General features: G+C 58.1%; 54 protein-coding genes (1 of these 54 only partly in view). 32 read left to right on the top strand and 22 right to left on the bottom strand.

Annotated features, from left to right (window positions below; translation table 11 throughout):
• Positions 1-147: the start of a metalloregulator ArsR/SmtB family transcription factor gene (locus tag VJ956_RS02835; protein ID WP_324081431.1), read on the bottom strand. 177 nt of this gene lie to the left of the window's left edge; the window shows 147 of its 324 coding nt (coding positions 1-147); its start codon is at positions 145-147; the stop codon falls past the left edge of the window.
• Between the two features lie 218 nt (positions 148-365).
• On the opposite strand from VJ956_RS02835, the gene VJ956_RS02830 reads away from it, so the two are divergent.
• The 7 genes from VJ956_RS02830 (at position 366) to VJ956_RS02800 (ending at position 4,880) form a co-directional block, all read left to right on the top strand.
• Positions 366-602, top strand: coding sequence for a DUF2892 domain-containing protein (locus tag VJ956_RS02830; protein ID WP_324081429.1), 237 nt, complete (start codon positions 366-368; stop codon positions 600-602).
• A gap of 28 nt (positions 603-630) precedes the next feature.
• Positions 631-1,014, top strand: a complete 384-nt coding sequence (locus VJ956_RS02825) for a DUF302 domain-containing protein (RefSeq protein ID WP_324081428.1) — start codon at positions 631-633, stop codon at positions 1,012-1,014.
• Between the two features lie 35 nt (positions 1,015-1,049).
• On the top strand, positions 1,050-1,196 hold the full coding sequence (locus tag VJ956_RS02820; protein WP_324081426.1) for a hypothetical protein: 147 nt from the start codon (positions 1,050-1,052) through the stop codon (positions 1,194-1,196).
• 178 nt (positions 1,197-1,374) lie between these two features.
• Entirely contained in the window at positions 1,375-2,016 is a 642-nt protein-coding gene (locus tag VJ956_RS02815; RefSeq protein ID WP_324081424.1) for a hypothetical protein, read from the top strand.
• Between the two features lie 78 nt (positions 2,017-2,094).
• Positions 2,095-3,714: a BCCT family transporter gene (locus tag VJ956_RS02810; RefSeq protein ID WP_324081422.1), complete on the top strand. Its 1,620-nt coding sequence runs from the start codon at positions 2,095-2,097 to the stop codon at positions 3,712-3,714.
• Entirely contained in the window at positions 3,686-4,153 is a 468-nt protein-coding gene (locus VJ956_RS02805) for a universal stress protein (protein ID WP_324081420.1), read from the top strand. The genes VJ956_RS02810 and VJ956_RS02805 overlap by 29 nt, the downstream gene beginning before the upstream one ends.
• A gap of 13 nt (positions 4,154-4,166) precedes the next feature.
• A complete protein-coding gene (locus VJ956_RS02800; RefSeq protein ID WP_414674370.1) occupies positions 4,167-4,880 on the top strand; it encodes a glutathione S-transferase family protein in 714 nt (237 codons plus the stop codon).
• Between the two features lie 5 nt (positions 4,881-4,885).
• Here VJ956_RS02800 and thpD read toward each other — a convergent pair whose 3' ends face one another.
• Positions 4,886-5,791, bottom strand: a complete 906-nt coding sequence (gene thpD, locus VJ956_RS02795) for an ectoine hydroxylase (RefSeq protein ID WP_324081416.1) — start codon at positions 5,789-5,791, stop codon at positions 4,886-4,888.
• Positions 5,792-5,983: 192 nt separating this feature from the next.
• Here thpD and VJ956_RS02790 point away from each other — a divergent pair, with 192 nt between their 5' ends.
• The 13 genes from VJ956_RS02790 to VJ956_RS02730 all read left to right on the top strand — a co-directional run bounded on the left by VJ956_RS02790 (position 5,984) and on the right by VJ956_RS02730 (position 19,249).
• A complete protein-coding gene (locus VJ956_RS02790) occupies positions 5,984-7,324 on the top strand; it encodes an acetyl-CoA C-acetyltransferase (protein ID WP_324081414.1) in 1,341 nt (446 codons plus the stop codon).
• A 48-nt stretch (positions 7,325-7,372) separates the two neighbouring features.
• Positions 7,373-9,487 (top strand): 3-hydroxyacyl-CoA dehydrogenase NAD-binding domain-containing protein, encoded by a 2,115-nt coding sequence (locus VJ956_RS02785; RefSeq protein WP_324081412.1) that lies wholly within the window; start codon positions 7,373-7,375, stop codon positions 9,485-9,487.
• A gap of 75 nt (positions 9,488-9,562) precedes the next feature.
• Positions 9,563-11,491, top strand: coding sequence for an ATP-dependent zinc metalloprotease FtsH (gene ftsH, locus VJ956_RS02780; protein WP_324081410.1), 1,929 nt, complete (start codon positions 9,563-9,565; stop codon positions 11,489-11,491).
• Positions 11,492-11,519: 28 nt separating this feature from the next.
• Positions 11,520-12,365 carry a YihY/virulence factor BrkB family protein gene (locus tag VJ956_RS02775; protein WP_324081408.1) on the top strand — a complete coding sequence of 282 codons (846 nt, stop codon included), beginning with the start codon at positions 11,520-11,522 and terminating at the stop codon, positions 12,363-12,365.
• A 36-nt stretch (positions 12,366-12,401) separates the two neighbouring features.
• Complete coding sequence (locus VJ956_RS02770) at positions 12,402-12,902, top strand: Na+/H+ antiporter subunit E (RefSeq protein ID WP_324081406.1); 501 nt, start codon at positions 12,402-12,404, stop codon at positions 12,900-12,902.
• Entirely contained in the window at positions 12,899-13,204 is a 306-nt protein-coding gene (locus VJ956_RS02765; protein ID WP_324081404.1) for a monovalent cation/H+ antiporter complex subunit F, read from the top strand. The genes VJ956_RS02770 and VJ956_RS02765 overlap by 4 nt, the downstream gene beginning before the upstream one ends.
• Entirely contained in the window at positions 13,197-13,517 is a 321-nt protein-coding gene (locus VJ956_RS02760; RefSeq protein ID WP_324081403.1) for a monovalent cation/H(+) antiporter subunit G, read from the top strand. Before VJ956_RS02765 ends, VJ956_RS02760 begins: the two co-directional genes overlap by 8 nt.
• Complete coding sequence (locus tag VJ956_RS02755; protein ID WP_324081401.1) at positions 13,510-13,782, top strand: DUF4040 domain-containing protein; 273 nt, start codon at positions 13,510-13,512, stop codon at positions 13,780-13,782. The genes VJ956_RS02760 and VJ956_RS02755 overlap by 8 nt, the downstream gene beginning before the upstream one ends.
• Positions 13,779-14,483 (top strand): MnhB domain-containing protein, encoded by a 705-nt coding sequence (locus VJ956_RS02750; RefSeq protein WP_324081399.1) that lies wholly within the window; start codon positions 13,779-13,781, stop codon positions 14,481-14,483. The genes VJ956_RS02755 and VJ956_RS02750 overlap by 4 nt, the downstream gene beginning before the upstream one ends.
• Positions 14,480-14,800 carry an NADH-quinone oxidoreductase subunit K gene (locus VJ956_RS02745; RefSeq protein WP_324081397.1) on the top strand — a complete coding sequence of 107 codons (321 nt, stop codon included), beginning with the start codon at positions 14,480-14,482 and terminating at the stop codon, positions 14,798-14,800. The genes VJ956_RS02750 and VJ956_RS02745 overlap by 4 nt, the downstream gene beginning before the upstream one ends.
• Positions 14,797-16,263: a complex I subunit 5 family protein gene (locus VJ956_RS02740; RefSeq protein WP_324081395.1), complete on the top strand. Its 1,467-nt coding sequence runs from the start codon at positions 14,797-14,799 to the stop codon at positions 16,261-16,263. Before VJ956_RS02745 ends, VJ956_RS02740 begins: the two co-directional genes overlap by 4 nt.
• Complete coding sequence (locus tag VJ956_RS02735; protein WP_324081393.1) at positions 16,263-17,759, top strand: complex I subunit 5 family protein; 1,497 nt, start codon at positions 16,263-16,265, stop codon at positions 17,757-17,759. Before VJ956_RS02740 ends, VJ956_RS02735 begins: the two co-directional genes overlap by 1 nt.
• Positions 17,759-19,249: a complex I subunit 5 family protein gene (locus VJ956_RS02730; protein WP_324081478.1), complete on the top strand. Its 1,491-nt coding sequence runs from the start codon at positions 17,759-17,761 to the stop codon at positions 19,247-19,249. Before VJ956_RS02735 ends, VJ956_RS02730 begins: the two co-directional genes overlap by 1 nt.
• On the opposite strand, the gene VJ956_RS02725 is transcribed toward VJ956_RS02730, so the two are convergent.
• Together VJ956_RS02725 and VJ956_RS02720 are read right to left on the bottom strand one after the other, a co-directional pair.
• The gene (locus VJ956_RS02725; protein WP_324081391.1) at positions 19,232-20,770 is read right to left on the bottom strand and encodes a deoxyribodipyrimidine photo-lyase; all 1,539 of its coding nucleotides are present in this window, start codon (positions 20,768-20,770) and stop codon (positions 19,232-19,234) included. The genes VJ956_RS02730 and VJ956_RS02725 overlap by 18 nt on opposite strands.
• A complete protein-coding gene (locus VJ956_RS02720; protein ID WP_324081390.1) occupies positions 20,767-20,910 on the bottom strand; it encodes a DUF2256 domain-containing protein in 144 nt (47 codons plus the stop codon). The genes VJ956_RS02725 and VJ956_RS02720 overlap by 4 nt, the downstream gene beginning before the upstream one ends.
• Positions 20,911-20,974: 64 nt before the next feature.
• On the opposite strand from VJ956_RS02720, the gene VJ956_RS02715 reads away from it, so the two are divergent.
• Positions 20,975-22,663 carry an HAD-IA family hydrolase gene (locus VJ956_RS02715; protein ID WP_324081388.1) on the top strand — a complete coding sequence of 563 codons (1,689 nt, stop codon included), beginning with the start codon at positions 20,975-20,977 and terminating at the stop codon, positions 22,661-22,663.
• A 14-nt stretch (positions 22,664-22,677) separates the two neighbouring features.
• Here the strand turns inward: VJ956_RS02715 and VJ956_RS02710 are convergent, their stop codons facing one another.
• Complete coding sequence (locus tag VJ956_RS02710) at positions 22,678-23,904, bottom strand: transporter substrate-binding domain-containing protein (protein WP_324081386.1); 1,227 nt, start codon at positions 23,902-23,904, stop codon at positions 22,678-22,680.
• Positions 23,905-23,961: 57 nt separating this feature from the next.
• The gene (locus VJ956_RS02705) at positions 23,962-25,494 is read right to left on the bottom strand and encodes a cryptochrome/photolyase family protein (RefSeq protein ID WP_324081378.1); all 1,533 of its coding nucleotides are present in this window, start codon (positions 25,492-25,494) and stop codon (positions 23,962-23,964) included.
• A gap of 193 nt (positions 25,495-25,687) precedes the next feature.
• On the opposite strand from VJ956_RS02705, the gene hemN reads away from it, so the two are divergent.
• Positions 25,688-27,106 (top strand): oxygen-independent coproporphyrinogen III oxidase, encoded by a 1,419-nt coding sequence (hemN, locus tag VJ956_RS02700; RefSeq protein WP_324081371.1) that lies wholly within the window; start codon positions 25,688-25,690, stop codon positions 27,104-27,106.
• Positions 27,107-27,138: 32 nt separating this feature from the next.
• Here the strand turns inward: hemN and VJ956_RS02695 are convergent, their stop codons facing one another.
• Positions 27,139-27,765 (bottom strand): c-type cytochrome, encoded by a 627-nt coding sequence (locus VJ956_RS02695; RefSeq protein ID WP_324081365.1) that lies wholly within the window; start codon positions 27,763-27,765, stop codon positions 27,139-27,141.
• 244 nt (positions 27,766-28,009) lie between these two features.
• Between VJ956_RS02695 and VJ956_RS02690 the strand changes: the two genes are divergently transcribed.
• Positions 28,010-29,494 carry an EAL domain-containing protein gene (locus VJ956_RS02690; RefSeq protein WP_324081476.1) on the top strand — a complete coding sequence of 495 codons (1,485 nt, stop codon included), beginning with the start codon at positions 28,010-28,012 and terminating at the stop codon, positions 29,492-29,494.
• Positions 29,495-29,511: 17 nt separating this feature from the next.
• Here the strand turns inward: VJ956_RS02690 and narL are convergent, their stop codons facing one another.
• Positions 29,512-30,171, bottom strand: a complete 660-nt coding sequence (gene narL / locus VJ956_RS02685; protein ID WP_324081358.1) for a two-component system response regulator NarL — start codon at positions 30,169-30,171, stop codon at positions 29,512-29,514.
• Positions 30,172-30,190: 19 nt separating this feature from the next.
• Complete coding sequence (locus VJ956_RS02680; protein ID WP_324081352.1) at positions 30,191-32,029, bottom strand: histidine kinase; 1,839 nt, start codon at positions 32,027-32,029, stop codon at positions 30,191-30,193.
• 202 nt (positions 32,030-32,231) lie between these two features.
• On the opposite strand from VJ956_RS02680, the gene VJ956_RS02675 reads away from it, so the two are divergent.
• Together VJ956_RS02675 and VJ956_RS02670 are read left to right on the top strand one after the other, a co-directional pair.
• Positions 32,232-33,500 carry an MFS transporter gene (locus VJ956_RS02675; RefSeq protein WP_324081346.1) on the top strand — a complete coding sequence of 423 codons (1,269 nt, stop codon included), beginning with the start codon at positions 32,232-32,234 and terminating at the stop codon, positions 33,498-33,500.
• Between the two features lie 209 nt (positions 33,501-33,709).
• On the top strand, positions 33,710-34,459 hold the full coding sequence (locus VJ956_RS02670) for a Crp/Fnr family transcriptional regulator (protein WP_324081339.1): 750 nt from the start codon (positions 33,710-33,712) through the stop codon (positions 34,457-34,459).
• Positions 34,460-34,482: 23 nt separating this feature from the next.
• Here VJ956_RS02670 and moaA read toward each other — a convergent pair whose 3' ends face one another.
• Positions 34,483-35,475, bottom strand: a complete 993-nt coding sequence (moaA, locus tag VJ956_RS02665; protein WP_324081330.1) for a GTP 3',8-cyclase MoaA — start codon at positions 35,473-35,475, stop codon at positions 34,483-34,485.
• A gap of 380 nt (positions 35,476-35,855) precedes the next feature.
• Here moaA and VJ956_RS02660 point away from each other — a divergent pair, with 380 nt between their 5' ends.
• The gene (locus VJ956_RS02660; RefSeq protein ID WP_324081324.1) at positions 35,856-36,293 is read left to right on the top strand and encodes an Rrf2 family transcriptional regulator; all 438 of its coding nucleotides are present in this window, start codon (positions 35,856-35,858) and stop codon (positions 36,291-36,293) included.
• Between the two features lie 44 nt (positions 36,294-36,337).
• Here the strand turns inward: VJ956_RS02660 and VJ956_RS02655 are convergent, their stop codons facing one another.
• Positions 36,338-37,783 carry a wax ester/triacylglycerol synthase family O-acyltransferase gene (locus VJ956_RS02655; protein WP_324081322.1) on the bottom strand — a complete coding sequence of 482 codons (1,446 nt, stop codon included), beginning with the start codon at positions 37,781-37,783 and terminating at the stop codon, positions 36,338-36,340.
• A 249-nt stretch (positions 37,784-38,032) separates the two neighbouring features.
• On the opposite strand from VJ956_RS02655, the gene VJ956_RS02650 reads away from it, so the two are divergent.
• The 4 genes from VJ956_RS02650 to VJ956_RS02635 are packed head-to-tail and all read left to right on the top strand — an operon-like array spanning position 38,033 to position 41,846.
• Positions 38,033-38,428 (top strand): CidA/LrgA family protein, encoded by a 396-nt coding sequence (locus tag VJ956_RS02650; RefSeq protein WP_324081320.1) that lies wholly within the window; start codon positions 38,033-38,035, stop codon positions 38,426-38,428.
• The gene (locus VJ956_RS02645) at positions 38,421-39,146 is read left to right on the top strand and encodes an LrgB family protein (RefSeq protein ID WP_324081318.1); all 726 of its coding nucleotides are present in this window, start codon (positions 38,421-38,423) and stop codon (positions 39,144-39,146) included. The genes VJ956_RS02650 and VJ956_RS02645 overlap by 8 nt, the downstream gene beginning before the upstream one ends.
• A gap of 3 nt (positions 39,147-39,149) precedes the next feature.
• The gene (locus VJ956_RS02640; RefSeq protein WP_324081317.1) at positions 39,150-41,237 is read left to right on the top strand and encodes a TonB-dependent receptor; all 2,088 of its coding nucleotides are present in this window, start codon (positions 39,150-39,152) and stop codon (positions 41,235-41,237) included.
• A gap of 51 nt (positions 41,238-41,288) precedes the next feature.
• Positions 41,289-41,846 carry a class I SAM-dependent methyltransferase gene (locus VJ956_RS02635; protein ID WP_324081315.1) on the top strand — a complete coding sequence of 186 codons (558 nt, stop codon included), beginning with the start codon at positions 41,289-41,291 and terminating at the stop codon, positions 41,844-41,846.
• Here the strand turns inward: VJ956_RS02635 and VJ956_RS02630 are convergent.
• From VJ956_RS02630 to tmpT, 4 genes are all read right to left on the bottom strand, one after another.
• Complete coding sequence (locus tag VJ956_RS02630) at positions 41,843-43,402, bottom strand: SpoVR family protein (protein ID WP_324081313.1); 1,560 nt, start codon at positions 43,400-43,402, stop codon at positions 41,843-41,845. The two genes, VJ956_RS02635 and VJ956_RS02630, sit on opposite strands and share 4 nt — an antisense overlap.
• Complete coding sequence (locus tag VJ956_RS02625; RefSeq protein ID WP_324081473.1) at positions 43,399-44,688, bottom strand: YeaH/YhbH family protein; 1,290 nt, start codon at positions 44,686-44,688, stop codon at positions 43,399-43,401. Before VJ956_RS02625 ends, VJ956_RS02630 begins: the two co-directional genes overlap by 4 nt.
• A 39-nt stretch (positions 44,689-44,727) precedes the next feature.
• Positions 44,728-46,650, bottom strand: a complete 1,923-nt coding sequence (locus tag VJ956_RS02620) for a PrkA family serine protein kinase (protein ID WP_324081311.1) — start codon at positions 46,648-46,650, stop codon at positions 44,728-44,730.
• Between the two features lie 219 nt (positions 46,651-46,869).
• Positions 46,870-47,523, bottom strand: coding sequence for a thiopurine S-methyltransferase (gene tmpT, locus VJ956_RS02615; RefSeq protein WP_324081309.1), 654 nt, complete (start codon positions 47,521-47,523; stop codon positions 46,870-46,872).
• Between the two features lie 266 nt (positions 47,524-47,789).
• Here tmpT and VJ956_RS02610 point away from each other — a divergent pair, with 266 nt between their 5' ends.
• Both VJ956_RS02610 and VJ956_RS02605 read left to right on the top strand, forming a co-directional pair.
• On the top strand, positions 47,790-48,722 hold the full coding sequence (locus tag VJ956_RS02610) for a D-2-hydroxyacid dehydrogenase (protein ID WP_324081307.1): 933 nt from the start codon (positions 47,790-47,792) through the stop codon (positions 48,720-48,722).
• 141 nt (positions 48,723-48,863) lie between these two features.
• On the top strand, positions 48,864-50,186 hold the full coding sequence (locus VJ956_RS02605; RefSeq protein ID WP_324081304.1) for a YihY/virulence factor BrkB family protein: 1,323 nt from the start codon (positions 48,864-48,866) through the stop codon (positions 50,184-50,186).
• Here VJ956_RS02605 and VJ956_RS02600 read toward each other — a convergent pair.
• The 7 genes from VJ956_RS02600 to VJ956_RS02570 all read right to left on the bottom strand — a co-directional run.
• A complete protein-coding gene (locus tag VJ956_RS02600) occupies positions 50,169-51,209 on the bottom strand; it encodes an HDOD domain-containing protein (protein WP_324081302.1) in 1,041 nt (346 codons plus the stop codon). The genes VJ956_RS02605 and VJ956_RS02600 overlap by 18 nt on opposite strands.
• A gap of 99 nt (positions 51,210-51,308) precedes the next feature.
• Entirely contained in the window at positions 51,309-52,550 is a 1,242-nt protein-coding gene (locus tag VJ956_RS02595) for a hypothetical protein (RefSeq protein WP_324081300.1), read from the bottom strand.
• Entirely contained in the window at positions 52,547-53,278 is a 732-nt protein-coding gene (locus VJ956_RS02590) for a 16S rRNA (uracil(1498)-N(3))-methyltransferase (protein ID WP_324081298.1), read from the bottom strand. The genes VJ956_RS02595 and VJ956_RS02590 overlap by 4 nt, the downstream gene beginning before the upstream one ends.
• 10 nt (positions 53,279-53,288) lie before the next feature.
• Positions 53,289-54,638 carry an adenosylmethionine--8-amino-7-oxononanoate transaminase gene (locus VJ956_RS02585; RefSeq protein WP_324081296.1) on the bottom strand — a complete coding sequence of 450 codons (1,350 nt, stop codon included), beginning with the start codon at positions 54,636-54,638 and terminating at the stop codon, positions 53,289-53,291.
• Positions 54,639-54,735: 97 nt separating this feature from the next.
• A complete protein-coding gene (locus VJ956_RS02580; protein ID WP_324081294.1) occupies positions 54,736-55,482 on the bottom strand; it encodes an amino acid ABC transporter ATP-binding protein in 747 nt (248 codons plus the stop codon).
• A 13-nt stretch (positions 55,483-55,495) separates the two neighbouring features.
• On the bottom strand, positions 55,496-56,167 hold the full coding sequence (locus VJ956_RS02575) for an amino acid ABC transporter permease (RefSeq protein WP_324081292.1): 672 nt from the start codon (positions 56,165-56,167) through the stop codon (positions 55,496-55,498).
• 92 nt (positions 56,168-56,259) lie between these two features.
• On the bottom strand, positions 56,260-56,823 hold a 564-nt coding region (locus tag VJ956_RS02570; protein ID WP_324081290.1), incomplete at its 5' end, for a transporter substrate-binding domain-containing protein.

Here is a 56,823-nt window from a genome sequence, read left to right as displayed (position 1 = left end):
CTCATTCAGATCTCCGACCGACATCTCGGCTTCCCCGAGTATGCACAGGATCATCAACCGGTGCTCATTGCTCAACAGTTTGAGAAGGTCCGCCGCATCCCGGCTGTGGGCCTGTAATTCATCGATACCCGACGTAATGGCATTCATGACTGCGCTCTTGGCTCAGGATTTATTGCGTTCACTAGACTGAAAATCCCGGGAAATGTCAAGACTACTAATTTAGGTATTTCTTAATTAGAAAAATAAGAATTAGAAGATTCTAAATTGGTCCTGAGGTTGACGTAGCCCGTCGTGGTCTTTATATTCAAGGTTGCTAATTTAGAAATCAAGAATATTTTATGAATACGACTGCCGAGGAGGCCGCTATGAGTCTTGAAAATGCCGTTACCGCTTTTGCCGGTTTCATGATCTTGCTATCCGTCGCCCTGACCTACCTGGTTCATCCGGGATTTGTCTGGCTGACCGTCTTTGTGGGTGCCAATCTGTTTCAACAGTCCTTCACAGGCTTTTGCCCGGCGGCATCTTTTATGCGTAAGGTGTTTGGTCTGAAAACTGAGGCCGAGTTGGCGAGGTCAGGTGACCTGCTTCATAACACCCGGTAAAGCTGAATCTGAATACCACGGAGTTTTTATGTCTTACACAATGGACCGAGTCATCAATGCAAACTTTGAGGACGTCGACGAAAGAGTCCGCCACGCCCTGAGCGAGCGCGGTTTCGGGATTCTGACTGAAATTGACGTCAAAGCCACGATGAAAAAAAAGCTGGACAGGGACATGTCTGGATACCGGATTCTGGGAGCCTGTAACCCGGAAATGGCATGGGAAGCTATCGGTCTGGAGCCCCGGGTGGGTGCCATGTTGCCCTGCAACGTCATCCTGCGGGAAGTGGCGGAAGGTGTGGAAGTCAGTGCAGTTGACCCAGTTGCTTCCATGGCTGCCATTGAAAATGAAGAGCTCAAAACGGTGGCGGGTAAAGTCAGGGATATGCTCGCTGAGGTAATCAAGGCGATCTGATTCTGTAAAACCTCACCTCCGGATCACCCGGGCGATTGAGCATAGTTGCGTCTGTTCTGGCTGGAGATCTGGCGGGTACCGGTACAGGGTCTGAAGTTATGGACCGGATCGCGGCGCCAATGGACGGAGGCATGATTTCCGCGGTCATGCTGGCATTGCTGGTTATTCCTGTCGCTTACTAGCTGTGGAAAAGCCGGGGGCTCTCCGAAACCTGAAGCAACAGGGAGCGAATGATGTAATTTCAGTTCCGCTTAAGGTCGATGTGTTCTACTTTTAAACAGGTTTCAGGATCCGAGTCCTGGCTCGACTGTGGTGTTTAATAAAACATAACGATTCTGTGCTTACTCAAAGGAGAAATTCATGAACAGATTCAGCCGCTTGATCGCCTGCTCCATGCTGGCAGCCGCACCCGTTCTGGGTCTGGCCCAGAGCAATTCCGGGCAAATGCCCCACGCCGGAATGATGGACCAGGAACAGATGCAGAAAATGCAGGAAAATATGTCGAGAATGCAGGGCATGATGCAGGAAATGCGGAATGCCGAATCCGACGCCGAGCGTCAGAAAATTCGCGAGAAACATATGGAATTCATGCAGAACCATATGGACATGATGCGTGGTGGCATGATGGGCCAGGGCATGATGGGGCGGGGCATGATGGGCGAGGACAAGATGGGCCAGGAGTTGGAGGGCCGGAACATGATGGGTCAGGGAATGATGAAAAATGGCCAGGGCATGATGAACAATGGCCAGGGAATGAAGGACGGTCAGGGCAGGAAGAATCATCATGAAGAAATGATGAACAACCCGGACATGAAAAAACATCATGAGGAAATGATGAACAGCCAGGGCAGGAAATATTCCGGCCATCACAGTGAACATCATACCGGTGCTGGTGGTATGGCTAGTGAGCAGCGTATGAAAATGATGGAAAGCCGCATGAACCAGATGCAGCTTATGATGGAACAGATGCTGAAACACCAGCAGCAAATGAATCAGGACTGATCTGTGTTCGGCAGGCCGTTGGTGCCTGTGGTAGCGTAATGGCTTCACGCAATTTTCAGGCGAGAGGCGGAGGCGCGTGTGCTGGAGCGGCTGCAACGCCAGTTAGGGCTGCAGACTATACCCGGGGTGTTTTTCACCTCGGCAGGAGTGGCGGCGCTGTTTGTTGTCCTGGCGGTGCCGTTTGACGCCGTCGTGGCCGACAGCTTCGGGTTACTCACCGGCTGGGTAGCCCGTAACCTCGGCTGGTTCTACATTCTTTCCGTTACCTCTTTGCTGGTGTTTCTGCTGGGCCTGGCGGTCAGTCGTTACGGCAGCATCCGGCTCGGAGCTGACGACAGCCGCCCGGACTATTCCAACCTGACCTGGTTTACCATGCTGTTTGCTGCCGGCATCGGTACCATTCTCATGTTCTGGGGCGTGGCCGAGCCGGTTTCGCATTTTGCCAATCCACCCTTTGACGGCGTCCAGCCGGGCTCGGGGAAGGCGGCCAGCGATGCCATGACAATCGCGCTCTATCACTTTGGCCTGCATACCTGGACCATCTTTGCCATGCCGGGTCTGGCCATCGGTTACTTTGCCTACCGCCACAACCTGCCCATGCGCATCAGCAGTCTGTTCTATCCCATCCTCGGGGAACGGGCGTTCGGGCCATGGGGCTGGGCGGTGGATGTGATTGCGGTCCTCGGTACTCTTTTTGGTGTGGCCACTTCGCTCGGGCTTGGCGCCCTGCAACTGAACAGTGGTCTCGGTTATCTCTTTGGCCTGGCCACCACTGGTCCGGTTCAGGTTGTGCTTATCGCCATTATTACCGGTATCGCTGCTACCTCAGTGGCGCTTGGTCTGGACAAGGGCGTGCGCCGGCTCTCCCAGCTCAACATTGTGCTGGCGATGGCTCTGCTGGCATTCGTACTCATGGTCGGACCGACGGTTTTCATTGCCGAGGGCATGGTCCAGAGCATGGGGGATTACGCCGATGCCTTGCCCTGGCTTGCGTTCTGGACCGAAACATTCAAGCAAACCGACTGGCAGCGGCAGTGGACCCTGTTCTACTGGGCCTGGACTATCTCGTGGGCGCCCTATGTCGGAATCTTTATTGCCCGGATTTCCCGGGGCAGGACCATCCGTGAATTTGTGGCGGGGGTTCTGTTTGCTCCCACGGCTTTCACTCTGGTGTGGTTCGGGATCTTCGGGTTAGCTGCCATTCAGGTGGAGATGAATGGCCAGGTGGCGCTGGCGGAACAGGTGCAGCAGGACCCGTCCGTCGCCATCTTTGCGTTTCTGGAGGCCTTCCCGCTTGCGGACCTGGCCTCTGCCCTGAGCGTGGTGATCATCGTGATATTTTTCACCACCTCATCGGACTCGGCCTCCCTGGTGATTGATATGCTGACCCGACGGGATGATCAGCCCTCCCTGGTGCGCCAGCGCATTTTCTGGGCGGCAGCCCAGGGCATCATTGCCGCCACCCTTTTGCTGGCTGGCGGACTGGATGCCCTGCAGAATGTGATTACTTCCCTGGGCCTGCCCTTCTGTATTCTGCTGATTTTCATGGCGGTGGCCCTGTTTCGGGCACTGCGTGCCGATTACCGTGGCTACAGTATCGACGAACTGGTCCAGGGGCGGGCCTTCCCGGAAGTGGAGGCCACTTCCGCAACCAGACAGGAGAACACGCATGTATCAGAAACTGTTGATCGCAATTGATCCCGATGACGACGGTGAAGGCAAGCGGGCTCTGGAAGCCGCCATGGAACTGCTGGACGAGGAAGGTGAGCTACACCTTGCCAGTGCCTACAAGCCGGGCAGCGGGGGGTTCTTTCCACACGTGGCGGAAGAGTCGCCAGAGGAAAAAGAAGCCGAGGTGCGGGAGGTTCTGGATCTTCTGGTACGGAAATATCTGCCTTTGAACCGCAACGCAGAGCTGCATGTGGTGGCAGGCAATCCTGGCGAAAAACTGGCAGGCCTTGCCGGACAACTCTGTGCCGATCTGATGATGCTGGTGTCCCGGGGCAGCAGCGGCCACTGGCCCCTTCGGCGGGCAACTGTGGAGTACGTTTCGGTCAATTCCCCGTGCCCGGTGCTGATACTGCCATCGATAAACAAGTCCGGAGAAAAAGCCGGAGAAGACGACAATCCGACATGAGGAGGTAGTTATGATGCTCGACCTTTACACCTGGAGCACCCCGAATGGCCAGAAGGCATCCATTATGCTGGAGGAATCCGGGCTGCCTTATCGCGTTACCGCCGTAGACATCAGCAAGGGTGAACAACACGATCCGGAGTTCCGTAAAATCAGCCCGAATGGCAAGATCCCGGCTCTTGTAGATCACGATGTCGAGGGCCCTGACGGTGGGCCCAGGCGGATATTCGAGTCCGGCAATATTCTGGTCTACCTGGCGGAGAAAACCGGCCGTCTGCTACCGGAAGCCGGCGAGGCACGTACCGAGGTGCTGGGTTGGCTGTTTTTCCAGATGGCGCACCTGGGGCCGATGGTGGGCCAGTGGCACTGGTTCAAGAATGCCGCGCCTGTTGAAAGCGATATTGCTATCAAGCGCTACCGGGAAGAAACCCTGCGTTTGCTGGAAGTGATGAACGGGCGACTGGGCGAGGTGCCTTATCTTGGTGGCGCTGATTACAGCATTGCCGATGTGGCGACCTACGCCTGGGCCAGAACCGCTGTCGATGAGCTTGCCAATGAGGATGCCGAATCTGTTGCCGGCCTCAAACCATTGCTCGACTGGCTGGAGCGGGTTGGTGGCCGGCCAGCGGTGCAGCAGGGGATGGAAATTCCCAATGACGAACAAAAGCAGGACACCGTCGACCGGGCCCCCCTGAAAGGCCCGGCTGGTGGAGGTAATGTCCTGCCATGATCCGGTTATAGCGGCTTTAGCGGGGCCCAGTTGGTCCGGTTGGCGAGGAACTCGGGCCTCGGCTTGTTGCCGCAGTAGGGCTCTTCCAGAGTGTTGTGCACGCTGTTGTACACGAAGAACAGGTTGCTTCGCGGCCAGCACGACATATTGACATTGGAACCGTGCAGGGTGTTGCACTCGAAGATGATCAATGAGCCGGGTGGGCCCTTGGGTGCTTCTATGGCGTTCTTGTCCATCAAGCTGGTCAGGCTGGCGGCGTCCGGAACGCCGAGGTTCTGGGATTTCAGGGATTTTTTGTAATTGTTTTCCGGGGTGCGGCCAACACAGGGAATAAAGTATTTCTGCGACCCCGGGATCAGCATTAGCGGGCCGTTAAATTCGGTGTTGTCTGTCATTACGATGGAACAGCTCAGGCAACGCATCCGTGGCATGCCGTCTTCGCTGTGCCAGGTCTCGAAATCTGAATGCCAGTTGAAACCCTTGCCCTTGAAACCAGGTTTGTAATTGATCCGTGACTGGTGAATGTAGACTTCGCTGTCCAGCAACTGGCGCACAACATCCAGCAGGTGGGGATCGCGGGTCAGCCGGTCAAAGCGCTCAGACAATTCGTGAATACCAAAAATGGACCGGATCTCTTCTTTTCCCGGTTCGAGAATGGTTCCTTCAGACAGTTTGAGATCCTCGTCTTTCTCATAATCTTTCAGTTCCCTGATGAACTCGTCCATTTCATCTTTGGAAAAAAAGGAGTCAAAAAACAGAAATCCTCTTTCGTCGAACTCGCGCACCTGATCTGCAGACAGGGGACCGTCCGCCAGTCGTTCTGCCGGCGTGTGTACCACCGGGTCCAGTCGTTCGAACATGCCCAGCTTACGTTCCAGGCGGGTCGGGAAGAGGTCTTGTGGTCGTGACATGAATAGTCTCCTCTGATTGCTTGGCAACTAGTATTTGTTGAGACTCTGAAAGAATATTTCAACTTCACCTTCTGGTATTTGGGCCTTGAAACATCGGACAAAGAGCCCACGGTATTAATAGGGCGCTGGTTCAGATTGGCGTCATTTGCGGGGAAGTGTGGAATTTCAGAATTGGCAAACGGGGATGAACCAATGACGCGGAGCAATTCGGAAACTGCACCTGATAACAGACAGTCAGAGCGGCGGTCCAGTTCGCGCCGGGTCTATCTGGTGGATGGGGCGCGTACGCCGTTTCTCAAAGCCAAAGGGCGCCCCGGCCCATTCTCACCGGTTGACCTGGCGGTGCAATGCGGTCGCCCCCTGTTAATGCGACAGCCAATACCGGTCGATGCCTATGACCAGGTGATACTTGGCTGTGTCAACGTCGTCCCCTCGGAGATGAACCCCGCACGAATTGCGGCTCTGCGACTGGGAATGGGGGATGCCATGCCCGCCTTCACCGTGCAGATCAATTGCGGTTCCGGCATGCAGTCCATCGATACCGCGTACAAATACATTCGCGATGGCGACAGTGACCTGATTCTTGCCGGTGGCACCGAAGCCCTGAGCCACGCCCCGATGGTGCTGCAAACGGAGGCGGTGGAATGGCTGGCGGGACTGAACGCCGCGTCGTCTCCCCGGGATTATGCCAGCCAGCTGGCGCAGTTCAGTGCCAGGTATTTCAAGCCCGAGATCAGTCTCGCCAAAGGTCTGACTGATCCCATGGTCGGGTTGAGCATGGGCCAGACAGCCGAGGTTCTGGCTCAGCAGTTCAATATCAGCCGGCAGGAAGCCGACGACTACGCCGTGTCCAGTCACAAGCGCCTTGCCCGCGCCCAGGAAGAGGGTTGGCTGGACGATGAAGTGGTACCGGCGATATCACCAGAGGGGGAACTGTTCCGGCACGATGATGGTGTGCGCGCGGACACCTCGGCAGAGGCTCTGGCCAGGCTGAAGGCAGCTTTTGAACCACCGTTCGGGAAGGTGACTCCCGGTAACAGTTCCCAGGTCACTGACGGAGCCTCCTGGATGGTCCTGGCCTCGGAAGCGGCGGTGGAAAAATACGGACTCAAGCCCCGCGCGGTTCTTGTCGACAGTGAGTGGGCAGCGCTGGACCCCCGGATTATGGGGCTCGGCCCGGTGCTCAGTTCAACTGCCCTGCTGAAGCGTCACAAGGCAGGCCTGAATGATATTGACCTTTGGGAAATCAATGAGGCATTTGCAGCGCAGGTGCTGGCCTGCACCAAAGCCTGGGATGACCCGGAGTTCTGCAGGGAGGCCCTGGGTCTGGACAAACCCATGGGACAACTTGATCCCGAGCGCCTGAATATTGATGGCGGTGCCGTGGCCATCGGCCACCCGGTCGGCACCAGCGGCAACAGAATTGTCCTCCACCTGATGAACGCTCTGCACCGCAAGGGCGTGAAGCGGGGCATTGCCACTGAGTGTATTGGTGGTGGCCAGTCCGGCGCCATGCTGATTGAGGCAGTGTAACAACGGCCACCCCACCCACGCTTTGAACACAAGATTCAGGAGGCAGCGATGACAGGTCATATTCTTGAAGCCCTGAGCAGCCGCGAGATGGCCCGGGGGCCCTTTAAAGACGCAGATACCGCAAAAAAGCCAGGAAACTTTCAGCATTGGCAACTGCAGCGGGACGACAACGATCTTGCCTGGTTGATCTTTGACAAGAAGGATACCGGCGCGAACGTATTGTCTGCCGAAGTTCTCGAAGAGCTTGGCAAAATCGTAGGAGAGCTTGAACACAATCCGCCAAAGGGGCTGGTGTTGCGCTCCACCAAAGCCACAGGCTTCTGCCTGGGGGCGGACATTTCGGAATTTTCCGAGCTCAAGTCCGAAACCGGGGTCGTCGACAAACTTACCGCTGCCCATGACATCGTCGATCGGTTTGAGGCGCTGGCATTTCCCACCATTGCGGTGATTCACGGCTCCTGTCTGGGGGGCGGCCTGGAACTGGCCCTGGCGTGTGATTTCCGGTTTGCCATTGCGGGCGCCAAACTCGGATCTCCCGAGGTGCAGCTGGGTCTGCATCCGGGCCTGGGCGGCACCGATCGTTTTACCCGGTTGGTCGACCCTGTTGCAGCCATGACTCTGATGCTGACCGGCAAGATCATCACGCACTCCAAAGCCAGGAAGCTGGGACTGGTGGATCAGGTGCTTGAGGAACGTCACGTTGCTGCCGCCGTTACCGCCGCGATAGCCGGTGATATTGATAAAAGCAGCGGTGGCATCCGCGGGCGTGTGCTGTCAACCAGACCGGCCAGGCAGCTTGAAGCCCGTCAGATGCGCGCAAAGGCTGCCGACAAGGCGCCACCCCAGCATTACCCTGCACCAGAGGCACTGATTCAGTTGTGGGAGCAGTATGGTGGTGATTCCGGTCCCTCCATGCGCAAGGCAGAGATCGCCTCATTTGCCAGACTGATGATGAGCGATACCTCACGCAATCTGGTCAGGGTGTTTTTTCTGCGCGAAAAAATGAAAGGCCTGACCCAGGTCAGGGCGGAACCGGTCAAGCATGTGCATGTTGTCGGTGCCGGTGAGATGGGGGCCGACATTGCCGGCTGGTGCGCGTTTCAGGGGCTGAGTGTCAGCCTGTTTGATATGGAGCCAGACAAGCTTGCAGAAGCGGTCGGTAAGCTGTCTGAGTTGTGCGAGAAGAAACACCGGTCGTCCTCCCAGCGCCGTGACATTCTGGACCGCCTGATGCCGGATTTTGCCAACCTCGGCGTCGAACGGGCCGATCTCGTGATTGAGGCAGTGCCCGAGAAAGTGGATCTGAAACAGAAAGTTTACGACGAGGTCGAACCGCGAATGAAGCAGGGCGCTATCCTGGCGACCAACACTTCCAGTATTCCTCTGGAGACTCTGGGCGAGAAACTCAGGGATCCGAAACGTCTGGTGGGCCTTCACTTTTTCAACCCGGTCGCCCTGATGCCACTGGTTGAGGTGGTCAGGCACGACAAGGCTGATCAGGACATGCTGGATCGTGCGAGCGCATTCGTTGGTCAGATTGACAGGCTGCCGGCACCGGTCGATACCGCACCGGGTTTTCTCGTAAACCGGGCGTTGACACCTTATCTGGTGGAGGCCATGGTCATGCTGGATGAGGGCGTTGCCGCTGAGAGTATCGACCGCGTGGCAGAAGAGTTCGGCATGCCCATGGGGCCGATAGAACTCGCCGACCAGGTGGGCCTGGATATCTGCCTCAGCGTGGCGGACATGTTGCGTGACCGCCTGAACACTGACCTGCCGAAGGCGCCGCAGTGGCTCCGGCAGAAGGTGGAGGATGGCAAGCTTGGCAAGAAGTCGGGGGAAGGTCTGTACCAATGGAAAAAAGGCAAAGCCGACAAGCAGAACAAGACCGATCCAGCCCCGGATAACACTCTGGACCGGTTGCTGTTACCCATGCTGAACGCCTGTATGGCGTGCCTGCGCGAGGGTGTGATCGAGGACGAAGCCCTGGCAGACGGAGCCATGATCTTTGGTACCGGGTTCGCTCCGTTCAGGGGCGGCCCCATGAACTATGCTCATAAGCGGGGGTTTGACAATATCCGGAAATCACTACAAACCCTTGCTGATCACCATGGCGACAGGTTTCAGCCCGACCATGGCTGGAGCGGCGAAGGCTCCGTGTGAGCCGGTTTGATGTTTCATGACAGCTGCCTGTGAGGCAACTGTTTTTAGAGAGTTTTCATAATCAGGAATTATCTCATGTCCAGCCCCGAATTTCGGTCCGGTCAGGGTGATGGCCAGAACCAGAAGAGCCAACAGAAACAGCAGGTACAACAGGACCAGAACAATCAGCCACCCCATTGGATCCGGTTCCTGAATGCGCTGTTGCTGGGCTTTTTGATTTTCTATGTCATCCAGCTGGTTTCCCAGTCAGCGCTGGAAGAACTGACTTATAACAAATTCAAGCAGGAGGTGACCTCCGGAAAAGTCTCCGAGGTAACCATCGAGGGGCACCAGGTCACCGGCGTCATTAAGTCTGCCGGCGAGTCAGGGGATGCTTCCGGCCAACAGCCGTTCCGCACCTATATCCCCGAAGTTGGTGATCCTAAGGTGCTGGAGCTGCTGGAAAATAATGACGTAACCATCACCGCGAAGGAATCCAGCGAAGGCATACTGTCCCGGCTGTTGGTCAGCTTTCTGCCGTGGCTGATTATCATTGGTCTGTTTATCTTCTTCTGGCAAAGAATGCAGCGCCAGATGGGCGGCCAGCAGGGTGGCGGCCTGTTCGGCATGGGCAAATCGAAGGCCAAACGGTTTTCCGTGGACGAGCCCGGCAAAACCTTTGATGACATCGCCGGAGCGGACAATGCCAAGAAAGACCTGACCGAAATCGTGGACTATCTGAAGAATCCGGACTACTACCAGCGCCTTGGGGCCAAGCTGCCACGGGGTCTGTTGATGGTCGGCGCGCCGGGCACCGGCAAGACGCTGATGGCGAGAGCAGTGGCCGGCGAAGCTGATGTTCCGTTCTTTTCCATTTCCGGTTCCGAGTTTATCGAGATGTTCGTCGGTGTCGGCGCCTCCCGTGTGCGGGACATGTTTGAGGAGGCCCGCAAGGCGTCGCCCTCCATCATTTTCATCGATGAGCTTGACGCCATCGGCCGCTCGCGGGGTGCCGGTGTGGGTGGTGGCCACGATGAGCGGGAACAGACCCTGAACCAGATCCTGTCGGAGATGGATGGCTTTTCGCCCCATGAAACCGTGGTGGTGATTGCTGCTACCAACCGGCCTGATGTTCTGGACCCGGCCCTGATGCGCCCCGGCCGCTTTGACCGCAAGGTCACCCTGGATCGCCCCCACCGGGAAGCACGGGAGCAGATACTGGGAATTCATACCAGAGCCATGCCCCTCGCGGATGATGTGGACCTGGCTGCTGTGGCCCGTCGGACTGTCGGCTTTGCCGGCGCCGACCTGGAAAACCTCGCCAACGAAGCCGCTCTGTTCGCTGGCCGTGATGAAAGCAAAACAGTGGAAATGCAGCACTTTGACATGGCTCGGGACAAGGTGCTGATGGGCGCCAAACGTGAGCAGAAACTGAGTGACGAAGAGAAAAAGGTCATTGCTTTTCACGAATCCGGCCACGCGCTGACGGCACTGCTGTTCCCGCAAGCCGATCCGCTTGAGAAAGTGACCATCATACCCCGCGGCCAGGCTCTGGGGTTGACCGAACAGGCTCCGGATGAAGATCGCCTGAACATGACCGCCAGCTATGCCAAAGACCGGATCGCAGTAATGCTTGGTGGCCGCGCCTCCGAGCAGTTGATCTTCAATGAGGTCAGCAGCGGCGCTGAAAACGACATTGAACAGGCCACCAAAATGGCGCGCCGAATGGTGGCCCGCTGGGGCATGAGCGATGTCATTGGTCCCATGTCGGTCAGTTCCAGCCAGGAGGAAGTTTTCCTCGGCCATGAAATTTCCCGGGAGCGGGAGTTCAGCGAGGCCACCGCCGAGAAAGTTGATGAGGAGGTGAGGAAGCTGATCACCGGTATTGAAAAAGAGGTGAACCGGCGGCTGGAAGAAAATCGTGACCAGTTGGAGCGGTTGGCCAATACTCTGTTCGAGGAAGAAACCCTTGAAGCCAGTGACATCGATGAGTTGCTGGATATCAAGGCCAGGGGCGACAGCTAGCAGGCTGCCAGGACAGGTATTAACCGACATGACGGAAAGTGAAGGATCACCAGCTGTTTTCGCACGTCGGTTCTGGCTGTTCGCGCGTCGGGTGTTGCGCAATTTTTTTCGCAACCATGGAATTCTTCTGGCAGGCGGCGTGGGCTATAACGTTCTGCTGTCGGCAGTGCCTTTGCTGGCGGTGCTCGGAGTCCTCCTGACCCGCGTGGTGGAAGAGGAACAACTGCTGGAAGTGATGGCAATCCAGGCTCAGCATTTTGCTCCTGCCCACGCCGATCTCTGGCTGGATGCCGTGCGCGCCTTTATGGAGTCCCGCAATATCATCGGCATCGCGGCTTTTCCGGTGCTGTTGTTTTTCAGTTCGTTCGCTTTCCGGATGCTGGAAGACTCGATTGCCATCATCTTCCACCGTCCGGAAAATCCCACCCGGAGTTTCTGGTTTTCCGCCGCGCTACCGTACCTGTTTATACTGGTGCTGGGTATTGGCCTTCTGGTACTGACCCTGTTGTTTGCGTTCGTCGATACGCTCTATGAGGAGCCGGGCCCGATCCTGTACCTGCTCAGTTTTTTCAGCGTGTTTATCATGTTCAGCGCCATCTACAAGGTGTTGCCGATCCTGCATGTGTCTCCACGCCGGGCGGTGGTCGGCGGGTTGGTGGCGGCTATCCTGTGGGAAGCTGTGCGGCTGGTAATGATGTACTATTTCCTCAATATCTCGTTCGTCAATGTGATCTACGGCTCGCTGGCAACCATCATAGTGCTTCTGGTCAGCCTGGAAGTGGGCTCTGTCATTCTTTTGCTGGGGGCACAGGTTATTGCCGAGCTTGAACGCAGCGATCGAGCCGGATTACCCTGGTATCTGAGCCCGGATTGATCGCTGCTCCACTGCAGTATCCAACAGGGGGTGTCCATGGCGTTATTCAGAGCCTTTTCCCTGCGTGCGGGCGCGCTCTATTTCATATGGTGGGTGCTGATCGAGGGTGATCCGTCGGGATTGATGTTCGGCGTGGCCATTGTTGTTCCGGTCAGCATTCTCTCCTGCGTGTTTTACCCGGCGACAGGTTACCGGCTTCACCTGCCCGGGACCCTGGCGTTCGCCAGTTACTTCATTGTCCGTTCTGCAGTGGCCGGTGTGGATGTTGCGCGCCGTCTGCTTTCCCCCGCAGTAAGGGTCAACCCCGGGTATCTCACGGTTTCAACCCGGCTTCCCGAGGGTAGTCCGCGCTGGCTGTTGGCCAATACTCTGTCACTGATGCCCGGCACACTCAGTGTGCGGTTGCAGGATAACAGCCTGGAACTCCACTGCCTTGACCTGGACCTGCCAGTCGCCGAAGGCGTTCGTGCCACGGAACAGAAGATCGCCGGTTTATTCGGCTTAAGCTCCGACAGGGGTGAGGAAACAGTGCCATGACCCTGCTACTGGATGTGGTTGCGCTGTTCCTGCTGGGAAACCTGCTGTTGGCGCTTGTGCGCATCTGGCGGGGACCCGACCCGGCCGATCGTATGCTGGCATCACAGCTGTTCGGAACCACCGGCGTGGCCCTGTTACTGGTTCTGGCGGAGGCCCAGGGCATGCCGTCTTTGCGGGATGTGGCCCTGATTCTCGCGTTATTGTCGGTACTGGCCATTGTGGCTTTTGTCACCCGCGTAGTGGGCATCGACAGGACCGAAAAGGACACCTCGCCGGACCAGGATACCCGTGCCCATGATTGAGCCTGCCATGCTGGTGCTTCAGATAATTCTCATGGTGACGGGATGTCTGTTCTTTGGCGTCGGCACCCTGGGGCTGTTCCGGTTTTCCGATACCCTTTGCCGCATCCATGCTCTTACCAAGATTGATAACCTGGGGCTCGGATTTATTGTTTTTGCGCTATTGCCCCTGGCGCCGTCATTATTGACAGGTCTGAAGGTAGTATTGATCTGGCTGGTGGCACTGGCAGCCAGTGCCACCTCGGCGCACCTGGTGGCGCGGTCGGTCCGGTCCGGACAGACGGCTGATATCCCGGAGGAGCACCGCAATGATTGAGTTCCTGCTGGACGGGTTGCTGGTGCTGGCCCTGGTGGCGACCGCAGCTGCGGCGCTGTGGTCAGCCGACCTGTTTCGTGCGGTGGTGATGTTCATGGCCTTCGGGGTGTTTATGGCGGCGGCCTGGGTGCGCCTGCAGGCCCCGGATATTGCCCTGGCCGAGGCGGCTATCGGCGCCGGGCTGACCGGCGTGCTGTTACTGGATGCGGTCAGTCATTTCGGCCGCGGCGCTGGTGACAAGCCAGACCCTGGAGACCGGGAATGATGATGGGCAGGATGCGTACGGGTCTGATCGTGCTGGCCTGCCTGGTGGTTACCGGAGTTCTGGCGAGCAGTATCTGGACGATTGCCGGCAATCCGGCCCCGGTAGATCTGCCGCGAATGCTCTCGGAGAACCTTGAACGCAGTGGGGTGGAGCATCCGGTCACCGCGGTATTGCTGAATTTCCGCAGTTACGACACCCTGCTCGAAATTGGCGTACTGGTGATTGCCGGTATTGCCGGGATATCCATGGCAGAGACCACCGCTCGGGCAGATCCCAACCTTCGCACTGGCGATACCCTGCTTTATGCTCTGCAACGCTGGTTCGTGCCGTTGATGCTGGTGCTGGCAGGATATCTGCTGTGGGCAGGCGCGGACCGGCCTGGCGGTGCTTTCCAGGCCGGTGCCGTGCTGGCAGCCATGGGTGTATTGCTGCGCCTGGGCGGCACGCCCATGACATTTCTCCGCCCGGGCCTGCTGCTGCGTCTCGGGCTGATTACCGGCTTCACGGTGTTTCTGCTGGTGGCTGTGGCCAGTGCCATCGCCGGCGAGGCCTTTCTGGCGTATCCCCCGGCCCTGACCAGGCCCCTGATTGTTATCATTGAAACAACATTGACACTGTCCATCGCCATGGTGTTGCTGGCGCTATTTGTTTCTGCCCCGGTCAATGACGCCGAGGACCCCGATGAAGGCTCGCCGACATGACTGTGCCGCTGCTGTATGCGCTGGCGGGAACCGTATTGTGTGGCATCGGCCTGTTGGGGCTGCTGTGGCTGTCGCATCTGCTGCGCAAGCTTCTGGCCTTCAATATTCTGGGCTCCGGGGTGTTCCTGGTGCTGGTGGGATTGCCCCAGCATCAGGGCGGACCGGATCCGGTGCCCCAGGCTCTGGTGCTTACCGGCATTGTGGTGGCGATTGCCGCTACGGCACTGGCAGTGGTACTGATACGGCGTTATTACCACCTTTCCGGCATGACCAGTCTTGAGGATGAGCCCCCCGCCCGCAAGGGTGGCCGGCAATGACCCTGTATCTGATGGCCGGATTGCTGTTCACTCCCCTGGCCTGGGCAGTGCTGACCCTGCTGGTGGGCTTTACCCGGGGCCGGCTGATTACCTGGGCAGGTATCCTGGTTCAGGTCCTGGTATCGCTGACCCTCTGGCTGGCCGTTTCCCGGGATGGAGGTTTTTACTACGGCCTTGGTGGCTGGGATGCGCCACTGGGCATCGAACTTCGTGTCGACGGGCTTGCCGTCACTTTCGTGCTGCTCACGGCTGTTGTGGCCAGTGCCTGCGCTATCCACGCCGGGGTTTACATTGATCCGGATAAACCCTGGCACCGGTATTTCTGGCCGCTGTTCTGGTTTCTCTGGTCAGGTCTGAACGCCGTCTGGCTGGGCGGGGACCTGTTCAATCTCTACGTCGGGCTGGAACTGATCAGTCTCGCGGCGGTGGGTCTGGTGGCTCTGGGTGGCAGTGTCGCAGCCTTGCGGGCGTCAATCAGATACCTGCTGGCGGCGCTGTTGGGCTCGCTGGCCTACCTGCTGGGTGTGGCGCTGATGTACGGCCAGTTCGGCACTCTGTCCATTGCCGGGGTGGTGTTCTGGCTGGATCAACATCCGGTGCCGGCAGGTTCCGGTCTGGCCCTGGCGCTGATGATCGCAGGTCTGGCCCTGAAAACAGCGCTGTTCCCGCTTCACCGGTGGCTGCCCCCGGCGCATGGTATTGCCAGATCTCCGGTCAGTGCCTTGTTGTCGGCGCTGGTGATCAAGGCGTCTTTTTATATTGCCGCCAGACTGTGGCTGGAACTCGGCGAGCCGCTCGGTAGCCTGGCAGCGGCACAACTGGTCGGGCTGATGGGTAGCGCCGCCGTGGTATGGGGCAGTTGGCTGGCGTGTCGCCAACCGGAACTGAAGCAGGTGGTGGCTTATTCCTCCGTGGCCCAGATCGGCTATCTGTTTCTGTTGTTTCCGCTGACCTATTCGGTGTCTGAGTCAGTAGCGCTCCAGGCCCGGCAGGGCATGACGCTGCAGGTCATCAGTCACGCCCTGGCCAAGGCGGCCATGTTTCTGGCCGCTGGCAATCTGATTCTGTCCACAGGCAGTAGCCGGGTGAATGCGCTGACCGGCGTCAGCCGCTTCCTGCCGTTTTCCCTGTTCTCCTTCGGTCTGGCGGGAGTATCGCTGATGGGCCTGCCGCCTTCGGGCGGGTTTGCCGCCAAATGGCTGCTGCTTCAGGCCAGTCTGGGCAGTGCCCAGTGGTGGTGGGTACTGGTGCTGTTAGCGGGTGGTCTGCTGTCGGCAGTGTATGTGTTCCGGATCTACCGGGCATCGTTTCTGGACGGTCCGGAAACAGATCAGTTCTACCACCCGCCCAGAAGCCTGGAGCTTGTCCCCATGGTGCTGGCGCTGATGGCCCTCGGTCTCGGGCTGGTGGCTGACCCGGTGCTGTCAGTGATGGCATTGCCACTGGAAGACGGGAGCCGGTGATGACACTGAACGCCTGGATGCCCGTGTTTGCCCTGATGACCTCGCTGATCGCCGCGGTGGTGATCTTTGCCCTGCCGGAAAAGGGTTATCGGCTGCGCACGACGGTGAACCTGGGCGCGGCTTTGCTGAAGCTGGGCCTGGTGGCGGTGATGGTCTGGGGTGTGTTTCGGGGCGTGGATTATGGGCTGAGCTACACCATGTTGCCGGGTGTGACGTTCATGCTCAAAGCGGACGCGCTGTCGATGATGTTTGCGGGACTGTCGGCGGTGCTCTGGCTGCTGACCACGATCTATGCCGTCGGGTACCTGGAAAATTCGCCGAACCGCGCCCGTTTCTTCGGCTTTTTCAGCCTGTGCGTGGCAAGCACCATGGGCGTCGCCCTGGCCGGCAATCTGTTCACTTTTTTCCTGTTCTACGAAATGCTGACGCTGTCTACCTACCCGCTGGTGGTGCACCGTGGCACCGAAAAGGCTCTGCAGGCCGGGCGGACCTATATTATCTACACCCTGACCGGGGGCGCCGTGTTATTGCTGGGAATTGCCTGGCTGCACGGGGTGGTGGGGGATCTGCCATTTCGTCCGGGTGGCCATTTTGGTGACGCTGATCCGGATATTCAGCAATCGCTGATCCTGATCTTTATCCTGCTGGTGGCCGGACTGGGGGTGAAAGCCGCGTTGTTCCCGCTCCACGGCTGGCTGCCTCAGGCCATGGTGGCACCTGCGCCAGTGAGCGCACTTCTGCATGCCGTGGCGGTGGTGAAAGCCGGGGCCTTCGGCATTGTACGGGTGGTTCACGACATCTACGGCGTCGAGGCTTCCTCTGCTCTGGGTCTGCTGGAACCGCTGGCCTGGCTGGCGGCGTTCACCATTCTCTATGGCTCCGTCAGGGCGCTGTCGCAGGGCGACCTGAAACGCCGGCTGGCGTTCTCGACGATCAGCCAGGTGTCCTACATCATCCTGGGAATTTCGCTGTTCGGGCCGGTTGCGGCTGCCGGCGGGCTGGTGCACCTGCTCCACCAGGGCATCATGAAGATCACCCTGTTTTTCTGTGCCGGAAACTACGCCGAGACTCTGGGCATTCACCGCATTGAGGAACTGGACGGCGCCGGGCCACGTATGCCCGGAACTTCCGTGGCCTTTACCATAGGTGCGTTCGGCATGATTGGCGTACCGCCGCTGGCCGGATTTATCACCAAGTGGACCATGGGCAGCGGGGCGCTGGCAGTTGATATGGGTTGGGTGATCGCGGTGCTGGTGGCAAGCAGCCTGCTCAATGCTGCCTATTTTCTGCCAGTGGTGCACCGGCTCTGGTTCCGGGAGCCTGCGGACCGTTGGCCCCGTGAGTGCCGCTGGGGAAAGCTGGAAACCAGTGCCTGGCTGTTCTGGCCGCCACTGCTGACGGCGGTAATGACGGTCATGGTCGGGGTTCTGGCAGCGCTGACCTTCAGCCCATTGTTCTGGGCCGAGCTGATCGTGCTGAGGGAGTATTCACCGTGATGGCTCCCCAGATGGTTCTGGTTTTGCTGGCCGTGTGTGTGCCTCTGGTTTATCCGGCAATGGCGCTGCGCCCGGGGTGGAGCCGGGCCATGCGCTATGTCCTGCCCGTGCTGCCACTGCCGGCACTGGTGCTGGCACTTGCCACCGGGCCCGGCTGGCAACTGGAACTGCCGTGGTTGCTTAACGGCGGCCTGTGGGCAATGGATGAATTACGCCGGCTGTTCCTGCTGCTGACGGCAGTGCTGTGGATGGTCGCCGGTATTTACGCGGTGGGCTACCTGGGGGCCCGGAATCTGCGGCGATTCTGTGTGTTCTGGGGTCTGACCCTGGCGGGCAACCTGGGCCTGACCCTGGCCGTGGATATCGGCAGTTTCTACAGTTTCTTCGCGTTGATGACCTTCGCCGCCTATGGCCTCGTTGTGCATGAGGGAACAGCGGAGGCGACCTTTGCCGGCCGGGTCTATCTGGTGATGGCGGTGCTGGGGGAAATGGCCATTCTGGTGGGGTTGCTGTTGGCAGCGGCTGCTGCGGACAGTCAGATCCTGACGGATCTGCCGGAAGCCATTGCCGGCTCGCCACGGCAGGACCTGATCATTGCGTTGTTGCTCGGTGGCTTCGGTGTGAAAGCAGGTTTGCCGTTATTGCATTTCTGGCTGCCACTGGCCCACCCGGTGGCACCCACACCTGCCAGTGCGGTGCTCAGTGGTGCCATGATCAAGGCCGGGTTGCTGGGATGGCTGGTTACGCTGCCGTTTGCCGAGATTGCCATGCCTGGTTGGGGAACGCTGATGATCTTGGCCGGGGCTGTAGGTTCGATTGGTGCCGCAATTCCCGGCGTCGTCCAACAGAAACCGAAGGCAGTACTGGCCTATTCCAGTATCAGCCAGATGGGGTTGATGCTGCTGATGGTTGGCGCAGCCCTGGCCGATCCTGAGCGTGCACCAGTGCTGTTTTCGGTGATTGCTCTTTACGCCCTGCATCACGGCCTGGCCAAAGGTAGCCTGTTCCTGTCGACAGGGTTGTCGGTGCCTGCTGGCAGGCTTCGCCGCGCAGGAATATGGTTGTTGATTGCCCTGCCGGGCTTCTCACTCGCCGGGTTACCGTTTACCAGCGGTGCGCTGGCGAAGTTGGCGATGAAGGATGGCCTGGCCGCGAACAATCTGGATTCTGCCCTGGCAGGATATCTGGCTCCGCTGATGACCGCTGGTGCCGTGGCCACACTATTACTGGTGCTGCGGTACTTGTGGACGCTCAGGAGCAAGGTTGAAACCGGCCACAACCCGCCGCTGCTGGCGGCTGGCTGGCTGGCGTCGGTTGGCGTGAGCCTTGTCGCTTTCTGGTGGTTGCCCTGGCAGGTCGAGGGACTGGTCAGGGGGCCGGTCTGGCTGCCGCAGCCGTATCAGTTGTGGGCACTGGTATGGCCAATGCTGATTGCTGTTGCCCTGGCTGCCGTGACCCTGCTGGCAAAGTGGCTAGTCAAACAGCGATAGCTGGCTACTGCCGGCTGTACCGTCGTCTTTTTTGCCACTGCCGGACACCGCCGGTCGCTTCTGTACCGGCCCCCTGCGACTGCCATGCCTCGCCAGAACACGGCTGGTTTCTTCCGCGCTGACGTATTGCCGGCGGAAGTCGCCGACCGCCTTGCGGGCGAGCCGTGCAGCCTGCTCATGGTCACAGACCGGAGAGATGTAGGTATTACCACCAAACCGGTCTTTCTGGGCAGGTGTCATCAGCCAGGGAGTGTGAACCATCTCGGCGGGAACGCCCGCCAGTTCGGGAATCCAGCGCCGGATGAATTCGCCCTGCGGGTCCAGCTTCCGGCTCTGCACCACCGGGTTATAGATCCTCAGGGCGTTGATCCCGGTCAGCCCCGATTGCATCTGGACCTGGGAGTAGTGGATGCCCGGTTCGAAGTCGGTGAACAGCCGGGCCAGGTGCAGGGCCGGATCACGCCAGTGTAGCCAGAGCTGATAGCTGGCTACCGCCATCAGCATGGCCCGCATGCGGAAGTTGATCCAGCCGCTGTGATTGAGCGCGCGCATGCAGGCGTCCACCAGCGGCCAGCCGGTCTGGCCTTGCTGCCAGCGTTGCAGTCGTTCGGAATCGTTGGGGCCGGATTTGAGATGTTCCATTTCCCGGTGCATGGCCCGGAATTCCAGCTCTGGTTCGTCTTCCAGCTTCTGGATAAAGTGGCAGTGCCAGTGCAGGCGGGAGCGAAAGCTGGTCAGGCTTCGCTGCTTGCGGGACAGGGTATTGCGGTGTTGGCCGGTGGCTTTCGCCTGTTGGTAAATGTTTCGCAGGCTGACGGTGCCGAAAGCAATATGGGGACTGAGCCGGGAGCAGGCGTTGACGGCGGTGATCGGGCTGGAAATGTTGTACTGGTAGCCGATGCATCGCCGTTCCAGAAACGAATCCAGCAGGCTTTCGCCCTTGCGGCTGCCGCCCGCCTGCCGGTCCGGGCAGGCCGCGCCCGCATTTACTGCAATAACGGCCGGATCGATTGCGCCCGTTACCGGTTGCTCAGGGGCCTGCAGATGGCCTGGGGCGGGCAGTACCTGTTGCCGCATCAGGTCGGTCCAGGCCCTGTCCCAGAAATCCCGGTCTTGCAGGCGCCGCACCACCCCGAACTGGTTCCATTCCCGAAACTCCACATGTTTCTCGCTGCACCACCCGATCACCGCTCGGTCGCGATCAAAAGTCCACCGACCGCCGGTTTCCCGATGGCAGAATATCCGCTGAATGTCATGGCTGCGCTTCAGGGTTTGCAGAACGCGGACGCTGTCGCCACGCATGACGGTTAGCCGGATACCGGTCCGGGCCAACTGGCGGTCAAGGTCTGCCAGCGATTCCCGGGCAAACGCCCATTGCCGGTCGCTGGTATCCGCCAGTTGCCAGTATTCGTCCTCCACCACGTAAAGCGCGATAACCGGCCCGCCCAGTTCACTGGCAGCCTTCAGCGGCCCGTGGTCATGGCTGCGAAGGTCCCGTTTGAACCAGACCACGGTGGTCATGGTGCCGCCCTCCGGGAACGACGGCAGCGCTCGCTGCAGTAACGCACGTTAGCCCAGTCCCGCGCCCATTTCTTGCGCCAGGCGAAGGGCCGGTTGCAGACCGGGCAGGTTTTTGCGGGAAGGCTGGTTTTTTTGTGCATCGGGACGGTATGGTCTGTAATGAATTCTTAACGGTTACGTTGCGGTGAATCCAAAGGATTTTTCATGGCGCGATTGAGTGATCGATTACCCGCTCCCGCGGTGATGATATTTGACTGGCATGGAACCCTGGTAGATACCCATGATGCCATGTTCAGCGCCATGGAGGAGATGCTGCCGCAGCTTGAGGAACTGGGGCTGGTGGAGCGGCTATTGCCTGAAGACCGCTGCCGCACCACCGATGATGCCCGGCTGGTGCGCTATATCCGGATATTCCGGCGGCTGCATCCGCGCATTCTGGCGGAACGTCGGGTATCCCGAACCGATATCTTCAATGCCATTTTCGGCGATGACAAAGAGGCCAGACTGGTTGCCCACAAAGCCTATAACCACTGTTACCGGAAACATTTCGGCAAGGTGCACCCGTTCCAGCAGGGCGCCTATGAGTACCTGACAGCATTGAAGCAGATGGGTATCCCGCTGGCGGTGTCTACCAACCGCAACCGGGAGTTTCTGGATAAAGAGCTGAAAACGGTGGACGAAGGGCGCTGGCAGAATCTTTTTGATGCCACCGTGTGCGCCGACGACGTGACCGAGTACAAACCCGACCCCGAAGTGATTACCCGCGCCCTGGAAAAGCTGAATCTGCCGGTTGACGCCCGTGCCTGGTATGTTGGCGACAGCTTTGTGGATATGGTGACGGCGAACCGGGCAGGCGTGTCCGGCATTTTCTACAATGGCGCGGGATGGGAGCCGGAGCGCATTGACAGCTGGTTCAGCAGCCGGGATGCACCGTCTGCCATTGCCGACAGCTTTGAGGAGCTGATCGACCTGCTGGCGCTGCTGGAACGCAACCAGCCCGACGCCTTCCGGGCCATGCCCGCCACAGTCAGGCCCCGGCCCTTCCCGAAACCTGAACGGCCGGCCCCGCGCCAGGAGCCCGACTGGCACCCGGCCGCTGTAAAGCTGATCAGGCCGGCGGTTGTGCTGTTCGACTGGCACGCCACCCTGGTGGATACCCTCGATGCCATGTACCACGCGGTGGACGATATGTTCCCGGACTTTGACGGACTGGGACTGATCGAACGCATGCTTGCACCGGAAGACAGCAAGACCCCGGAAGATGCCCGGCTGGTTGCCCATGTGCGTGAGTTCGCGCGTCTCCATCCCAGGGTGAAAGCGGACCGAAAGATTTCACGCACGGATATCTTCGAGGTGTTGTTCGGTGACGACCAGGACGCCAAGCACAGGGCCCACATGGCCTTCAATCGCCACTACCGGAATCACTATGGCACGGTAACAGCGTTCGAGCCTAAAGTCCGTGAAGTGCTTGAGGGACTGGCGCGTCTGGGAATCCAGGTGGGAGTGATCACCAATCGCGACCGCGAATTTTTCGAGTATGAACTGGCGGCCGTGGAGGGTACTGGCTGGACCCATCTGTTTGCCGTGGATGTCTGCGGTGACGATGTGCCGCTGCGCAAACCCCATCCGGACCAGTTGCTGCTGGCCGCCGAAAAGCTGCATTACCCTGCCGGTGCCAGTGTCTGGTATGTGGGCGACAGCACCACCGATGTCATTGCCGCCAAGCGCGCCGGGATGACCGCCGTATTCTTCAATGGTGCCCAGTGGGACCAGCCCTGGCTTAACCGGATTTTTCCCGGTACCCATAAGCACCCGGACCGACCGGATGTGGTGGTCAATGATTTTTCGGAGTTCTGGGCACTGGTGCTGGCCTGCGAGGTCGGGCCACCATGAGCAGCTGATCAGGATTAACGCTCAGTTAACGCATCACTCTTGCCGGCCAACGCCTTTTCCACGTCAAGCCCGATCACCAGTACGCCCAGGGGAAGCCAGTGGCCCGCGGCGATGACAGGCTTGCTTACGATCACCTGGAAGCGGGATGTGGACTCGTCATAGTAAACGCGCGAGATGTAAAGGTTGCTCGGGTCTTTGCGGATATGGCGTTCGAATTTGGCTTCGTCGCCCTGCCAGAAATCAGAACTGAGGCCACTCATGGCAACCAGCGTGCCGATGCTGTTGGTCAGCATGACTTCGGTTACCAGCGACTCCTGATTTTTCTGCCACCTGTTCATGGCGATGGACGCTTCCTGACTGGCAATGATTCTGGCCATTTCCGAGTAGTGCCCGGGTGCCATCGCCCGCCACTGGGCATCCAGATTGAGAATCTCGGACAGGCTGCTGATGTCCGGCCCCGCTTCAATGGCTGCTCTGATCGGGACGGCGGCCTCAAGCGAGCGGAAAAGTTCGTGGGCAATGACACGGATCTGGTCGTTCTCTGACTGGTCAAGGTCAAAACCCTCGTTGATACAGCCGGGAATCTGCTGGTTGAAAGTAGCGATAAATTCGGGGTTACGGTCCACGAAGCCGGAACCGAAGTAGACATGCAACGGCACATAGCGCACAAACTGAGTGGTGAAATTGTCGCTGTGGCTCAGGTTCGCCAGTACCCGCTGATCCATCAGTGCCTGGTCAATGCGACCGCGATCCAGCAGGGCAATCAGTTGTTCCGCTGTTCGCACCGACATGAAGATCTCTTCGCCGTTTGCCAGCAGCCAGGCCTCTTCATTACTGCCGCTGACCGCCCCGATTCTGGGTTCCTCCGGTGGCCTCGAACCGGAGCGCGAAACCAGAAACCATTTTTCGAGGGCCACGGGGTGGGTCCGGAACGCGACCTCATCGAGGGCCATCGAGGGATCAACCGCAAAATATCCGTCGATCAGGCCATTCATCAGAAACCGGACGGCCCGTTTCTGGGGCGCAGCCCTGACCCGGCTCTCTCGTCCGGCACTGGCAGTGGCGCAACGTACAACATCGACCGTGAGGCCACGGACGTGCGGGTCTGACCCGGGTATGTCGGTTACAACCTGATAAGGCGCTGACGGAAAGGTATAAAACTCGATGTTTTCTGCCCGGGCTGAACCGGGCAGAAGGATCATCGCTGATACGATCGCCAGAAGATTTTTTGAATATTTCATACTATCCGTAGCCAACAGGCCAAGATCCTTTCCTTACAGAGTAGCAGCAGCAGGAGACTAAATCCCGTCAAGGTTTTGCAGCAACGCCTCAGCCCGCCTGAGAAGTGCTTTCCGTCGATCCGGTTTCTGCCTGTCCCAGTTCCGGTACATCATGCCCATGCGTGGATTATTGGCGAAATTATCCCGATGGCGATCGATGAAGTGCCAGTACAGCGCATTGAACGGGCAGGCGTCGTGCTCCGTGGCCCTGTTCACTTTGTAGTGACAGTTGCTGCAGTGGTCCGACTGGCGCTGAATGTATTTGCCGCTGGCGGCGTAGGGTTTCGAGCCCAGATAGCCGCCGTCGGCATGCATCACCATACCCAGCACATTGGGCAGTTCCACCCAGTCGTAGGCGTCGGCATACACGGCCAGATACCAGTCGCAGATGGCCTCCGGGCGCACCCCGGCCAGCAGGGCGAAATTGCCGGTAACCATCAGTCGCTGGATGTGGTGGGCGTAGGCGTTGCGGCGGGTGGCGTCGATGGCCTTGTGCATGCAGCGCATTCTGGTGTCGCCGGTCCAGTAGAACCAGGGCAGATCCCGGGTGTTGCCCAGACGATTCTGCTCAGCGTAGCCCGGCATGTTCATCCAGTAGATGCCCCGCACGAACTCGCGCCAGCCCAGAATCTGGCGAATAAACCCCTCTACCGCGTTAATCGGCGCCTGCCCGGCGTACCAGGCCTGTGCGGCCGCTTCGCAGACTGTCATCGGGTCCAGCAGGCCGCAGTTGAGGTAAGGCGACAGAATGGAATGGAAGAGCCAGTCCTCATGGTCTGACATGGCATCCTGAAAGTCCCCGAAGCACGGCAGCGCGAAGTCGATGAAGTGATCCAGAGCCTGCTGCGCGCCGGTGGCGGTAACGGCAAAATGGAAATCGTCGGTGGTGCCGAAGTGTTCCTGGAAGTGGGTGTCGACCAGTTCGATCACTTCCCGGGTCACCGCATCCGGTTCGATCCGGAACGGGGCGGGCGCCGCAGGTTTGCCGGTCCACTTGCGGCGGTTATCAGCGTCATAATTCCATTCGCCGCCTTCGGGCTTGCCGTCAGGGCTCATCAGCAGGCCGGTTTTGCGGCGCATCTCGCGGTAAAAGAATTCCATTCGCAACTGCTTGCGGCCTTCTGCCCAGTCAGCGAATTCCTTTTTGCTGGCAAAGAAGCGGGTGTCCGGACGGATTTCCACCGGCACCCTGAGGGATTCATGCCATTGGCCGATCTGCTCGTGCAGGCGCCATTCGCCGCACTCGGTGGTAATGACTCTGCCTGCGCCGGTTTGTTCCAGCTGGTCGGCGACAACCGCTTCCAGGCTCCGGGCATGGTTGTCCGGGTGATACCGTTGATAGTGAACCTGCCAGCCGTCTTCCTGCAGTTGCTGAGCAAAATGCCTCATGGCACTGAACACCAGAACGAGTTTTTTCTTGTGATGATTGGTGTAACTGGCCTCGTCGTGGACCTCGGCCATGACAATACGGTCCCGGCTTCTGTCAGCGTTTTCGAGGGCGCTTATGTCGACAGTCAGTTGGTCGCCTAGAATCAGAATCAGATTTGCCATGGACGAAATTGAACTCCAGTTTGTAGGTTGGCGGGCATGTCACCGGGCGCCAAACACGAAACTTTAAACACCGAACACTCCCTAAGGGGTTAGAAGGAATACGCCAAGTGCGTAAGGGTGGTTCAGACGTGTAATTGATATTATCCTATGCATTGGCCGCTTTACCCTTATTCTGATGCTCAAGGCTCGCACTATGACCTCAAACACCGCATTAAAAACTCCACAGTCCACTCTGCCGGAATTCATCTGGGATGAAGCACTGATTCGCCGGTACGACCTGAGCGGCCCACGCTACACTTCCTATCCGACCGCTGTGGAGTTCAACCAGAATTATCCGGTGGAACAAATGATGGAGGCAGCGGCTCGCAGCAAGGCCAGCAACCGTCCCCTGTCGCTCTACACCCACCTGCCATTCTGCGCGCATCTCTGTTACTACTGCGCCTGCAACAAGGTCATCACCAAGAAACGCGACAAGGCGATGCCCTATGTCGAGCGGCTGCTGAAAGAAGCGGCGATTCAGGCAGACCTTTTCGGAGCGAACCGGCCGGTGACTCAGCTGCACTGGGGCGGTGGTACGCCTACGTTCCTGCTCCGGGACGTGATGGAACACCTGATGGCGGGCTACGGGGAGCTGTTTAATCTGCAGACCGGTGACGAGCGGGATTACAGTGTTGAGATAGATCCCCGGGAAGTGGATCACGATACCCTGCCAACGCTCTGGAACCTGGGTTTCAATCGCATCAGCCTGGGTGTGCAGGATGTGAATCCGCAGGTCCAGAAAGCGGTCAACCGGATCCAGCCACAGGCAATGACCGAAGCGGTTCTGGATGAGGCCCGCCGGCTCGGCTTCCGCTCCATCAACCTGGACCTGATCTACGGTCTGCCATACCAGACCCCGGAAAGCTTTGCGGAAACCCTGGAAACCGTGATCGAAATGTCGCCGGACCGGCTGTCGGTGTTCAGCTATGCCCACCTGCCAGACCGCTTCTACCCGCAGACCCGTATTCTGGCGGACACACTGCCCAGTCCCCAGCAGAAGCTGACCATCCTGCACAACACCATCAACCGGTTGCTGGAAGCAGGCTATGAATACATTGGCATGGACCACTTCGCCAAGCCCGACGACAGTCTGGCGGTGGCGCAGCGGGAAGGCCGGCTGCATCGGAATTTCCAGGGCTATACCACCCATTCCGAATGCGATCTGGTGTCTCTGGGAGTGTCTGCTATTGGTCAGACCGACGATGCCTACTTCCAGAACAATCACGATCTGCCGTCCTGGGAAGCCGCTATCGATGCAGGCCAGCTGGCGATTACCAAAGGCGTCAATCTCAATCGGGATGACCGCATCCGGCGCTGGGTGATCGGTCAGCTGATCTGTCAGTTCCGGCTGGAACGCCAGCTGTTTGCAGAGGTCTGGGGGGAAGACCTGGACACCTACTTCAAGGATGAACTGAACCGGCTCAAGCCCATGATCCAGGATCAGCTGATTGGTGATGACGGCAGGGCGCTTCAGGTCCAGCCAGCGGGCCGGTTACTGATCCGCGCGATCTGCCAGATTTTTGACCTGTACCGTAAGGAAGGCGCCAGCAAGCGGTTCTCTCAGATCATCTGAGCCCCTGGTTCGGCGTTGCCAGCGCCTGCGCGTCAGTTACTGTCCATGCTCCGGACATACTCGGCGACGGCCCGGATATCATCATCGGAAAGGTTGGCGGCCACGGCTGTCATTATTTCGCTCTGACGTGCCGGGTCCTTGTCCCTGAAAAGCCTGAGGGTGTTGCGAATGTACTCTGTCGGCTGGCCGGCCAGCCGCGGCAGTTCCGCCTGTCCCTTGCCTTCCTTGCCATGACACTGGCGACAGGCGTTGCTGTAAACTGTCTCACCCTGGCTGTAAAGGGCAGGTGAATCCGGGGGCTCACTGATCACTTCCTGGCCGGAATAATAAATGGCAATATTTACCTTGTCTTCCTCGGACAGGATTTTCGCCAGACTGGACATTACGTAGTCCGACCGCTCACCCGTACCGAATTTGCGGAAGGCGTTGAACAGGTAGACCGGGTTCTGTGCCGCCAGGTTGGGGATATAGTCACGCTTGCTGTTGCCGTCGGCACCGTGGCAGTAGCCACAGAACAGAATTCTTTCCTTGCCCGCATTGTAGGCCTGCTGGCGGAGCGTTTCGTTGCTCATGATTTCATTGTGGCGGTCCAGGGGGCTGTCGCTGGCCAGGCCGGGAATGGCTAAGCTGGCCAGTACAAGGCCGGTCAGAACGCGCATAAGGTTTTCTCCCTCAGATAAACGTGTTGCTCCACTCTTTGCAGGGCGCACAACGGGGTTAACTCCGGCCCCGGGCCGGGACAGTATCGGGGACTACCGGGTTGCCATGGGTAACAAAATATCCGCTAGTTTGACGTTGCGCAACCAGAGGCTGATTTACCGGAAATCCTTTTTCGTATCCGCCTTCGATGAGCTATGCTTCAGGGCATGACAAGTCACCAGAAAAGGTGGACTCCACGTGACAATGCTTATACACAAAGGTCCGGAGGTGTTCAGAATCTTCCCCTGGAACCGGAATTTCGAGACCGGGCTGGAGAAGATTGATGAACAGCACAAGGTGCTTGTTGATATCGTCAACAGGTTAGCCCGGCATTTTGCGTCTGTCGACTCTGAAACGAACAGTTCGGTGCTGTTCGAGGAACTGCTGTCCTACGCCTCCTACCACTTCGAATACGAGGAAAGTGTCTGGCAGGAAACGTTTGGTGATTCCGAGGTCACAAGAAACCATCACGATTGCCATCAGATGTTTTTCGAACGGATCCAGGCGCTGCGTCAAAGCAAGGAGCCCCAGGAGAGTGTTCTTGCGGACCTGTTTGATTATCTTACCCGCTGGCTTGCCTTTCATATTCTCGAGTCTGATCGCCGGATGGCGTTGACGGCCAGAGCCGTGATCGAGGGAACACCTCTCAAGGAGGCCAAAGAAAAAGCGGATTCGGAACTCAGTGGCTCGGTGTCCCTGATGGTCTCGGCATTGCTGGAAACCTACGGAACGCTCTCTTCCAGCACAATACAGCTGATGCAGGAAAAAATGGCCAGGCAGCAGGTGGAAGATGAGCTGTATCAGCTGCAGAAGGATCAATGGAAGCCGCTTACTGATGATCCGGGGACTGACCGGCAGAAACGGATGAGCGAGGAATCGACGGGCGGCCGCCATTGGCTGCCCGCGGAAATTGCGAAAGCCATACGGGAGAACCAGTTCCGGCTGTTTTACCAGCCCAGGGTCAATCTCAGGACCGGTGCTGTGGTGGGGGTGGAGGCATTGATACGCTGGCGGCACCCCGATAGAGGATTACTCTTGCCCGACGATTTTCTGCCGGCAATTGCGAACCAGGCCCTGCTTACAGAGCTTGGTGAATGGGTTCTCAGCGAGGCCCTGGGCCAGCTGCGGGACTGGGAGCAGCGGGGCATCAGCCTGAAAATTGGCGTGAATGTCGCTGCTTTGCACCTGCAGTCAGCAGGTTTTGTTGCCTGGCTGAAACAGACTCTGGCGGAATTTCCTGAACTCGATCCGGGTCGTCTTGACCTGGAAATACAGGATACAGCAGCACTCAGTGACCTGACACAATCTGCCGCGATCATCCGGGAATGCAGGAACCTCGGGGTGACATTCTCCCTCGATGATTTTGGCACCGGATTTTCGTCCCTGTCCTGTCTCAGGCGGCTCCCCGTTAACACTCTGAAGATAGACTGTGAATTGCTGAGCGGGGTCGATGATCCCCGGGAGAGCTCTGCGATTCTGCAGGGCGTTGTCGGGCTGGCCAAAGCGTTTGGCTACGAGCCTGCAGCGGAGGGCGTTGAGACTGACGGGCAGGCTTACACTCTGATCGAACTGGGATGTGACCATGCCCAGGGCTACGCCATTGCCTGTCCGCTGCCATCGGACCAGCTGGAAGCCTGGCTGGACAGCTGGAGCCTGGCCCCGCAGTTTCCGCCCAAAGGCCGGGACTAGCGGGCCCGGCTGTCTACTCAACCTTTGTGTAAGCCGCCCTCAACTGCCCAGATAGCCACCTCCACCCGTGAGTGCAGGTTCAGTTTTTTCAGCAGGTGCTTTACGTGGACCTTGACGGTGCCATCACTGATGTCCAGCTTGCGGGCAATCATCTTGTTGGACAGGCCTTCGGCAATCAGGCGCAGGATATCTTTTTCACGGGGGGTCAGGCTGTCGAAATCCGGGCGGTCTGACTGCCGGGATTTCTTGGAGCGAAGGGCCTCGGCCAGCAGTGTGGTAAGGCGGTCACTGATGACCATCTTGCCGAGAGCTGCCTGTTTCACGCGCGCAAGCATGTCCTCGGGTTCCATGTCCTTGAGAAGGTAGCCGTCTGCCCCCGCCCGCAACGCCGCAACCACGTCGTCCTCCTGGTCGGATACCGTGAACATGATGATGCGGGAGCTGATATTCAGTTCCCTTAGTTTCTGCAGTGCTTCAATGCCATCCATTTCCGGCATGTTCAGGTCCATAAGAATCAGGTCCGGCTCCAGCTCGATGGCCAGCCGGATGCCGTCAGCGGCGTTGCTCGCGTCCGCAGCAACCACCATATCGTCCTCCATCTCTACAAGCTGTTTGATACCCTGTCGAAGAAGGGGATGGTCATCGATAAGCAGAATGCTGGCAGGTGATTCAGACATCGTGTTCTCTCTTTTGTTATCACGCGGTGGAGGTTTGTGTGGTGATCAGGTTCCGGTTTTTCGGCACAAATGCGAGCATGACTTCTACACCCCCTTCCACACGGTTCTGTATTCTTATCTGGCCGCCGAGGGTTCTGGCGCGGTCCTGCATGATGACCAGGCCGTAGTGGCCGACGGGCTGCCCGTTGTCGGGAAGACCCTTGCCATTATCAAGAATTCTGGCCTTGACCTGCGGAGATTCAAACACCACGTGCACCGAAATCTGGCTGGCTCCAGCGTGTTTGACCGCGTTGGCAAGGCCTTCCCTCACAATCTGCAGAGTGTGGATTTCCTCATTCGGCGACAGGGTTCGTGGTGGCAGGCCATAGTCCAGGTTTATCGGCTTGCCCAGTCTTTCGGAAAACTCGTCGGTGGTCTTGCGCAGGGCTGTGGCAAGATCCGGGGTGTCGAGTTTCAGCCGGAACGTGGTCAGTATCTCCCGTAACTCGCGGTAAGCGCTATTCAATCCGGTGCTGAGTTCATCGAGAATGGAATCGTGTGACGGTTTCTGTTCGCCCTCGATGTTAAGGCGCCGTAGCCTGGCAACCTGCATTTTCAGGTACGACAGTGATTGCGCCAGAGAATCGTGCAGTTCCCGGGCAATGACGGTGCGCTCTTCGGCCAGGGTCTGGCGCTGTTGCTCGGTGATCTGCTGTTCCAGAAAGATGGCGGTTGCAAGCTGGTCGCTGAGTGTTGCCAGTAACTGGCGGGCAGTCTGCGAGAGGCCATTTGCTGCCGGATACCAGACTTCAAGTGTTCCCAGCAACTGACTGGAGGTCCGGATCGGCAACAGCAACCGGCGCCCGTCGTTATCTTCGCCAGGAAGTTCGTCGTAGACCTCGGGTTTGACCAGGCAGGCGTTACAGTGGTGATCCTTGCAGTAGAAGGGCCGGTCGCGCGTGGCCGTGGTGACTGCCTCGACCGGCTTCGTCGATTGCTTGTCGTGCAGGTAAAGACGGATTGGCCCCACCTCCAGCAACTGCTCCAGTTTCTGCAACATGGGGATGGCGCCAGTGCAAAGATCCTGGTGGGAGAACAGATCGCGGCTGGCGGCGTGCAGAAGTTGCAGCGCCGCGTGGCTTTTTTCGAGCTCTTCGGTTTTGATCCGGGCTCGCTGTTCCAGCTCGTAATAGGTAAGGGCAAGTTCACTGGTCATCTGGTCGAATGCAACGCCCAGCTTGGTCAGTTCATCCGAGCCTTTAAGATTGGCTTTCTGTGTGAAATCCTGCTCACTGACTGCACTGGCGATACTGACCAGTTTCCGCAGGGGGCGTAAAACGCGGTTTTTCAGGTCAAGGAACAGGGCGACCACAATGAGAATGGAAAACGCGAGGCTGATCATCTGGATCAGGTGCAGCATATCGATACGGGCTTCGGTCCTGTGCTCCAGCATGGTGACCAGACGGTTGACTTCGGCCACGAAGGTTTCGGTTGCCTGAAGCAGGGGCGCCGGGACTGATTCGCCTTGGGGCCGGTTCTCGAGTTGCGGGCGAAGGGAATTCTGCCAGCTGGAAATAACAGTCAGATACTGGTCTGACAAGGGACGATCCGGTGCCTGGGGAATAGCCCGGGCGATCCCGCTCTGGGTCAGCATTGCCTCAAACTCATTCAACCGGTTGCTGCGCGCTGGCAACTCGTTGCCGCCGGCAAGCAGGCGGTAGGCGCCCATGGCAAGAGCGCCCACCTGATTGATGGCAGTGGCGTTGCCTTCAATGCTGCGGGAGACGGCGAGTGTGGTTGCCATACTGACCACCGCGGTGATGATAATGGCAGCGACAACAATCACAATCCGGTTAACAAGGGGATTCTGGGATTTCATGGACTCTCGTTTACGCCGTTGCCCTGACCAGGGGGCTCCCGGGTTCATTGCCGAAAATGAACCGGGGAATCTCTGCCTGATACCACTTTCGGGATAGTCAGCTACCCAATTAGGTGATAACCCATCATAGTCTTTGACGCTCCCGGGCACAAAAGATGAAACTGAAAAAGCATGTTTTTCAGTTATGGAAGGGCCGGGGTTGATGAGAAGAGAAGCGGATCGGGAAGATGACAGGCTGGCGTCGCTGGCTGTTATTCTGCCGCTGGCATTTGTCGGGCTGGTGATCGTCGCCGGCTGCTGGACACTTTTTGCGATTGCCGGGGTGCACCTGCGGGCCGAACTTGACCTTACCAGCCTGGAGTTCGGCCTGTTACTGGCAATGCCGATGGCGGTCAGCGCGCTGCTTGCTATCCCGGCCGGGATGGCGGCTCAGGCCTTCGGGGCGCGACGGGTCATGCTGGTCTGTCTGGCGGGACTGGCACTGTGCATGGTCGTCCTTCTGGTCACCGATACCTATCCCGGTTATCTGCTGGCGGCAGGCGGTCTGGGCCTTGCCGGCGGATTTTACAGTGCCGGCCTGCAGTTCGTGACCGGCCATTGCGATCAGAAACGTCTGGGGCTGGCTCTTGGAGTGTTCGGTGCCGGCGTAACGGGCGCGGGTTTTAATTACTATCTGGTACCGCTGTTTCATGAAGCCTTTTCATGGCAGGCGGTTCCCCTGGCCTATCTGATCGTTTTGCTGCTGATCCTGGCCCTGTTCCTGTTGCTTACCAATCCCGACGATGAAGACCCGGACCCACAGCTGGAAACTTCCGTCCGGGGGTCCCTGAAGCTTCTCAGGCATCAGACTATCTGGCAGTTAAGCGCTTATTTCGGGGTTGTGGCAGGGAGTTTCCTGGCCCTTGCGCTCTGGCTTCCGGACTATCTGTCTGCCCAGTTCGGGCTGTCGGTAACTGCCGGGGCCGGGCTGGCACAGGGCTTTGTGATTCCCGGCGCTCTGGCCCAGATCGCGGGCGGCAGTCTTTCTGACCGCTTTGGCAGCACCCGGGTGATCAATTACTCCATGCTGTTGGCTCTGGCCGCGCTTCTGGTGCTTTCCTATCCGCCCATGACCCTGGCGATTCAGGGTGTAGACAAAACAATAGATGTTGAATTCGCTCTGCCCGTCGTGCTCGAGAGCATTTTCGTGGTTGTTTTGGGTCTGGCCATGGGCGGCGCCATGGGCGGCCTTCAGCGTATGGCGATTCTTGCGGGACGGCAGGCGGCGGGTTTTGTCGCCGGGCTTCTTCTGGTCAGCGCCTGCACGGTTGCTTTCGTGTTGCCAGTGATTTTCGGCGCTGTAAATCTCTGGCTGGGCGTGCGTACCACCGCATTCATGATCCTGTTCGGTCTGCTTGTCGGCTGCCTTGCCCTGTTTTATTGGAACAGCCGCCAGCAGGAGCGCCAGAGGCTCCTCCAGCCGGGCACATAGACCGCTTATCCTGGCCCCACAGATTACTCCGGCCGCTCGGAGGATTTCTCATCAGGCTGCGCCCTGATCCATAAAAGCGGAATTGATTTAAATCAGTTACTCAGAAATAACCTCCCGGCTACCCCCATAGAGGGAGCGATTTCCCGCCGATCTCTCTCTACCATTAAAAGTATGATATCGAATGCATGAAGCTTACAGAGGACATCCAGATGGCGCTAACCCAAACAGTTGAAACCGGTCGCCGGAAGCCGTTTCTGGTAGCCGTACACAAGTCCCGTGAAGACCAGGACGGCCTCCAGATTCTGCGCAGCCATGCCCTGTTCTCCACCCTCGGTGACAAGGATCTGCAGATGCTGATCCAGCAATCCCGACGCCAGCGACTCGAACACCACGAACTGCTATACCGCCAGGACACGCCGGCCCATCACTTCTTCTTCCTGATCACCGGCAGCATGCGTCTTTACCGCCTCGATTATTCAGGCATTGACCGCACCCTGGACAGCATCGCCCCCGGCGACTGTTTTGCCGAAGTCATGATCTATGCTGATCCGCCAAGCTACGCCTGCTACGCCGAAGCATTGAAAAGCAGCGAAGTGCTGATGATCCCGGTCAGAGCCTATCAGGATCTGATCGAGAGCAATCCTGAGTATGCGCGGGCTGCCCTGGGGCATTACGCAAAACGCGCACTCTCCGGTTTCCATGATCTGGAAATCATGACCGTTCAGAATGCCCGTGAACGGCTGATCCGATACCTGATCGACCTGCTTCCGGAAGGAGCTGAAGAGGGTGGTGAAGTGGAACTGCCGCTACCGAAATGCCTGGTAGCATCAAGGCTGGCCATGCAGCCGGAGACCTTTTCCAGAATCCTTGCGGAACTGAAATCCAGCGGACTGGTGCGGGTCAACCGCAGCCGGGTATTCATTTCGGATCCCCAACGGCTGGTCCAGATCAGCCAGTAATACTGGCTGGTTTAATTCGGACACTAACCACCGGTCATATTCATGAACCGCAGGATCTGCACGTCGCCGTTGGCAGAGAACTCATGGCGCTCTGGCTTCAGGTCCATGGCATTGATGATGGTCTCGCGCAGCTTGTCATCGTTCACTGGGTGACCACGCAGAACACGTCGCAGATCCACCGAGTGTTCGTTACCAAGACAGAGCAGCAGGCGACCTTCCACGGTCATCCGGACGCGATTGCAGGTAGAGCAGAAATTGTGGGAGTGGGGTGAAATGAAACCAACCCGGATGTCACTGTCCGGCATCCGGTAATAGCGGGCAGGGCCACCGGAATCTTCAGGTGTGGGGACCAGTTCATGGCGCTGGCTGATAATATCCCGGACCTCGTCACTGGTGCACAGTACCTGCCCGCGATCGTGGTCAGAGATTTCTCCCAGTGGCATTTCCTCGATAAAGGTTATGTCCACGTTCTTTCTGCGGGCAAACTCGACCAGCTCCGGAACCTCCTGATCGTTACCGCCCTTCATGACTACGGTATTGAGCTTGATGCCTGCAAAGCCTGCGTCCCTGGCGGCATCTATACCGTCAAGCACTTGGCTCAGACGGCCGGTACGGGTAATCCGGTGAAATTTCTCCGCATCCAGCGAATCAAGGCTGATGTTGAGTCGCTTGAGGCCGGCCTTGCGGAGGGGCTCTGCCATGGTCGGCAGCTGACTGCCATTGGTGGTCATGGCAAAATCCCTTAGCCCAAAGCTGCCGATCTCCCTGACCAGCCCGAGTATGTCCCTGCGCACCAGAGGCTCGCCCCCGGTCAGCCGGATCTTTTCGGTGCCAAGTGAAACAAAGGTTCTGGCCACACGGGCAATCTCTTCCAGGGTCAGCACCTGCTCACGTGGCAGAAAGGTCATTTCCTCTGCCATGCAGTAGACGCAGCGAAAGTCACAGCGGTCAGTCACTGACAGACGTACATAGTTGACGGTACGTCCGAACCGGTCTGTCAGCTTGGCTGGAGGCATGGGAACAGTTCCTGTTGCTGAATCTATAAGATCTTACGGGTAAGCATAGTGAAAGATTATCAATTATGGCAAATCCTGCCCGCGAATCCGATAGCCGGCAGCCGGGTTTCTCCTTCGCTCCGGCAGACCTGGTTTTTTTGTTACCGATATAATAAATGAAAGAATGAGCATAATGGGTGCCGCACGGAGCAGTTGTTCCGGGAAAACCATATTTTGTATTCCTGCGTACGTTCATGGATATTACCGTTAGTTGGACGACGCTGATCGCTTTGGGATTTTACGGCGTAAGTGCAGTCATAACCGGAGTATCCTTTATGGGCATTGCATGTTACCTGGTAACGCGGCTGGCCCTCGGACTCGATTTATCATGGGAGTAGCGCATGCACATAACCCGTTATACGGACTACTCGATCCGCGTGCTGATCTATCTTTCAGTGCAGGGCGACAGGCTCGCGACCATCCAGGAGATTGCCGAGAGTTATGACATCTCCAGAAATCACCTGATGAAGATTGTTCATCAGCTGAACAAGAAGGGCTATATAGAAACTGTCCGCGGCAAGAAAGGTGGTATGCGTTTACGCAGGTCGCCAGCCGATATCAATATCGGAGTTCTGGTCAGGGAGACCGAGCAGGACTTTAATATTGTGGAATGCTTTTCGGGAAAAAATGGCTGCAAGATAGTCCCGGTTTGTGCTCTGAAGAGTATGTTCGGTGAAGCAGTAGATGCGTTTTTGAAAGTGCTGGATCAGTACACTCTGGACGACGTCATTCTTCCGGGGCATCGCCAGCAGTTACTGAGAATTCTGCAGATTGCCTGACGTTTGCCCCGGCCAGGCCAGGTTTTTGACGCTGCGGTCCGGTGTTACTCCGCAGGCTTTTTCTTTGCCTGTTTCGGCTTTGGCGCCTTGCGTTCAGGTGGCAGTATCAGGCTTTCCAGTTCGTCCAGCGCTTCGCCGGTGTACACCGCCAGTTTCTGCATACTCGGCAGCGTGTCCCGACAGCCGGTATAACCGAAGTTCAGCGAGCCTGCATAGCTCAGGCAGGTGATGTTCAGAGCACCGCCATGGGCAATCAGCGATACCGGATACATAGCCTCCAGTTTGGCGCCCTGAAAGTAGAGCGACTCCCGGGGCCCCGGCACATTGGATATAGTCACATTGAACACCGGCCGCATACGTCCGCCCAGACCCGACATCAACTGCAGAATATACGGTGACATCAGCAGCATGGTGTACTGACTCAACGCCTTGCGGGGCAGTTTCTGGAGGTGCTCCTTGGCCCTGCGGCTGGACTGTTTGATGTGTTGCAGGCGCACCAGCGGGTCTGCCTGGTCGGTGGCCAGCGACGCAATCATGAAACTGATCTGGGTGCCGGTGCCCTGGTCGTCGGCGGGGCGAATATTGACCGGAATACCTGCTGTCAATGGTGTATCCGGCACACTGTCACTTTCCAGCAGGAAGCGCCGCAGGGCGGTACCGCAGAGGTAAAGCACGATGTCGTTGAGGGAGCCATTGGCCGCGTGCGCCACTTTCTTGATGCGATCCAGCTGGTAATGCTGGGTGGCGAAACGGCGCTGGGGTGTCACCCGGTGGTTGAGGATGGACACCGGCCCTGCAAATGGCGCGGTCAGGCCGTCTTCCGGGTGGCGTGCCGAATTCACCAGTCGGGCAAGGGCTTTCACCAGCCTCGGCGCCATGTCGGTCTGAAGCTTGAGTGCATCTTTGGCCTGGGCCAGCGCTGCTGTAATGCTGGCCTCCTCGTCGGATTTGCTGGCCCGGGTGCGCACGGGGCGAACCGCCCAGGGCGGCAGCATGTCGGTGTCAGCCGGGTCTTTGCTCAGCACCCGCTGTAACAGGCGTACGCCGCTGATACCGTCAATCAGTGAATGATGCATCTTGGTATAGAGCGCGAACCGGTTGTGCTCCAGGCCTTCGATGATGTGGCACTCCCAGAGCGGGCGGGAAAAATCAAGCGGGTTGGAGTGCAGGCGGGAAACCAGGATACCCAGCTCCCGCTCGCTGCCGGGGCGGGGAAGTGCAGAGTGGCGGACGTGATAATCCAGGTCGATTTTTTTGTCCACTTTCCAGGAAGGCGCAACCACCCGGCCCAGGAAACTCGGGAAAGCCAGCTTGTAGCACCAGGGCGGCGCAATCTCGCTATCGGCTTTCATTTTTTTGAGCATATCGCGCAGGAAGGTCTCAGGTGCATTATCCGGCAGCGAGAAAATCTGGAGATTTCCCACCTGCATCGGAGTGTCTTCCGACTCAACGGCAAGCCAGGATGCGTCCAGTGTTCCCAGGCGTTTCATGTGTTGCCCTCTATTGAATTCGGCATTGATCATGGCTCATATTCTGAGTCTGGATTAAGAGCGCAAGTATACGCAACCTGTGCCTCCCGCACACCGGACACCCGGGGCAACCCGCCAACTTTTCTTTGCTTTGTGCTATGTTTGCCCGCAATCTACCTTTAATAAAAAATTCAGCGGAGGTTTCGTGGAGTCTAGTCCACTCATCCCAACCGGGCTACCGGCGGCAGCGGTTATCGCAGCGGGGCCGGTATGAGCTTCCTGACCGGAATCACTCTGCTGCTGGTGTATCAGCTGGTTGGCGAGGTGACGGTGCGGCTGCTGGGCCTGCCGATTCCCGGCCCGGTGCTGGGAATGATGATGCTGTTCATCACATTGCTGGCCAGGGGCTATACCCCTGAATCTCTGAATACCGCTTCCAGCGCCTTGCTCAGTCATTTGTCCCTGTTGTTCGTGCCGGCCGGCGTGGGCATGATGGTGCACTTTGACCGGATTGCGAGCGAATGGTTACCGATTACGCTTGCGCTGTTCCTGAGCACCCTGATTACCATGGTGGCTACGGCTGCCATCATGCAGCTTGCCAGCCGCTGGTTTGGTCCAGCCCCGGTGATCCCGGAGCAATCTACGGAGGCCGGACGCAATGAATGAACCCGCCATTGGTGATATCTGGGTCTACCTGTCGGCATCGCCCCTGCTGGGGCTGACCATTACCCTGGTCGCCTATGGTCTGGCTTACCGGCTCTACCTCAAAGCGGACTCCAGCCCCCTGGTGAATCCGGTGCTGACCTCGGTTGTCATGCTCATTCTCCTGCTGGTGCTGACTGGCACAAGCTATGACGCCTACTTTGAAGGCGGGCAATTCGTTCACTTCCTGTTGGGGCCTGCGACGGTAGCGCTGGCCGTGCCGCTGTATCAGCAACTCTCGCGGTTGCGGGCGCTCTGGCTTCCGATCATGATTTCCCTGGTTTGCGGTGTTGTGATTGCGGCTGGCAGTTCCATTGGACTGGCCTGGATTCTGGGTGGCTCGACAGAAATCCAGATGTCACTGGCTCCCAAATCGGCAACCGCGCCGGTTGCCATGGGCATATCGGAAACGATTGGTGGTATTCCATCGCTGACGGCGGTGCTGGTGGTGATTACCGGTATCGTGGGGGCCGTGACAGGCACCCGGGTGTTTGAACTGATGCGTATCCGGGACGACAGTGTAAAGGGTATCGCAATGGGGGTGGCCGCCCATGGTATTGGCACCGCCCGCGCCTTCCAGATCAGCAACCAGATGGGAGCGTTTTCGGGACTGGCGATGGCGCTGTCTGCATTTGCTACGGCGCTTATTGTACCCTGGCTGGTAGATCTGGTCGGGATCTGATTCATGAGGTTTATGGGGGCAATCGAAACAATCTCCGTAATGGTGCTGGCGCTGGTGATGACCGGCGCCGCGACGCTTGCCAGAGCGCAGGATGATAGCAATGGGACATCCACCGAGCCATTCATCACCGTGACGTCGCCACGGCTGGAGCGAAGTCTTTACGAGACCCCTGCCGCGGTTTCGGTAACAAACGCCCCGGAGATCCGTAAAGGCCAGCAGCGGCTGCAGCTGGATGAATCCCTGGATACCGTCCCCGGGCTGTTTTTCCAGAACCGCTATAACTTTGCCCAGAACCTGCGGCTGTCCACCCGTGGTTTTGGCGCTCGTGCGCCTTTCGGTATCCGCGGTATCCGTATCCAGGTGGACGGTATTCCCTATACCCTGCCGGACGGGCAATCCCAGATTGACGCCGTGGACCTGGATTCCGCCCAGCGTATCGAGGTGATCCGGGGGCCTTCGTCGGTCCAGTACGGTAACGCTTCCGGTGGGGTCATCGACATCACCACTGCCCGTGGAGATGATCTGCCGCCAGGCCAGCGAATCCGGCAGGATGTGGGAAGTAATGATTATTACAAGACGACCTTTCAGGCCAACGGTAGTCAGGGCGACACCAGTGGCATCGCGACCATGTCGTGGCTCGATTACAATGGCTATCGTGATCAGAGTGAGGTCGAGAAAGGCCTGTTCAATGGCCGGGTTTCCCGCGAATGGGGGTCGGGCCAGCGTCTGACCGCCACCCTCAATGCGCTGCACACGCCGAAGGCTCAGGACCCGGCCGGCCTCGACGCCGGCGAGGTAGAACAGGACCGGCGCCAGGCGACCGCTAACGCCCAACGGCTTGATTCGGGCCAGGACGTGGACCAGCAGACGCTGGGGCTGCTTTACGAGAATCCGGCTGTCGGTGCTGGCGACCTGACCGTCAGCAGTTTTTTCACGCGTCGCGATTTTTCCCAGCAGTTGCCTTTTCCCGGCCCCAGCCGGATTGCCTATGACCGCCAGTTCTACGGTATCAGCATGGACTATCAGCAGGGCGTCGAGGTGGGGGGACTCCCCTTGACCTGGGCAGTGGGTTCGGATCTGCATCGCCAGGTTGATGACCGCCGTCGCTATCAGGTGTCATTCAGTGGCGAGGTAATCGGTCAGACCCAGGACGAAATCCAGAACGCGACCACTGCGGGGGTATTCGCCCAGGGCGACCTTGCCCTGAGTGAGCAGTTCAACCTCTCGCTCGGGACGCGTTTCGATCATCTGCGGCTGTCTGTCGATGATCAGTTCCTCACGGATGGCAATGATTCCGGAAGCCGTACCTATCGCGAATTCAGCGGTTTTGTGGGGGCCAGCTACCGGCTGGCGGAACGTCAGCAATTGTATGCCACCGTGGGCACTGCCTTTGAGGCACCCACGTTCACCGAATTCGCCAATCCCGATGGCGGGGGTTTCAACCCCGATATCGAGCCGCAAAAGGCAATCAGTCGTGAGGTGGGTATGCGCGGGGTTCTGGGGGAAGGGTTCAGCTTTGACGTTGCGCTGTTCTCGATCCGTGTCGACGATGAAATTCTTCCCAACAATGAAGGCAGCCAGACTTTCTATCAGAATGCCGGCCGCACAGAGCGTAACGGCATTGAACTGGGTGTTGACTGGGCCATTTCCTGGGCGTGGCGGGTCACCAGTGCGCTGACTCTCGCCGATTACACTCTGGAGAAGTTCGAAGACGATCAGGGAAATCGTCTGGATGGCAACCGGTTGCCGGGTCTGCCGCGCCAACAGTGGGTTTCAGAACTGGAATGGCGTGGCGACGGTCAGCGCTTTGCGGCATTGGAGTGGCAGTACGTCGGTGACCTGTATGCGGAAAACAGCAACGAGACAAAAGTGCCCGGCTACTGGCTGTTCGGGCTTCGGGCCGGTGATACATTCCGTTTCGGCCGCCAGTCCGTTAACATTTACAGTGGTATCCGTAACCTGGCTGATGAACAGTACTTCAGCAATATTCGCATCAATGCCAACGCAGATAATCCTGTGGTGGAAGAGCGGGGCTATTTCGAACCTGCACCCGGCAGAACCTTTTATGCCGGTCTGGAGTGGCGCTTTTGAAAGTGCCGGCCATGATCCATCGGTTGCCGATTTGAGAGGGTGAAAAAAACAATGTCCAAACCCTTGCTGTTCCTGAGACGCTTTGTCAGTTGTCCGGTTGCCGTGGGCAGCGTACTACCCAGTTCCCGTTTCCTGGTACGTTGCATAATGGCGGGAATCGACTGGCAAAGGGTGGAAGCGGTTGCCGAGCTTGGTGCCGGCACTGGTGTGATTACCGACGCTATCGACCGGAACCGCCGGGCCAGTTCCCGCTTCCTGAGCTTTGAGCTCGACGGCAACATGCGCAGTACTCTGAGCGATCGTTACCCGTCAGTGAATTTTTACCAGGACGCCTTCGGGCTCAGGGCGGCACTCGAGGATCAGCAAATGCAGGGCCTTGACTGTGTAATTTCGGGCCTGCCGCTGTTCAATTTCCCGGATCAGCAGCGGCGACGGTTGCTGACGGATATCCACGACCTGCTCAATCCGGGCGGGATGTTTGTGGCTTTCCAGTACACACGGATACTCAAGCCGTTTCTGGTTTCAATGTACGATGATATGGAAACCCATTTTGTCTGGGCCAACCTGCCGCCTGCCTTTGTCTACCTCTGTAAAAAGCCGGCACGTTAATCCTCAGCAGCCGGCTTTTTCGGGCAATGGCTTTCGGCCAGCAGCTGGCCGTTATCCACACTTTCCAGATGGACATCAAAGCCCCACAGCCGGTGAACATGGCGCAGCACTTCCTCGGTGGCGTTGCCCAGGGGCACGCGATCTACCGGCACATGCCGCAGGGTCAATGACCGGTCGCCCCGGATATCCACGTTCCACACCTGTATGTTGGGCTCACGGTAGCTCAGGTTGTATTGCCGGGCCAGCTTTTCCCGCAGGGCGCGGTAGCCCGGGTCGTCGTGAATGGCGGTAACCCGGTAAACGTCCTCCAGGTCGTCGTTCTGGATCGCGAAAAACTTCATGTCCCGCATGACCTTGGGCGACAGGAACTGCTGAATAAAGCTTTCATCCTTGAAGTTCCTCATGGCGAAGTGCAGAGTTTCCAGCCAATCGGAACCGGCAATGTCCGGGAACCACTCGCGGTCTTCGTCGGTGGGGTTTTCGCAGATCCGCCGCAGGTCAGTGAAGATGGAGTAGCCCAGGGTGTAAGGGTTGATGCCCGAGTACCAGGGACTGTCGAAGGGCGGCTGGTAGACCACCGAAGAGTGGCTCTGCAGGAATTCCAGCATAAAGCCGTCGTTCACCAGACCCTTGTCGTACATCCGGTGCAACAGGGTGTAGTGCCAGAAGGTGGCCCAGCCTTCGTTCATGACCTGGGTCTGGCGCTGGGGGTAGAAATACTGCGCCAGTTTGCGAACGATGCGGATCACTTCCCGTTGCCAGGTTTCCAGTAAAGGCGCGTTTTTCTCGATGAAGTAGAGGATGTTTTCCTGGGGCTCCTCCGGGAAGCGCTGTCTGCTGCTGACCGGGTCGTCGTTTTCGTCCATTTTCGGAATGGTGCGCCACAGATCATTCAGCCGACGCTGCTGATATTCCTCCCGATCTTTCTGTCTGTGCGCTTCTTCGGTCGCTGAAATCGGCGCTGGACGCTTGTAGCGGTCGACACCGTAGTTCATCAGGGCATGGCAGGAATCCAGGATCTCCTCCACGGCATCCAGTCCGTAGCGTTCCTCGCACTCGGCCACATAATCCCGGGCGAACACCAGGTAATCGATGATGGCGCTGGCGTCGGTCCAGGTACGGAACAGGTAGTTGCCTTTAAAGAACGAATTGTGGCCGTACGAGGCGTGGGCAATTACCAGGGCCTGCATGGGCAGGGTGTTCTCTTCCATCAGGTAGGCGATGCAGGGGTTGGAGTTGATTACGATTTCATACGCCAGCCCCATCTGCCCGCGCTGATAGCCTTTCGAGGTGGACAGAAACTGTTTACCGAACGACCAGTGATGATAGCCCACCGGCATGCCCACGGAGCTGTAGGCGTCCATCATCTGTTCGGAACTGATCACTTCGACCTGGTTGGGGTAGGTGTCCAGCCTGAATTCGGCCGCGCATTTGGCGATCTCGTCGTCGTATTGCTGGATCAGGTCGAAGGTCCACTCCGAACTGGTGGAAATGGGCTCGCGTTTTGCCGGGGCGTAGGGCATGTCTTCGCCAAGGCGGTCCATAATATTGGTCATGCGGCTTTCCTCTCGAACAGCTGGCGGAAGACCGGGTAGATCTCGCCCGGATCAGCAATCTGCTGAAGCGCAAAAGACTGGGGGAACTGCTCCTGAAGCCGTTCGTATTCGTACCACAGCATCTGGTGATCCTGGGGCGTGATCTCGACATAGGCGTAGTACTGCACCAGTGGCAGTATGCTGTCGGCCAGCAGTTTGCCGCAGACCGGGGAGTCATCATTCCAGTTGTCGCCGTCAGAGGCCTGGGCGGCGTAGATGTTCCATTCTGCCGGGGGATAGCGGGACTCGATGATTTTCTGCATCAGTTTGAGTGCGCTGGACACAATGGTGCCGCCGGTTTCCCGGGAATAGAAAAACTCTTCCTCGTCCACCTCCTTGGCGCTGGTGTGGTGGCGGATAAACACCACGTCGATTTTCCGGTAGCTTTTCTTGAGGAACAGATACAGCAGGATGAAAAACCGCTTGGCGATGTCCTTGTGCATCTGGGTCATGGACCCGGATACGTCCATCAGACAGAACATGACTGCGCTGGTGGCCGGTTGTGGCTGTTTCAGATGCTGACGGTAGCGCAGGTCGATTTCGTCGATAAACGGAATCTTGCGAATATTCGCTTTCAGTTCCGCGATCTCTTCCTCCAGTGCCCGGATCTGGTCCTCATGGCTGAAGGCGGCGTCCAGATCCGTCGGTGCGCTCTTGAGCGCTTCCAGCTGTTTCTCCATGGCCCGGATCTTCTTCTTGCGGGCCCCGCCCAGGCCCAGCCTGCGGGCGTGAGCTCCCCGCAGGGAGCGGACCACGTCCAGTCTGGCGGGAACGCCCTGGGTGGAAAACCCGGAGCGCACATATTTGAAGGCCTCGGTGTCTTTCAGTTTCTTGCGGGCGAGGTTTGGCAGTTCCAGGTCATCAAACAGGAACTCCAGGAACTCTTCCTGGGTAATCTGGAAGGCAAATTCATCCATGCCTTCGCCGTCGGGGCTTGCCTGCCCCTGGCCCTGGCCCTGACCACCGCCGCCTTCCGGCTTGGGCAATTCGTCTCCGGCCACAAACTCCTTGTTGCCGGGGTGTACCACTTCCCGTTTGCCACCCTGGCCATGGTGGAAAATCGGCTCATCAGTATCCCGCGAAGGGATACTGACTTTCTCGCCGCGCTCGATGTCAGTGATAGAGCGCCGATGCACCGCATCCGCCACCGCTTTCTTGATGTGGTGGCGATAGCGGCGCAGGAACCGTTCCCGGTTTACCGCGCTCTTGTTCTTACCATTCAGTCGCCGGTCGACGACGTGGGTCATACCCATAGCGTTACTCCCGTAAAGCGCATTACGCCAGGCCTAGTGGGACTTACGAACCCGCAGGTACCACTCCGCCAGCAGGCGGACCTGTTTCTCGGTGTAGCCTCGATCGACCATGCGCTCGACGAACTGTTTGTGCTTGTTCTGATCTTCCTGGCTGGCCTTCGGATTGAACGAAATAACCGGCAGCAGGTCTTCGGTATTCGAGAACATCTTTTTCTCGATCACACTTCGCAGCTTTTCATAGCTGAGCCACGATGGGTTGCGGCCCTGGTTGTTGGCCCGTGCCCGCAGCACGAAGTTGACCACTTCGTTGCGGAAGTCCTTGGGGTTGCTGATACCCGCAGGCTTCTCGATTTTTTCCAGCTCATCATTGATGGAGGAGCGGTCAAGTATTTCCCCGGTTTCCGGGTCACGGTATTCCTGATCCTGGATCCAGAAATCGGCATAGGTGACGTAGCGGTCAAACAGGTTCTGGCCGTACTCGCTGTAACTCTCGAGGTAGGCAGTCTGGATTTCCTTGCCGATAAATTCGACATAGCGGGGCGCCAGGAACTCCTTGATGAACCGCAGATAGCGGTCCTGGACCTCCGGCGGGTACTGCTCCTGCTCGATCTGTTTCTCCAGCACGTAAAGCAGATGAACCGGGTTGGCGGCGACTTCCGTGCTGTCAAAGTTGAACACCTTGGACAGGATCTTGAACGCAAAACGGGTCGAGAGCCCGTCCATACCCTCATTCACACCCGCCGCATCCCGGTATTCCTGGATCGACTTGGCCTTGGGGTCGGTGTCCTTGATGTTCTGGCCATCGTATACCCGCATCTTGGAAAAAACGCTGGAGTTTTCCGGCTCCTTGACGCGCGACAGGATCGAGAACTGGGCCAGCATGTCCAGTGTGTCCGGGGCGCAGGGCGCGGCAGACAGGGAACTGTCCCGCAGCAGTTTGCGATAGATGTCAATCTCTTCGGTGACACGCACACAGTAGGGCACCTTGACGATATAGACCCGGTCAAGGAAGGCCTCGTTGTGCTTGTTGTTGCGAAAGGTCTGCCACTCGGATTCGTTGGAGTGGGCCAGTATCACCCCGTCGAAGGGCACCGAGCCCATGCCCTCGGTAGTATTGTAGTTGCCCTCCTGGGTTGCGGTCAGCAGCGGGTGCAGCACCTTGATCGGGGCCTTGAACATCTCCACGAATTCCATCAGCCCCTGGTTGGCCTTGCACAGACCACCGCTGAAGCTGTAGGCATCCGGGTCATCCTGGGAGTAGTCCTCCAGCATGCGGATGTTGACCTTACCCACCAGTGCGGAAATATCCTGGTTGTTGTCGTCGCCCGGCTCGGTCTTGGAAACACCGATCTGGTCCAGCACCGACGGGTACATCTTCACCACCCGGAACTTGCTGATGTCGCCGCCATACTCGTGCAGGCGTTTGACTGCCCAGGGGGACATGATGGACTTCAGGTAGCGGGCCGGAATGCCATATTCCTCTTCCAGAATCGCCGCATCCTCGGCCGGATCAAACAGGCCCAGGGGAGATTCGTTCACCGGTGAGCCTTTAATGGCGTAGAAGGGGACCTTCTGCATCAATAATTTGAGCTTTTCAGCCAGCGATGACTTACCACCCCCGACGGGGCCGAGCAGGTAAAGGATCTGTTTCTTCTCTTCCAGGCCCTGGGCGGCATGACGAAAGAAGGAGACGATGTTTTCTACGGCCTCTTCCATGCCATAGAACTCGGAGAATTCCGGGTAACGCTTGATTACCTTGTTGGAAAAGATGCGTGACAGCCGGGAGTCACGGGAGGTGTCGATGGGTTCCGGTTCACCAATTGCCAACAGCATTCTTTCTGCGGCAGTGGCGTATGCTGCTGGGTCCTTTTTGCAGATCTCCAGGTATTCTTCAAGGGTGTATTCTTCCTCCTGAGTTGCTTCATACCGGTCTTTGAAATGCTGCATAATGCTCATATATGGCGCCTCGCTTGCTCTTGCCAAAAACAGCTTTTAGATCACGTAACTTCCCCGTCTGCTGTCAGCTCCGTCCGTCAGGGCGGAAATTATGATTGTGGGTGGAATGATAGGGAGTGCCGGGCGGAAATACATGGTTTTCCACCCGGTATTGATATGAGCTTAGTCCAGGCTCGACAGGTTTGACAGACCCGGCGGGTTAACGTTCATTAAATTATGTTACCGGCGGGTCAGCCGGAAAACGCTTTCGCTGGCACCTTGCAGACCTTTGCGTTTGGCGAACGGATGGTCGTTGGCCAGGGTCTGGGTATGAAGATGCTCAATCTGGTAATCCTCGGCATAGAGTTCATAAACCTCGTCATTGCTGACGTTAAAGGGCGGTGATGTCGGCGAGCCCTCATAATCCAGGGTAATGAGCAGAATTCTGGTATTTTCCGGCGTTACTGCGGTCAGGTGGTCGACATATTGTTGACGTATTTCAGGTGGCAGGGCAATCAGCGCGGCCCGGTCATAAACCAGTTTGACATGGCTCAGGTCGTCAGGCACCAGCTGGAAAAAGTCACCGTTCCAGATCTGCAGATTCTCATGCCGGAAAACTGTGAATGGCTCGCCCGGCTGAACCATTGCCTTTTCTTCACCTTCTTCAAAAAAATCCTTGCAGGCAATCTCACTCAGCTCCACACCGATTACCGGATGCCCCCGGTCATGCAGCCACCATAGATCGTGGGCCTTGCCGCATAACGGCACCAGAACGGCCCCGGTATCCTTGCCCGCCAGTTCCGGCCAGTGTCTGTAAAGATACTCGTTAACCGAGCCTTCGTGAAAGCCGATCTCTTTGTTTGCCCAGCGCCGGTGCCAGAATTCGTGTTCCATCGATTTTACCTTTTGATTAGCGTATTTGCGTGAACACTCAGCCTAACTTATTTTCCATGGTTTTTGCTCGTAACTCATGGTGTATGGGAGCCATGGGGTGATGCACAACAGACCGTGCATTGCCAGGGATGGCAATGCCGAGCCCCCAGGGAAGGGTTTACGGCGTGTCTGTTGTGCATCACCCCATGGCTGTCGGAAGCTCTGGTGCTATCCTCTGCGAGTATAGAATACAAAGTCGGGTAACAAGCTGAGATAAGGATGGATGCATGAAAGCCGTATTTCTGGATGCAGACACGCTGGGTAACGATGTGGACCTAACGCCGATTGAGGCGGTCACCGGCGAGCTGGTGAAATACCCGCGAACATCGCCGGAACAGGTTCTCGAGCGGATCCGGGGATTCGATACGGTGCTGGTGAATAAAGTGGTGCTAACCCGCGACCATTTCGAGGCCTGTCCGGAGCTCAGGACTATTGCAGTCGTGGCTACCGGCCTGAATAACATTGACCAGCAGGCGGCCGGGGAGCATGGCATTACGGTGATGAACGTCACCAATTACGGCCGTTCGACGGTGGCACAGCACACCATGGCGCTGATCCTGGCACTGGCCACGCGCCTGCTTGACTATGACCGGGACGTGCGCGCCGGGCGCTGGGCCGACAGCGATATGTTCTGCCTGATGGATCACCCGATCATGGAACTGGAGGGGCGGACCCTGGGGGTTGTCGGTTATGGCGATCTGGGCAGGGGCGTTGTTGAACGGGCGAAGGCTTTCGGCATGGATATACTTCTGGGTGCCCGGCCGGGCCAGCCGACCGGCGAGCGGGACGGTATGCCGCAGGTACCCATGGAGAAACTGCTGGAGCGGGCGGACGTGATATCCCTTCACTGTCTTCTCACCGAGGAAACCCGCCATCTGATCGGCAAACAGGAACTGGCGATGATGAAACCGACGGCCCTGCTGATCAATACCAGTCGCGGCGGACTGGTGGACGAGCAGGCACTGGCGGATGCCCTGCGCCAGGGCACGATTGCCGGGGCCGGCTTTGATGTCCTGACCGAGGAGCCGCCCCGCAGCGGCAACCCACTGCTGGCCGACGATATCCCCAATCTCATTGTGACGCCGCACTCTGCCTGGGCAAGCCGGGAAGCGCGGCAGCGAATCGTTAAAATTACCGCCGACAATCTGGCCGGAAACTAGTGTCCCGCCGGAGTCTCCTGACAATGGCCAGAGTACCGGAGCAACGCTGTGCGAAACCGGGACAATCGTCCATACTCGAACTGGCTGACAGACACTTTCCAATTGATAATTCGATAAAAATCACCCGACACAGGACTGCCCGTGGCTTCTTCCAACCTCCAGGACCGACTCCAGGCCGTTGAAACCTGGATTCTTGCCAACCCGAACCCGCCCCAGTTCTGGCCGTGGACCTGGCTGTATAAAACCGGCCGCACAGCTTACGCATTGATCAGGGACATCGTGAGCGGGCATCTGGCACTGCACGCCATGAGCCTGGTTTACACTACCCTGCTGAGCATCGTGCCACTGTTGGCACTGAGTTTTTCCGTGCTCAAGGCACTGGGGGTACACCAGCGCATGGAGCCGATGCTGTACCAGTTCTTCCAGCCGATGGGTCCGCAGGGTGTGCAACTGGCGGAGCAGATTCTCGGCTTCGTGGACAACATGAAAGTGGGCGTGCTGGGTTCGGTTGGCCTGGCTTTGCTGGTGTACACGGTCATTTCGCTGGTGCAGAAGATCGAGCGCTCATTCAACATGATCTGGCGGGTCCCGGACATGCGGTCCATGGCCCAGCGTTTCAGTAATTATCTGAGCGTGATCATGGTGGGGCCGCTGCTGATGGTTTCAGCCATTGGTGTCACCGCCACCATCTTTTCATCCTCGGTGGTTCAGACCCTGATGGCGGTAGAGCCGCTGGGCGCCATTATGCTTTTTCTCAGCCGTTTTACACCTTTCATGCTGGTGGTTACTGCTTTTACTTTTGTCTATGTTTTCATTCCCAATACCCGGGTCAGGGTGAAGTATGCATTTATCGGTGGTCTGGTCGCAGGTATCTCCTGGCAGGCGGCAGCCATGCTGTTTGCGTCGTTCGTGGCGGGGTCGGCAAAATACGCGGCCATCTATTCCAGTTTTGCTATCGGTATCATTCTGCTCATATGGGTTTACCTGAACTGGATGATTCTGCTGCTGGGCTCGAGTATTGCCTTTTATCTGCAGAATCCGGGATCGGTTGCCAAGCGTCACCGGGTCCGGCTATCGCCCGAGCTGCTTGAAAAGACCGGCCTTGCCCTGATGTGGCTGGTGGCGAAACCTTTCCACTACGGAAAGCCGGCACCCCAGCAGGAAGATGTGGAAAGCAGGCTGCGGGTGCCAGGCGAGGTTACGCGCAAGCTCAGCGACAAGCTGATTCGGGCCCGCCTTATCACCCTTGCAGGCGAGAACGGTGATCGCCTGGTGCCAGCCTGCTCACTGGAAATGATTACCGTTGGCAAGGTGCTGGATGCCATTCGTGTGGATGAGGATCGGGTCGTAGACCGGCTGCCATCCAGCGTTCCGAAAAACCTGCTGGCCTACCATGCAGCCGGCGACTCGGTCACTTTTGCGCAGTTGTTGCGCGATGAGGCAGGCTCAGGCCCCGGCCCGTGAGCCTTCTTTGAGGGAATCGAGGATGGTCTGCCGGATCCGTGTGAACTGGTCCGGCTTGATATGAACCAGCTTCAGAACTTCATCTTCGGTCATGTTGCGCTGGTTGGCATGGCGAAGCACCTCGCGGGTGCCGATGATAATGCCATCATTCAGCGGTGCCTGGGTCTGGTCTGGCTGCGGGCGCTCGGCTTCCATCAGCTGGGCATGATAATCCGGTGGTAATTGCCACTTGTCGGCCAGCACCTGGGCTGCTGCCCATTGAAACTGGGATAGCGCGTGCTGAACCAGGGCTGATGAGGGCTCAGTGGGCTGGTCGGCGGTGCGGCAGATGCGCAGCAGTTCCCGTTGCAGGGTGATGTAGGAGAGTGCTGGCAGCAGTCCGCTCATGAAGTAGAAACTGCCATCTTTTCCCTCCACCCGTGCGACCATCTCGGCGGCTCTGGCGCAGGTCAGGCCCCAGCGCCATACCTTCTGTGCAAACAGGGCCTCACGGCTGTTACGGGCTGACATCATTGGCCGCATTACGGCAGCGGAAATGACATTTCTGATGCCGTTCAGGCCCAGCAGGAACACCGCCTGATCCACGGATTCAATTGGCTTGTCACCGACCCGGAACATAGGGCTGTTGGCGACGTGCAGGATCTGATCGGTCAGCGCCGGATCACTGAGAATGATGTCAGCCAGTCCTTTCCGCCCCGCCGTGTCATCAGAGATAGCCCGGGTCAGTGACGGCAGCGTCATCGGCCTGCGTGGCAGTTCTTCCAGTGTCTGCCGGCGAACCCGCTGTTTCAGGGTATCCAGCACGGCAAGATCTTTGCGGTCCAGTTCCTTGTTCAGCTTCAGTGGCGGTGCATCAAGCAGCCAGCAGAACAGGTTTTCCTCCAGGTTATTCGTTGCCGGCTGATCGGCTGGTTCGTGCTTGTTCTGACTGGCGGAGGGGTTCAGCAGTTTAGGCTCTGATGGTGTTTTTTCAGTCCCGGAACCCGAGAAAAACGCTGAAATCCAGGAAAAAAGGCCAGCCATTCTTTGTCTCCGGAAATTGGCAAGGGGTACGGAGGCCGGTGCCCACGCGTCACCAGTATAAAACCTGACGGATATTATACCAGCCGCAGGCTCCAATAGTTAAAAGGTTGACTGGAAAAGAGTGCCGCCAAATACAAAAATCAGCTGGCAAATGCCGGCCACGAAGCCCAGGAATGCACCGACCAGGATCAGTTTGATTTCGTCCTCCTGGAAACAGGGGCGCAGCAGGTTCTGGAATTCCGCGGACGAGAGGGCAACCATCCTTGCGACCATAATCGTCTTCACGGCCCTCGCCCGGTCGGTTTCGAACACCGGGTTAGTGAACGAAACACTGGAGATTTCCAGCGCTTTCTCACCCACCTGTTGTTTCAGGGCGGCAAAGCCGGCCGGGCCAAAGGCGACCTGGGTCAGTGGCTTGCCGAAACCGGCGGTTTCATCGACAAGTGGTTTGATATGTTTTTTCACCATGTTGCTGGCGCGTTCCCGGTTGGGCCCATTCATAATGGCGCCGATGAGGTTGCTTACAGTGAGGATTTCATGGGTCACGATGTGGCAGAAAGATTCCGCCACTTCCGGCTGACGCTTGAGGAACAGCCCCTGCAGGCGAAAGGGCCCGACTTTTTTCTCGTGCAGGGGGCGGAATATGACGTTCAGGGCGATCCAGTTGGTGGCGTAGCCTACCAGCAATCCGAAGAGGGGCAGGACCCACCAGTTCTGATAGAAATACCAGGCGGTCATCTGCACCAGTCCGAACAGGAAGCCGAAATAGAAGCCGGAGTTGATGATAAAGCGGAATTCGGTTTCCCCGCATTCGAGGAATATCCGGTTCAGCAGGCCCTTGTCGCTCGCCAGACGTTCGATAACCATGCCCTTGATATCCAGCAGATCTTCGATATTTCCGGATATGTCATCGACCAGGCTTTCCACCCGTTGCGGCGTGGACTTGCGCACCCGGTCGTAAACCATTTTGCGGGCGGAGGCGGGCAGGTTTTCCCAGAAGGTGGGATGTTCCCTTAGCATGAGTTCGTCAACGTATTCCTCGGTGCGGGGTTCGACGGTGCTGATGATATGGGCGGCGAGTACCCTGGGGTCGATCTGCTCGAATATTTCCCGAACGGTGCCAATCTTGGCGATGGTGGCGTCTACGCTGATGGCTGCCATTTTCCGGGCTTTCGAGGGAATAATGCCCTGCCAGCCCAGCAGGGGTGGTTTGCCCACGAATTCCAGCGGGTAGAAGGTCATTTTGATGGCCAGCCAGTTGGTGGTCCAGCCAATCAGGGCGGCAATGGCCGGTATGCTGAGGTATTGCCAGAATTCTTGCGTGCTTAGAAGGCTTGTCATCCGATATCTCCCCACAGCCACTGGCACAAGGCAATCGCCGCCACAGGGGCGGTTTCGGTGCGCAGTACTCTCGGCCCCAGCGCCACCGGCATGAACCCGGCCGCCTGGGCTGCGGTGATTTCCTCCGGGTTCAGGCCGCCTTCGGGGCCGACCATCAGGGCGATCCGGGTGGGTTTGGCCATTGAACCCAGAGTCTGCTCGGTACGATGGTGCAGTACCAGTCGGAGGTCGCAGTCGCCGGTGTGTTCAAACCAGTCCGGCAGGGTCATTACCGGGAGGACTTCCGGCACCCGGGCGCGGCCGCATTGTTCGGCGGCGCTGATGGCGATCTGGCGCCAGTGCCGCAGGCGCTTGTCTTCGCGGTCGCCTTTGAGTTTCACATCGCAGCGTTCGGTGGCCAGGGGAACGATGCGGGTGACGCCCATCTCCACGGCTTTCTGCACCGCGTAGTCCATGCGGTCGCCTTTGGAGAGGGTCTGCCCCAGCACGATCTCGAGCTTCGATTCGGTCAGCTTCCGGGTAGCATCCTGTACTTCAACCGCGACCCGCCTCTTGCCGGATTCGGTGATGGTGGCGGTGTAATCCATGCCGTCGCCGTTGAACAGCAGCAGTGCCTGACCGGCCTGCATGCGCAGCACGCGGCCAACATGCCGGGCGGCGTTCTCGTCGAGTTCGCACTGGCCGCCGGTGGTCAGCGGCGAGTCGGTGAAGATTCGGGGAATGCGCATGGTGATTTGTTCAGTCCCGCACCGCGATATCAATGCCTTCGGTCAACACCTGCCCGAGATGGCGGATCTGCTCTTCGGTGATGACGTAAGGCGGCATCAGGTAGCTCACATTGCCCAACGGTCGCAGCAGGGCTTCGCGGGTCAGCGCGTGTTTGAATACCCGCATGCCGCGGCGCTCCGCGAACGGGAAAGGCTCTTTGGTGGCCTTGTTTTTCACCATTTCCACGGCCAGGGTCATGCCGCGCTGGCGGACATCGCCGACGTTGGGATGGTCTGCCAGGTGGGCGACGGATTCGGCCATTACCCTGCTCAGGCGCCTGTTGTTTGCGATGACGTTGTCGTCGCGGAAAATGTCCAGAGTCGCCAGTGCCACGGCGCAGCCGATGGGGTTGCCGGTGTAGCTGTGGGAATGCAGGAAGGCTTTCAGGGTCTCGTAGTCGTCGTAGAAGGCATCGAAAACGTCGTTGCTGGTCACCACCACGGACAGGGGCAGGTAGCCGGCGGTCAGGCCCTTGGACAGGCACATGAAGTCCGGGGTGATGTCCGACTGTTCCGAGGCGAACAGGGTGCCGGTGCGGCCAAAGCCCACGGCTATCTCGTCGGCAATCAGGTGAACCCCGTAGCGATCACAGGCTTCCCGCAGTCGGGTATGATACACCGGGTGGTGCATGCGCATACCCCCGGCGCACTGGATCAGGGGCTCTGTGACCACGGCGCAGATCTCGTCGTGCTTTTCCGCCAGGATTTTTTCCATCACCTCGAACTGGCGCAGGGCGTAGTCCTCGTCGGTCTCACCGGCCTCTTTGTTGTAGGCATCGGGGGAAGGCGCGGTGATGACCTCCATCAACAGCGGCGCGTAGGTGCTTTTGTAAAGCGGGACATCGCCCAGTGCAAGGGCGCCCAGGGTTTCGCCGTGGTAGCTGTTGCTGAGGTTGACGAAATTTTTCTTGGCGGGTTTGCCGTGGTTTTTCCAGTAGTGATAGCTCATTTTCAGAGCGGCCTCGACGGCAGATGAGCCGTTGTCGGCATAGAAGCACTTGTTCAGCCCTTCCGGGGTGACCTCGATCAGCCGCTCGGACAGGTTCACCACCGGTTCGTGGGTGAAGCCGGCCAGAATTACGTGTTCCAGTTCACCAATCTGTTGCTGGATCGCAGCGTTGATGCGGGGGTTGGCATGGCCGAACAGGTTGACCCACCAGGAGCTCACGGCGTCAATAAACCGGTTGCCTTCAAAATCTTCCAGCCAGACCCCCTGGCCCCGTTTGATCGGCACCGGCCCCAGGGTCTCGTAGTCTTTCATCTGGGTGCAGGGGTGCCAGACGGATTTGATATCGCGTGCGACCAGATCGGCATTGCGCATGGGAGGCCTCCTAGAAATTCAGGACGCCAATGATACTGGTCCCGGGGTACCTGTCGCCACTGTTGAATGCCGCCGGTACCCTTTGCTCAACAGCTCATCAATGCCCCAGCACCCGCGAAAGAAATGCCTGGGTGCGCTCGTTCTGCGGGTTATCGAAGACGTCTGCCGGCTTTCCCTCTTCCACAATCCGGCCTTCATGGATGTAGATGACCCGGTCCGCCACTTCACGGGCAAAGCCCATTTCGTGGGTGACTACCATCATGGTCATGCCTTCTTTGGCCAGTTCGCGCATGACATCGAGTACTTCCCCGATCATCTCCGGGTCCAGGGCCGAGGTGGGTTCGTCAAACAGCATCAGGCGCGGGTCCATGGCCAGGGCGCGGGCTATGGCTACCCGCTGCTGCTGGCCACCGGACAGGTGGGAGGGGTATTTATCGGCCTGGCTGGCGATACCAACACGGTTCAGCAGTCGGTCCGCTATTTTAGCGGCCTCGCTTTCAGAGGCATCTTTTACCTTCCTGGGTGCCAGCATGATGTTCTTTTTCACCGTCAGGTGGGGGAACAGGTTGAACTGCTGGAACACCATGCCAACTTCCTTGCGGATTTCCGCCAGGGATTGCGGATTACCGCTTTTCGGGGCCAGCGGGTAACCGTCGACTTCCAGATTTCCAGACTCGAATTCCTCGAGGCCGTTTACACAGCGGATAAGAGTGGATTTGCCGGAGCCGCTGGCTCCGATAACCACTACCACTTCGCCTTTGGTGACCGTCAGGTCAATCTCTTTCAGGACATGGAGGTTTCCGAAATATTTGTTCATGCCTTTCATTTTGACGATATCAGTCATGACTCGCTTTCCTTCAGACAGAAACCAGTCCGCGCCGCTCGATGAAACGGAGAATCAGGGACAGTGAAAGGGTGATGGCGAGGTACATAATCGCGACCATGAAGTACACCTCGAACGCCTCGAAAGTCGTGGCGATGTAGATCTGGCCCTGACGGACCAGTTCGCCGACGCCGATCACCGAGAACAGGGACGTGTCCTTGATGCTGACAATGGCCTGGTTTCCGAGCGGCGGAACCATGCGCCGGAAGGCCTGGGGCCAGATTATCGACCAGAAAGTCTGGGTGCGCGACAGACCCAGGGACAGCCCGGCTTCGGTCTGGCCCTTATCGATGGACTGAACACCGCCGCGGACCACTTCCGAGATATAGGCGCCGGAGTTGAGGGCGATGGCGGCGATCCCGGCGGTCAGGGGATTAATGGAGGTGCCGATCAGGTCAGGCAGACCGTAGAAGATAAAAAGGACCTGAACAAGAATGGGGGTGCCGCGGAAAATTTCGATGTAAGCGGTTGCCGGCCATTTCAGGAACCAGAGCTTGTTGATGCTCAACAGCCCGAAAAAAATGCCGAGGGCGAAACCGATAAACAGGCCGCCGAACGAGATCAACAGAGTGTAGGGGATCCCCTCGAGCAGAAAAGGGATGGAATTGATGGCTGATTGCCAGTTGAATTCAAACTGGGATTCCACAGTCAGTGTCTCCGCAGGAAGTTGGGGGGCAGGAAGAACCGGGGCGCTCAGGCCCCGGGGCAGCGATTCGGGTGTGAATGCCCTTCAGACCCTTACTTGTCTTCCGGCATCGGGCCGAACCACTCTTCGTAGATTTCCTTGTAAGTACCGTCTTCCTTCATGGCTGCCAGGGCCGCGTTCACTTCGTCTACCCATTTGCTGCCATCAACCAGCGCGATCCCATACTGCTGGCCTTCGTAGAGGGGGCCAACGGTTTTGACCTTGCCTTTACCTCTGGTACGGGCAAAGTAACCGACGTTCGGGGCATCGTAAAACACGGCATCGATGGCGCCGGACATCAGTGCCATGTACATGTCGGCACTGCCGGGATAGGGAGTGACACCGCCATCGGCTTCAAGATTTTCGGTCAGATAGTCGTAACTGGTGCTGCCGATCTTGGTGCCGATCTTCTTGCCTTCAAGATCGTCGAATTCATTGACGTCACTGTTGTTTTCGCGAACCAGAAGCCGAAGACCGGAATCGTAATAAGGGTCGGAAAAATCGACGATCTGCTCGCGCTCCTCGGTAATGGTGATGCCGGCGATGGCAATGTCCACGTTACGTGACTGGAGTGCAGGGATAATGCCGTTGAAATCCATGGTGTTAAGATTGATTTC

Origin of the sequence: Marinobacter sp., assembly GCF_035268745.1 — a bacterium.
GTDB lineage: Bacteria > Pseudomonadota > Gammaproteobacteria > Pseudomonadales > Oleiphilaceae > Marinobacter.
Note: the sequence above shows the minus strand (reverse complement) of the source record. Positions and strands in the feature narration are given on the sequence as shown.

Bases quoted from the DNA above. Each gene is read 5' to 3' on its own strand.
- VJ956_RS02830 (WP_324081429.1), top strand. From the start codon at position 366: ATGAGTCTTGAAAATGCCGTTACCGCTTTTGCCGGTTTCATGATCTTG.
- VJ956_RS02825 (WP_324081428.1), top strand. From the start codon at position 631: ATGTCTTACACAATGGACCGAGTCATCAATGCAAACTTTGAGGACGTC.
- VJ956_RS02815 (WP_324081424.1), top strand. From the start codon at position 1,375: ATGAACAGATTCAGCCGCTTGATCGCCTGCTCCATGCTGGCAGCCGCA.
- VJ956_RS02805 (WP_324081420.1), top strand. From the start codon at position 3,686: ATGTATCAGAAACTGTTGATCGCAATTGATCCCGATGACGACGGTGAA.
- VJ956_RS02800 (WP_414674370.1), top strand. From the start codon at position 4,167: ATGCTCGACCTTTACACCTGGAGCACCCCGAATGGCCAGAAGGCATCC.
- thpD (WP_324081416.1), bottom strand. From the start codon at position 5,791: ATGTCACGACCACAAGACCTCTTCCCGACCCGCCTGGAACGTAAGCTG.
- VJ956_RS02790 (WP_324081414.1), top strand. From the start codon at position 5,984: ATGACGCGGAGCAATTCGGAAACTGCACCTGATAACAGACAGTCAGAG.
- VJ956_RS02785 (WP_324081412.1), top strand. From the start codon at position 7,373: ATGACAGGTCATATTCTTGAAGCCCTGAGCAGCCGCGAGATGGCCCGG.
- ftsH (WP_324081410.1), top strand. From the start codon at position 9,563: ATGTCCAGCCCCGAATTTCGGTCCGGTCAGGGTGATGGCCAGAACCAG.
- VJ956_RS02775 (WP_324081408.1), top strand. From the start codon at position 11,520: ATGACGGAAAGTGAAGGATCACCAGCTGTTTTCGCACGTCGGTTCTGG.
- VJ956_RS02770 (WP_324081406.1), top strand. From the start codon at position 12,402: ATGGCGTTATTCAGAGCCTTTTCCCTGCGTGCGGGCGCGCTCTATTTC.
- VJ956_RS02765 (WP_324081404.1), top strand. From the start codon at position 12,899: ATGACCCTGCTACTGGATGTGGTTGCGCTGTTCCTGCTGGGAAACCTG.
- VJ956_RS02760 (WP_324081403.1), top strand. From the start codon at position 13,197: ATGATTGAGCCTGCCATGCTGGTGCTTCAGATAATTCTCATGGTGACG.
- VJ956_RS02755 (WP_324081401.1), top strand. From the start codon at position 13,510: ATGATTGAGTTCCTGCTGGACGGGTTGCTGGTGCTGGCCCTGGTGGCG.
- VJ956_RS02750 (WP_324081399.1), top strand. From the start codon at position 13,779: ATGATGATGGGCAGGATGCGTACGGGTCTGATCGTGCTGGCCTGCCTG.
- VJ956_RS02745 (WP_324081397.1), top strand. From the start codon at position 14,480: ATGACTGTGCCGCTGCTGTATGCGCTGGCGGGAACCGTATTGTGTGGC.
- VJ956_RS02740 (WP_324081395.1), top strand. From the start codon at position 14,797: ATGACCCTGTATCTGATGGCCGGATTGCTGTTCACTCCCCTGGCCTGG.
- VJ956_RS02735 (WP_324081393.1), top strand. From the start codon at position 16,263: ATGACACTGAACGCCTGGATGCCCGTGTTTGCCCTGATGACCTCGCTG.
- VJ956_RS02730 (WP_324081478.1), top strand. From the start codon at position 17,759: ATGGCTCCCCAGATGGTTCTGGTTTTGCTGGCCGTGTGTGTGCCTCTG.
- VJ956_RS02725 (WP_324081391.1), bottom strand. From the start codon at position 20,770: ATGACCACCGTGGTCTGGTTCAAACGGGACCTTCGCAGCCATGACCAC.
- VJ956_RS02720 (WP_324081390.1), bottom strand. From the start codon at position 20,910: ATGCACAAAAAAACCAGCCTTCCCGCAAAAACCTGCCCGGTCTGCAAC.
- VJ956_RS02715 (WP_324081388.1), top strand. From the start codon at position 20,975: ATGGCGCGATTGAGTGATCGATTACCCGCTCCCGCGGTGATGATATTT.
- VJ956_RS02710 (WP_324081386.1), bottom strand. From the start codon at position 23,904: ATGAAATATTCAAAAAATCTTCTGGCGATCGTATCAGCGATGATCCTT.
- VJ956_RS02705 (WP_324081378.1), bottom strand. From the start codon at position 25,494: ATGGCAAATCTGATTCTGATTCTAGGCGACCAACTGACTGTCGACATA.
- hemN (WP_324081371.1), top strand. From the start codon at position 25,688: ATGACCTCAAACACCGCATTAAAAACTCCACAGTCCACTCTGCCGGAA.
- VJ956_RS02695 (WP_324081365.1), bottom strand. From the start codon at position 27,765: ATGCGCGTTCTGACCGGCCTTGTACTGGCCAGCTTAGCCATTCCCGGC.
- VJ956_RS02690 (WP_324081476.1), top strand. From the start codon at position 28,010: ATGCTTATACACAAAGGTCCGGAGGTGTTCAGAATCTTCCCCTGGAAC.
- narL (WP_324081358.1), bottom strand. From the start codon at position 30,171: ATGTCTGAATCACCTGCCAGCATTCTGCTTATCGATGACCATCCCCTT.
- VJ956_RS02680 (WP_324081352.1), bottom strand. From the start codon at position 32,029: ATGAAATCCCAGAATCCCCTTGTTAACCGGATTGTGATTGTTGTCGCT.
- VJ956_RS02675 (WP_324081346.1), top strand. From the start codon at position 32,232: ATGAGAAGAGAAGCGGATCGGGAAGATGACAGGCTGGCGTCGCTGGCT.
- VJ956_RS02670 (WP_324081339.1), top strand. From the start codon at position 33,710: ATGGCGCTAACCCAAACAGTTGAAACCGGTCGCCGGAAGCCGTTTCTG.
- moaA (WP_324081330.1), bottom strand. From the start codon at position 35,475: ATGCCTCCAGCCAAGCTGACAGACCGGTTCGGACGTACCGTCAACTAT.
- VJ956_RS02660 (WP_324081324.1), top strand. From the start codon at position 35,856: ATGCACATAACCCGTTATACGGACTACTCGATCCGCGTGCTGATCTAT.
- VJ956_RS02655 (WP_324081322.1), bottom strand. From the start codon at position 37,783: ATGAAACGCCTGGGAACACTGGACGCATCCTGGCTTGCCGTTGAGTCG.
- VJ956_RS02650 (WP_324081320.1), top strand. From the start codon at position 38,033: ATGAGCTTCCTGACCGGAATCACTCTGCTGCTGGTGTATCAGCTGGTT.
- VJ956_RS02645 (WP_324081318.1), top strand. From the start codon at position 38,421: ATGAATGAACCCGCCATTGGTGATATCTGGGTCTACCTGTCGGCATCG.
- VJ956_RS02640 (WP_324081317.1), top strand. From the start codon at position 39,150: ATGAGGTTTATGGGGGCAATCGAAACAATCTCCGTAATGGTGCTGGCG.
- VJ956_RS02635 (WP_324081315.1), top strand. From the start codon at position 41,289: ATGTCCAAACCCTTGCTGTTCCTGAGACGCTTTGTCAGTTGTCCGGTT.
- VJ956_RS02630 (WP_324081313.1), bottom strand. From the start codon at position 43,402: ATGACCAATATTATGGACCGCCTTGGCGAAGACATGCCCTACGCCCCG.
- VJ956_RS02625 (WP_324081473.1), bottom strand. From the start codon at position 44,688: ATGACCCACGTCGTCGACCGGCGACTGAATGGTAAGAACAAGAGCGCG.
- VJ956_RS02620 (WP_324081311.1), bottom strand. From the start codon at position 46,650: ATGAGCATTATGCAGCATTTCAAAGACCGGTATGAAGCAACTCAGGAG.
- tmpT (WP_324081309.1), bottom strand. From the start codon at position 47,523: ATGGAACACGAATTCTGGCACCGGCGCTGGGCAAACAAAGAGATCGGC.
- VJ956_RS02610 (WP_324081307.1), top strand. From the start codon at position 47,790: ATGAAAGCCGTATTTCTGGATGCAGACACGCTGGGTAACGATGTGGAC.
- VJ956_RS02600 (WP_324081302.1), bottom strand. From the start codon at position 51,209: ATGGCTGGCCTTTTTTCCTGGATTTCAGCGTTTTTCTCGGGTTCCGGG.
- VJ956_RS02595 (WP_324081300.1), bottom strand. From the start codon at position 52,550: ATGACAAGCCTTCTAAGCACGCAAGAATTCTGGCAATACCTCAGCATA.
- VJ956_RS02590 (WP_324081298.1), bottom strand. From the start codon at position 53,278: ATGCGCATTCCCCGAATCTTCACCGACTCGCCGCTGACCACCGGCGGC.
- VJ956_RS02585 (WP_324081296.1), bottom strand. From the start codon at position 54,638: ATGCGCAATGCCGATCTGGTCGCACGCGATATCAAATCCGTCTGGCAC.
- VJ956_RS02580 (WP_324081294.1), bottom strand. From the start codon at position 55,482: ATGACTGATATCGTCAAAATGAAAGGCATGAACAAATATTTCGGAAAC.